This is a genomic window from Streptomyces sp. NPDC037126 (assembly GCF_055605965.1).
Genome location: NZ_JBVJTD010000002.1, coordinates 170,562 through 224,555 on the forward strand (window position 1 = coordinate 170,562; position 53,994 = coordinate 224,555).

55 protein-coding genes, 6 pseudogenes and 1 riboswitch (2 of these 62 running past the window's edge) are annotated in these 53,994 nt (G+C 74.4%); of the genes and pseudogenes, 35 read left to right on the plus strand and 26 right to left on the minus strand.

Going from position 1 to position 53,994, the window contains the following annotated elements; translation table 11 throughout:
* A protein-coding gene (metE, locus tag ACZ7FF_RS05795) for a 5-methyltetrahydropteroyltriglutamate--homocysteine S-methyltransferase (RefSeq protein ID WP_470809803.1) crosses the window boundary here: on the plus strand, window positions 1-2,106 show its 3' portion. Its footprint begins 213 nt before the window's first position; the window shows 2,106 of its 2,319 coding nt (coding positions 214-2,319); its start codon lies beyond the left edge, outside the window; its stop codon occupies window positions 2,104-2,106.
* 27 nt (window positions 2,107-2,133) lie between these two features.
* Here metE and ACZ7FF_RS05800 read toward each other — a convergent pair.
* Window positions 2,134-2,619: pseudogene (locus ACZ7FF_RS05800) on the minus strand (citrate/2-methylcitrate synthase); the annotation flags it as partial.
* Between the two features lie 85 nt (window positions 2,620-2,704).
* On the opposite strand from ACZ7FF_RS05800, the gene ACZ7FF_RS05805 reads away from it, so the two are divergent.
* Both ACZ7FF_RS05805 and ACZ7FF_RS05810 read left to right on the plus strand, forming a co-directional pair.
* Window positions 2,705-2,860, plus strand: a complete 156-nt coding sequence (locus tag ACZ7FF_RS05805) for a hypothetical protein (RefSeq protein ID WP_470810617.1) — start codon at window positions 2,705-2,707, stop codon at window positions 2,858-2,860.
* Between the two features lie 22 nt (window positions 2,861-2,882).
* Window positions 2,883-3,479, plus strand: a complete 597-nt coding sequence (locus ACZ7FF_RS05810) for a histidine phosphatase family protein (protein ID WP_470809804.1) — start codon at window positions 2,883-2,885, stop codon at window positions 3,477-3,479.
* A gap of 64 nt (window positions 3,480-3,543) precedes the next feature.
* Here ACZ7FF_RS05810 and ACZ7FF_RS05815 read toward each other — a convergent pair whose 3' ends face one another.
* From ACZ7FF_RS05815 to ACZ7FF_RS05840, 6 genes and pseudogenes are all read right to left on the minus strand, one after another.
* Entirely contained in the window at window positions 3,544-4,416 is an 873-nt protein-coding gene (locus tag ACZ7FF_RS05815) for a CbtA family protein (RefSeq protein WP_470809806.1), read from the minus strand.
* A gap of 31 nt (window positions 4,417-4,447) precedes the next feature.
* Window positions 4,448-4,663: a CbtB domain-containing protein gene (locus ACZ7FF_RS05820; protein ID WP_470809808.1), complete on the minus strand. Its 216-nt coding sequence runs from the start codon at window positions 4,661-4,663 to the stop codon at window positions 4,448-4,450.
* Window positions 4,664-5,089: 426 nt separating this feature from the next.
* Window positions 5,090-6,166 carry an enoyl-CoA hydratase/isomerase family protein gene (locus tag ACZ7FF_RS05825; RefSeq protein ID WP_470809810.1) on the minus strand — a complete coding sequence of 359 codons (1,077 nt, stop codon included), beginning with the start codon at window positions 6,164-6,166 and terminating at the stop codon, window positions 5,090-5,092.
* Window positions 6,163-6,346: pseudogene (locus tag ACZ7FF_RS05830) on the minus strand (acyl-CoA dehydrogenase); the annotation flags it as partial. The gene ACZ7FF_RS05825 and the pseudogene ACZ7FF_RS05830, both read right to left, overlap by 4 nt.
* Entirely contained in the window at window positions 6,325-6,723 is a 399-nt protein-coding gene (locus ACZ7FF_RS05835; protein ID WP_470809811.1) for a (2Fe-2S) ferredoxin domain-containing protein, read from the minus strand. The gene ACZ7FF_RS05835 and the pseudogene ACZ7FF_RS05830, both read right to left, overlap by 22 nt.
* 61 nt (window positions 6,724-6,784) lie before the next feature.
* Window positions 6,785-6,905: riboswitch (cobalamin riboswitch) on the minus strand.
* An 86-nt stretch (window positions 6,906-6,991) separates the two neighbouring features.
* Window positions 6,992-7,348 (minus strand): annotated as a pseudogene (locus ACZ7FF_RS05840) (LysR family transcriptional regulator); the annotation flags it as partial.
* On the opposite strand from ACZ7FF_RS05840, the pseudogene ACZ7FF_RS05845 reads away from it, so the two are divergent.
* Window positions 7,345-7,650, plus strand: a pseudogene (locus tag ACZ7FF_RS05845) (carbonyl reductase); the annotation flags it as partial. The pseudogenes ACZ7FF_RS05840 and ACZ7FF_RS05845 sit on opposite strands and share 4 nt — an antisense overlap.
* 252 nt (window positions 7,651-7,902) lie before the next feature.
* Here the strand turns inward: ACZ7FF_RS05845 and ACZ7FF_RS05850 are convergent.
* Window positions 7,903-8,514, minus strand: coding sequence for a sigma-70 family RNA polymerase sigma factor (locus ACZ7FF_RS05850; RefSeq protein WP_470809813.1), 612 nt, complete (start codon window positions 8,512-8,514; stop codon window positions 7,903-7,905).
* Window positions 8,515-8,745: 231 nt separating this feature from the next.
* Here ACZ7FF_RS05850 and ACZ7FF_RS05855 point away from each other — a divergent pair, with 231 nt between their 5' ends.
* The gene (locus ACZ7FF_RS05855; protein WP_470809815.1) at window positions 8,746-9,768 is read left to right on the plus strand and encodes a MerR family transcriptional regulator; all 1,023 of its coding nucleotides are present in this window, start codon (window positions 8,746-8,748) and stop codon (window positions 9,766-9,768) included.
* A 210-nt stretch (window positions 9,769-9,978) separates the two neighbouring features.
* Here ACZ7FF_RS05855 and ACZ7FF_RS05860 read toward each other — a convergent pair whose 3' ends face one another.
* From ACZ7FF_RS05860 to ACZ7FF_RS05880, 5 genes are read right to left on the minus strand one after another with little or no spacing between them, the layout of a single operon-like run.
* Window positions 9,979-10,989 carry a DUF5914 domain-containing protein gene (locus ACZ7FF_RS05860; RefSeq protein ID WP_470809817.1) on the minus strand — a complete coding sequence of 337 codons (1,011 nt, stop codon included), beginning with the start codon at window positions 10,987-10,989 and terminating at the stop codon, window positions 9,979-9,981.
* Window positions 10,986-11,999, minus strand: a complete 1,014-nt coding sequence (locus ACZ7FF_RS05865; RefSeq protein ID WP_470809819.1) for a phytoene/squalene synthase family protein — start codon at window positions 11,997-11,999, stop codon at window positions 10,986-10,988. The genes ACZ7FF_RS05860 and ACZ7FF_RS05865 overlap by 4 nt, the downstream gene beginning before the upstream one ends.
* Window positions 11,996-12,124, minus strand: a complete 129-nt coding sequence (locus ACZ7FF_RS05870) for a hypothetical protein (protein ID WP_470809821.1) — start codon at window positions 12,122-12,124, stop codon at window positions 11,996-11,998. Before ACZ7FF_RS05870 ends, ACZ7FF_RS05865 begins: the two co-directional genes overlap by 4 nt.
* Window positions 12,121-13,662 (minus strand): phytoene desaturase family protein, encoded by a 1,542-nt coding sequence (gene crtI / locus ACZ7FF_RS05875; protein ID WP_470809823.1) that lies wholly within the window; start codon window positions 13,660-13,662, stop codon window positions 12,121-12,123. Before crtI ends, ACZ7FF_RS05870 begins: the two co-directional genes overlap by 4 nt.
* On the minus strand, window positions 13,659-14,927 hold the full coding sequence (locus tag ACZ7FF_RS05880; RefSeq protein ID WP_470809825.1) for a polyprenyl synthetase family protein: 1,269 nt from the start codon (window positions 14,925-14,927) through the stop codon (window positions 13,659-13,661). Before ACZ7FF_RS05880 ends, crtI begins: the two co-directional genes overlap by 4 nt.
* A 228-nt stretch (window positions 14,928-15,155) precedes the next feature.
* Between ACZ7FF_RS05880 and ACZ7FF_RS05885 the strand changes: the two genes are divergently transcribed.
* From ACZ7FF_RS05885 to ACZ7FF_RS05900, 4 genes are all read left to right on the plus strand, one after another.
* Window positions 15,156-16,352, plus strand: a complete 1,197-nt coding sequence (locus ACZ7FF_RS05885) for a lycopene cyclase family protein (RefSeq protein WP_470809826.1) — start codon at window positions 15,156-15,158, stop codon at window positions 16,350-16,352.
* Window positions 16,353-16,419: 67 nt separating this feature from the next.
* On the plus strand, window positions 16,420-17,142 hold the full coding sequence (locus ACZ7FF_RS05890; protein WP_470809828.1) for a methyltransferase domain-containing protein: 723 nt from the start codon (window positions 16,420-16,422) through the stop codon (window positions 17,140-17,142).
* A complete protein-coding gene (locus ACZ7FF_RS05895; RefSeq protein ID WP_470809829.1) occupies window positions 17,139-18,719 on the plus strand; it encodes an FAD-dependent oxidoreductase in 1,581 nt (526 codons plus the stop codon). The genes ACZ7FF_RS05890 and ACZ7FF_RS05895 overlap by 4 nt, the downstream gene beginning before the upstream one ends.
* Window positions 18,720-18,836: 117 nt before the next feature.
* On the plus strand, window positions 18,837-20,090 hold the full coding sequence (locus ACZ7FF_RS05900; protein ID WP_470809831.1) for an FAD-dependent oxidoreductase: 1,254 nt from the start codon (window positions 18,837-18,839) through the stop codon (window positions 20,088-20,090).
* Between the two features lie 64 nt (window positions 20,091-20,154).
* Here ACZ7FF_RS05900 and ACZ7FF_RS05905 read toward each other — a convergent pair whose 3' ends face one another.
* Together ACZ7FF_RS05905 and ACZ7FF_RS05910 are read right to left on the minus strand one after the other, a co-directional pair.
* A complete protein-coding gene (locus ACZ7FF_RS05905; protein WP_470809832.1) occupies window positions 20,155-21,774 on the minus strand; it encodes a cryptochrome/photolyase family protein in 1,620 nt (539 codons plus the stop codon).
* Window positions 21,666-23,042 (minus strand): cryptochrome/photolyase family protein, encoded by a 1,377-nt coding sequence (locus ACZ7FF_RS05910; RefSeq protein ID WP_470809833.1) that lies wholly within the window; start codon window positions 23,040-23,042, stop codon window positions 21,666-21,668. Before ACZ7FF_RS05910 ends, ACZ7FF_RS05905 begins: the two co-directional genes overlap by 109 nt.
* A gap of 358 nt (window positions 23,043-23,400) precedes the next feature.
* Here ACZ7FF_RS05910 and ACZ7FF_RS05915 point away from each other — a divergent pair, with 358 nt between their 5' ends.
* The 7 genes from ACZ7FF_RS05915 (at window position 23,401) to ACZ7FF_RS05945 (ending at window position 30,458) form a co-directional block, all read left to right on the plus strand.
* Complete coding sequence (locus ACZ7FF_RS05915; protein ID WP_470809834.1) at window positions 23,401-23,580, plus strand: DUF6480 family protein; 180 nt, start codon at window positions 23,401-23,403, stop codon at window positions 23,578-23,580.
* 228 nt (window positions 23,581-23,808) lie between these two features.
* Window positions 23,809-24,240: an SsgA family sporulation/cell division regulator gene (locus ACZ7FF_RS05920; RefSeq protein WP_470809835.1), complete on the plus strand. Its 432-nt coding sequence runs from the start codon at window positions 23,809-23,811 to the stop codon at window positions 24,238-24,240.
* An 884-nt stretch (window positions 24,241-25,124) separates the two neighbouring features.
* Window positions 25,125-25,838, plus strand: coding sequence for a class I SAM-dependent methyltransferase (locus tag ACZ7FF_RS05925; protein WP_470809836.1), 714 nt, complete (start codon window positions 25,125-25,127; stop codon window positions 25,836-25,838).
* A gap of 444 nt (window positions 25,839-26,282) precedes the next feature.
* Window positions 26,283-27,290, plus strand: coding sequence for a GNAT family N-acetyltransferase (locus ACZ7FF_RS05930; RefSeq protein ID WP_470809838.1), 1,008 nt, complete (start codon window positions 26,283-26,285; stop codon window positions 27,288-27,290).
* Window positions 27,287-28,636, plus strand: coding sequence for an ABC transporter substrate-binding protein (locus ACZ7FF_RS05935; RefSeq protein ID WP_470809839.1), 1,350 nt, complete (start codon window positions 27,287-27,289; stop codon window positions 28,634-28,636). The genes ACZ7FF_RS05930 and ACZ7FF_RS05935 overlap by 4 nt, the downstream gene beginning before the upstream one ends.
* Window positions 28,630-29,592 (plus strand): carbohydrate ABC transporter permease, encoded by a 963-nt coding sequence (locus tag ACZ7FF_RS05940; protein ID WP_470809841.1) that lies wholly within the window; start codon window positions 28,630-28,632, stop codon window positions 29,590-29,592. Before ACZ7FF_RS05935 ends, ACZ7FF_RS05940 begins: the two co-directional genes overlap by 7 nt.
* Window positions 29,589-30,458 carry a carbohydrate ABC transporter permease gene (locus ACZ7FF_RS05945; RefSeq protein WP_470809843.1) on the plus strand — a complete coding sequence of 290 codons (870 nt, stop codon included), beginning with the start codon at window positions 29,589-29,591 and terminating at the stop codon, window positions 30,456-30,458. Before ACZ7FF_RS05940 ends, ACZ7FF_RS05945 begins: the two co-directional genes overlap by 4 nt.
* A 75-nt stretch (window positions 30,459-30,533) precedes the next feature.
* Here the strand turns inward: ACZ7FF_RS05945 and ACZ7FF_RS05950 are convergent, their stop codons facing one another.
* Window positions 30,534-31,097: a rhodanese-like domain-containing protein gene (locus tag ACZ7FF_RS05950; protein WP_470809845.1), complete on the minus strand. Its 564-nt coding sequence runs from the start codon at window positions 31,095-31,097 to the stop codon at window positions 30,534-30,536.
* Window positions 31,098-31,177: 80 nt separating this feature from the next.
* On the opposite strand from ACZ7FF_RS05950, the gene ACZ7FF_RS05955 reads away from it, so the two are divergent.
* Complete coding sequence (locus ACZ7FF_RS05955) at window positions 31,178-31,459, plus strand: metal-sensitive transcriptional regulator (RefSeq protein WP_452967174.1); 282 nt, start codon at window positions 31,178-31,180, stop codon at window positions 31,457-31,459.
* Between the two features lie 36 nt (window positions 31,460-31,495).
* On the opposite strand, the gene ACZ7FF_RS05960 is transcribed toward ACZ7FF_RS05955, so the two are convergent.
* Window positions 31,496-32,245: a sulfite exporter TauE/SafE family protein gene (locus tag ACZ7FF_RS05960; protein WP_470809848.1), complete on the minus strand. Its 750-nt coding sequence runs from the start codon at window positions 32,243-32,245 to the stop codon at window positions 31,496-31,498.
* Entirely contained in the window at window positions 32,242-33,624 is a 1,383-nt protein-coding gene (locus tag ACZ7FF_RS05965) for a rhodanese-like domain-containing protein (RefSeq protein ID WP_470809850.1), read from the minus strand. Before ACZ7FF_RS05965 ends, ACZ7FF_RS05960 begins: the two co-directional genes overlap by 4 nt.
* Window positions 33,625-33,852: 228 nt before the next feature.
* Between ACZ7FF_RS05965 and ACZ7FF_RS05970 the strand changes: the two genes are divergently transcribed.
* From ACZ7FF_RS05970 to ACZ7FF_RS05985, 4 genes are all read left to right on the plus strand, one after another.
* Window positions 33,853-34,245 carry a hypothetical protein gene (locus tag ACZ7FF_RS05970; RefSeq protein ID WP_470809851.1) on the plus strand — a complete coding sequence of 131 codons (393 nt, stop codon included), beginning with the start codon at window positions 33,853-33,855 and terminating at the stop codon, window positions 34,243-34,245.
* A 106-nt stretch (window positions 34,246-34,351) separates the two neighbouring features.
* Window positions 34,352-34,840 (plus strand): MarR family winged helix-turn-helix transcriptional regulator, encoded by a 489-nt coding sequence (locus tag ACZ7FF_RS05975; protein WP_470809852.1) that lies wholly within the window; start codon window positions 34,352-34,354, stop codon window positions 34,838-34,840.
* Entirely contained in the window at window positions 34,837-35,283 is a 447-nt protein-coding gene (locus tag ACZ7FF_RS05980) for a MarR family winged helix-turn-helix transcriptional regulator (protein ID WP_470809853.1), read from the plus strand. The genes ACZ7FF_RS05975 and ACZ7FF_RS05980 overlap by 4 nt, the downstream gene beginning before the upstream one ends.
* Window positions 35,284-35,357: 74 nt before the next feature.
* On the plus strand, window positions 35,358-35,705 hold the full coding sequence (locus ACZ7FF_RS05985) for a tetratricopeptide repeat protein (protein WP_470809854.1): 348 nt from the start codon (window positions 35,358-35,360) through the stop codon (window positions 35,703-35,705).
* 144 nt (window positions 35,706-35,849) lie between these two features.
* On the opposite strand, the gene ACZ7FF_RS05990 is transcribed toward ACZ7FF_RS05985, so the two are convergent.
* Window positions 35,850-36,440 (minus strand): TetR/AcrR family transcriptional regulator, encoded by a 591-nt coding sequence (locus ACZ7FF_RS05990; protein WP_470809855.1) that lies wholly within the window; start codon window positions 36,438-36,440, stop codon window positions 35,850-35,852.
* A 197-nt stretch (window positions 36,441-36,637) separates the two neighbouring features.
* Here ACZ7FF_RS05990 and ACZ7FF_RS05995 point away from each other — a divergent pair, with 197 nt between their 5' ends.
* The 3 genes from ACZ7FF_RS05995 to ACZ7FF_RS06005 all read left to right on the plus strand — a co-directional run bounded on the left by ACZ7FF_RS05995 (window position 36,638) and on the right by ACZ7FF_RS06005 (window position 39,348).
* Window positions 36,638-37,657, plus strand: a complete 1,020-nt coding sequence (locus ACZ7FF_RS05995; RefSeq protein ID WP_470809856.1) for an aldo/keto reductase — start codon at window positions 36,638-36,640, stop codon at window positions 37,655-37,657.
* Window positions 37,658-37,763: 106 nt separating this feature from the next.
* Window positions 37,764-38,639, plus strand: coding sequence for an LLM class flavin-dependent oxidoreductase (locus tag ACZ7FF_RS06000; protein ID WP_470809858.1), 876 nt, complete (start codon window positions 37,764-37,766; stop codon window positions 38,637-38,639).
* A 64-nt stretch (window positions 38,640-38,703) separates the two neighbouring features.
* Window positions 38,704-39,348, plus strand: a complete 645-nt coding sequence (locus ACZ7FF_RS06005; protein WP_470809860.1) for a peptide deformylase — start codon at window positions 38,704-38,706, stop codon at window positions 39,346-39,348.
* 8 nt (window positions 39,349-39,356) lie between these two features.
* Here the strand turns inward: ACZ7FF_RS06005 and ACZ7FF_RS06010 are convergent, their stop codons facing one another.
* Window positions 39,357-40,787 carry a dihydrolipoyl dehydrogenase family protein gene (locus ACZ7FF_RS06010; RefSeq protein WP_470809861.1) on the minus strand — a complete coding sequence of 477 codons (1,431 nt, stop codon included), beginning with the start codon at window positions 40,785-40,787 and terminating at the stop codon, window positions 39,357-39,359.
* A 143-nt stretch (window positions 40,788-40,930) separates the two neighbouring features.
* Between ACZ7FF_RS06010 and trxA the strand changes: the two genes are divergently transcribed.
* Complete coding sequence (trxA, locus tag ACZ7FF_RS06015; RefSeq protein ID WP_470809862.1) at window positions 40,931-41,305, plus strand: thioredoxin; 375 nt, start codon at window positions 40,931-40,933, stop codon at window positions 41,303-41,305.
* Window positions 41,306-41,339: 34 nt separating this feature from the next.
* Here trxA and ACZ7FF_RS06020 read toward each other — a convergent pair whose 3' ends face one another.
* On the minus strand, window positions 41,340-42,341 hold the full coding sequence (locus ACZ7FF_RS06020) for a LacI family DNA-binding transcriptional regulator (protein WP_470809864.1): 1,002 nt from the start codon (window positions 42,339-42,341) through the stop codon (window positions 41,340-41,342).
* A gap of 193 nt (window positions 42,342-42,534) precedes the next feature.
* Here ACZ7FF_RS06020 and ACZ7FF_RS06025 point away from each other — a divergent pair, with 193 nt between their 5' ends.
* From ACZ7FF_RS06025 to ACZ7FF_RS06050, 6 genes are all read left to right on the plus strand, one after another.
* Entirely contained in the window at window positions 42,535-43,197 is a 663-nt protein-coding gene (locus ACZ7FF_RS06025) for a TetR/AcrR family transcriptional regulator (protein WP_470809866.1), read from the plus strand.
* A 16-nt stretch (window positions 43,198-43,213) separates the two neighbouring features.
* A complete protein-coding gene (locus ACZ7FF_RS06030; protein ID WP_470809867.1) occupies window positions 43,214-44,365 on the plus strand; it encodes an FAD-dependent oxidoreductase in 1,152 nt (383 codons plus the stop codon).
* Between the two features lie 266 nt (window positions 44,366-44,631).
* Window positions 44,632-45,606 (plus strand): alpha/beta hydrolase, encoded by a 975-nt coding sequence (locus ACZ7FF_RS06035; protein WP_470809869.1) that lies wholly within the window; start codon window positions 44,632-44,634, stop codon window positions 45,604-45,606.
* Window positions 45,607-45,739: 133 nt separating this feature from the next.
* Window positions 45,740-47,164, plus strand: coding sequence for an amidase (locus ACZ7FF_RS06040; RefSeq protein WP_470809870.1), 1,425 nt, complete (start codon window positions 45,740-45,742; stop codon window positions 47,162-47,164).
* Between the two features lie 26 nt (window positions 47,165-47,190).
* Window positions 47,191-47,409, plus strand: coding sequence for a hypothetical protein (locus ACZ7FF_RS06045; RefSeq protein ID WP_470809871.1), 219 nt, complete (start codon window positions 47,191-47,193; stop codon window positions 47,407-47,409).
* Between the two features lie 139 nt (window positions 47,410-47,548).
* Window positions 47,549-49,036: an SPFH domain-containing protein gene (locus ACZ7FF_RS06050; RefSeq protein WP_470809872.1), complete on the plus strand. Its 1,488-nt coding sequence runs from the start codon at window positions 47,549-47,551 to the stop codon at window positions 49,034-49,036.
* A gap of 70 nt (window positions 49,037-49,106) precedes the next feature.
* Here the strand turns inward: ACZ7FF_RS06050 and ACZ7FF_RS06055 are convergent, their stop codons facing one another.
* A complete protein-coding gene (locus ACZ7FF_RS06055) occupies window positions 49,107-49,535 on the minus strand; it encodes a hypothetical protein (protein WP_470809873.1) in 429 nt (142 codons plus the stop codon).
* 31 nt (window positions 49,536-49,566) lie between these two features.
* Window positions 49,567-50,241, minus strand: a complete 675-nt coding sequence (locus ACZ7FF_RS06060; protein WP_470809874.1) for a helix-turn-helix transcriptional regulator — start codon at window positions 50,239-50,241, stop codon at window positions 49,567-49,569.
* Window positions 50,242-50,336: 95 nt separating this feature from the next.
* Here ACZ7FF_RS06060 and ACZ7FF_RS06065 point away from each other — a divergent pair, with 95 nt between their 5' ends.
* Window positions 50,337-50,759 carry a hypothetical protein gene (locus tag ACZ7FF_RS06065; RefSeq protein ID WP_470809876.1) on the plus strand — a complete coding sequence of 141 codons (423 nt, stop codon included), beginning with the start codon at window positions 50,337-50,339 and terminating at the stop codon, window positions 50,757-50,759.
* Window positions 50,760-50,804: 45 nt separating this feature from the next.
* Here the strand turns inward: ACZ7FF_RS06065 and ACZ7FF_RS06070 are convergent.
* Together ACZ7FF_RS06070 and ACZ7FF_RS06075 are read right to left on the minus strand one after the other, a co-directional pair.
* Window positions 50,805-50,918 (minus strand): annotated as a pseudogene (locus tag ACZ7FF_RS06070) (IS982 family transposase); the annotation flags it as partial.
* Complete coding sequence (locus ACZ7FF_RS06075; protein WP_470809878.1) at window positions 50,912-51,748, minus strand: patatin-like phospholipase family protein; 837 nt, start codon at window positions 51,746-51,748, stop codon at window positions 50,912-50,914. The pseudogene ACZ7FF_RS06070 and the gene ACZ7FF_RS06075, both read right to left, overlap by 7 nt.
* A gap of 65 nt (window positions 51,749-51,813) precedes the next feature.
* Between ACZ7FF_RS06075 and ACZ7FF_RS06080 the strand changes: the two are divergent.
* Both ACZ7FF_RS06080 and ACZ7FF_RS06085 read left to right on the plus strand, forming a co-directional pair.
* A pseudogene (locus tag ACZ7FF_RS06080) lies at window positions 51,814-51,984 on the plus strand (IS982 family transposase); the annotation flags it as partial.
* A gap of 99 nt (window positions 51,985-52,083) precedes the next feature.
* Window positions 52,084-52,530 carry a type II toxin-antitoxin system PemK/MazF family toxin gene (locus tag ACZ7FF_RS06085; protein ID WP_470809879.1) on the plus strand — a complete coding sequence of 149 codons (447 nt, stop codon included), beginning with the start codon at window positions 52,084-52,086 and terminating at the stop codon, window positions 52,528-52,530.
* A 188-nt stretch (window positions 52,531-52,718) separates the two neighbouring features.
* On the opposite strand, the gene ACZ7FF_RS06090 is transcribed toward ACZ7FF_RS06085, so the two are convergent.
* Window positions 52,719-53,546, minus strand: a complete 828-nt coding sequence (locus ACZ7FF_RS06090) for a TIGR02452 family protein (RefSeq protein ID WP_470809881.1) — start codon at window positions 53,544-53,546, stop codon at window positions 52,719-52,721.
* Window positions 53,547-53,821: 275 nt separating this feature from the next.
* On the opposite strand from ACZ7FF_RS06090, the gene egtA reads away from it, so the two are divergent.
* Window positions 53,822-53,994: the 5' end (the start) of an ergothioneine biosynthesis glutamate--cysteine ligase EgtA gene (gene egtA / locus ACZ7FF_RS06095; protein ID WP_470809883.1), read on the plus strand. The gene runs 1,162 nt beyond the window's last position; the window shows 173 of its 1,335 coding nt (coding positions 1-173); it begins with the start codon at window positions 53,822-53,824; its stop codon lies beyond the right edge, outside the window.

Genomic DNA, 53,994 nt, shown 5'->3' on the forward strand with positions numbered 1-53,994 from the left:
TCGTACTACGACCACCTCCTGGACACGACCGTGATGGTCGGCGCGATCCCCGCCCGCCACCGGGACGCCGTCACCGCCGACGCCCTGGACGGCTACTTCGCCATGGCCCGCGGCACCCAGGAGGTGGCGCCGCTGGAGATGACCAAGTGGTTCGACACCAACTACCACTATCTCGTACCCGAGTTGGGGCCTGACACGGTGTTCGCCGCCCACTCCGCCAAGCAGGTCGGTGAGCTGACCGAGGCCCTGGCGCTCGGTCTCACCGCCCGGCCCGTGCTCGTGGGTCCCGTCACCTACCTGCTGCTGGCCAAACCGGCTCCCGGCGTCGCCACGGACTTCGACCCCCTCACCCTGCTGGACCGGCTGCTGCCGGTGTACGCCGAGGTACTCGCCGACCTCCGGGCCGCCGGCGCCGAATGGGTGCAGCTCGACGAGCCGGCCCTGGTCCAGGACCGCACCCCCGCCGAGCTGAACACCGCCGCCCGCGCCTACCGCGACCTCGGCGCCCTGACCGACCGTCCGAAGCTCCTGGTGGCCTCCTACTTCGACCGCCTCGGCGACGCCCTGCCGGTGCTCGCCAAGGCCCCGGTCGACGGGCTCGCGCTCGACTTCACCGAGGCCGCCGCGGCCAATCTGGACGCGCTCGCGGCCGTCGGCGGCCTGCCCGGCAAGCGCCTGGTCGCGGGTGTCGTCAACGGCCGCAACATCTGGGTCAACGACCTCGGCGGGTCCCTGTCCACGCTCGGCACGCTGCTGGGCCTGGCCGGCCGGGTCGACGTCTCCGCCTCCTGCTCCCTCCTCCACGTGCCGCTGGACGCCGCGGCCGAGCGGGACATCGAGCCGCAGATCCTGCGCTGGCTCGCCTTCGCCAAGCAGAAGACGCGGGAGATCGTCACCCTCGCCCGGGGCCTCGCCCAGGGCACCGACACGATCGCCGCCGAACTCTCGGCGAACCGGGCCGACCTCGCCTCCCGGGCGGGTTCCCCGATCACCCACGACCCGGCCGTCCGAGCCCGCACCGGCGCGGTCACCGAGGCCGACGCCCGGCGCTCCCAGCCGTACTCCGAGCGCACCGCCGCCCAGCGCACCCGGCTCGGCCTGCCCCTGCTGCCCACCACCACCATCGGCTCGTTCCCGCAGACCGGCGAACTGCGCACCGCCCGCGCCGACCTGCGGTCCGGCCGGATCGACACGGCCGGGTACGAGGAGCGGGTCAGGGCGGAGATCCAGGAGGTGGTCTCCTTCCAGGAGAAGGCCGGCCTCGACGTCCTGGTCCACGGCGAGGCCGAACGCAACGACATGGTCCAGTACTTCGCGGAGCAGCTGACCGGCTACCTCGCCACGCAGCACGGCTGGGTGCAGTCCTACGGCACCCGGTACGTGCGCCCGCCGATCCTGGCCGGCGACATCTCCCGGCCGGAGCCGATGACGGTGCGCTGGACGGCGTACGCCCAGTCGCTCACCGACCGGCCGGTCAAGGGCATGCTCACCGGTCCGGTCACCATGCTCGCCTGGTCCTTCGTCCGCGACGACCAGCCCCTCGGCGACACCGCGCGGCAGGTCGCCCTGGCGCTGCGCGACGAGGTGGACGACCTGGAGGCCGCGGGGACGTCGGTCATCCAGGTCGACGAGCCCGCGCTGCGCGAGACGCTCCCGCTGCGCTCCGCCGACCGGCAGGCCTACCTGGACTGGGCGACGCGGGCCTTCCGCCTCACCACCGGCGGGGTGCGCCCGGACACCCAGATCCACACGCACATGTGCTACGCCGAGTTCGGTGACATCGTGCAGGCGATCGACGATCTCGACGCCGACGTCATCAGCCTCGAAGCCGCCCGGTCGCACATGCAGGTCGCCCGCGAACTCGCCGGCCACGGCTACCCGCGCGAGGCCGGGCCGGGTGTCTACGACATCCACTCCCCCCGCGTCCCGAGCGCCGAGGAGGCCGCCGAGCTGCTGCGCACCGGCCTGGAGGCCATCCCCGCGGAACGGCTGTGGGTCAACCCCGACTGCGGCCTGAAGACCCGCGGCTGGACCGAGACCCGGGCCGCTCTGGAGAACCTGGTGACCGCCGCCCGCACGGTCCGCGGCGAGCTGCCGGCCTCCTGACCCGGCACCGGTCGCCGGCCCGGGCCTGCCGAAGCACATGTGGAAGGAGTTCTCCGCGTACCCGAGATCGGGGTCCGGCGGGATCGGGGCGCGGCCCCGGCGACGGCGCTGATCGGCGGCGACCACCGTCGGCAGCTTCGCCGGCAGGGCCAGCGACTTGGCGCGGTGGGCGGCGGGCGAGCCGTCGTCGTCGGTCGGGTCCTCGGCGCCGAAGAAGCTGACGGCGGTGCGCAGCACGTCCATCGGGTGGCAGGTGTCCGGCAGCCGGGTGAGCAGCTCCAGCGTGGTGCGGTCCAGGGGACGCAGGGCGCGTTCGCGGGCGCGGAAGTCGCGGAGCTGTCCCCCGTCGGGGAGTTCGCCGTACCAGAGCAGGAAGGTGACCTCCTCGAAGGAGCGGCGGGCGGCCAGGTCCTGCACCGGGTAGCCGTGGTAGGTCAGGGAGTTGGTCTGCTGGTTGAGCCTTCCCGGCGACGGGCCGCCGGGCCACCGTTCCAACGTGCGGATCGTGTACATCGCTCAGCTGCGGATCCGCGAAAACCGCGAATCCTGCGGATGCTAGGTTCGCAGGCAGGCCTGGGGGGGAACGGGAGGTGGGCGCATGGCACGGCGGCCGGGGACACGGAAGGCCTACGCCCATGCGAAGCTGCGCCGCGACTGCGCCCAGCGGGCCCGTCCGCCCGCGGGGGGACGACTTGCCGTCGACCCCGACCGGCGGCCGTACGTGCCGTACGCGGTGGAGACCCACACCCCATGACACCGACAGCAGGAGCAGCCACGTGACCAGCCGTGCCACCTTCGTCTCGCCCGCCACCTGCCCGTCGCTGCGGCAGGCGCGCTTCTACGACGGCGACCCGATCGACGAGGCGGGAGCGGCCCGCGCCCGCGAGGCCGCCGGGACGCTGGCCGCGCCCGCGCGCGTGCTCGTGTCCCCGAGTGCGCGCTGCCGGCAGACGGCGGCCGCGCTCGGCTTCGAGGGCGTGGGGACGCCCGAACTGGGCGGCCTCGACGTGGGCGCCTGGCGGGGCCGCACCCTCGACGAGGTCGGGGCGGCCGAGCCGGAGGCGGTGGGCCACTGGCTCACCGATCCGGGCTGGGCGGCACACGGCGGGGAGTCGGTGCGCGAGATGTGCGAACGGGTCGGGCGCTGGCTGGACTCCGCGCGGCACACGGACGGCCGCACGGTCGCCGTGGTCGAGCCGGAGGTGGTGCGGGCCGCGGTCACGCGAGTCCTGGGCCTGCCCGAGGCCGCGTTCTGGAGGCTCGACGTGGCGCCGCTGACGGCCACGGAACTCAGCGGGCGGGCCGGCCGCTGGAATCTGCGGCTGGGCAGGCCCCTTGGCGTCTCGGCGCAGGGCGACGCCGTGGCGCCGTAGGGCAGGGCGCCTCGGGAACGCCCGAGGGCCACGCCTCGTCGCGGAGGCGTGGCCCTCGGGTGCGTCAGGCGGCGCCGACGGGTTCCGGCTGTTTCGGCGCGGGCTTGGCCGAGGCCCGGAGCGCCGGATCGAGCAGCCGCTCCGCCATGGGGGCGAAGACGAGGCCCAGGGCGGCCCACAGCAGTGCCTGCGCGGCCACCGAGTAGAAGCGGAAGGAGAACAGCACGTCCGCCGGGAAGCCCGGGTAGACGATCGCGCCCTTGGGGTTGGTCAGGGGCAGGGGCGTCTCCGTGGCGTGGTGGCCGTACTCGTGCACGTTGGCGGAGAGCTCACCGAGCTGCGGCAGCAGTGCCATCACGATGCCGATGGCGACGACGTAGACGGCGCCGGCGAGGAGCGTGGCGTTCCAGTTGCCGAAGCGGGACTGGAGGCGCTTGCCGAGCCAGACGGCGCCGACGAGGAAGACCACCGAGCAGACGACCATGGCCAGGTACAGGTTGCCGCGGTCCTTGATCGTGTCCGGGTGACCGATCGCCGGCGGATTGGCCGGGTACTTCACGAACGGCACCAGGTAGACGCCGAGGAAGCCGCCGAGCGCCACCAGCATCGCCAGGTTGCGGGGACGCAGGTTGCCGACCCGGCCGAGGCAGACGGCGTAGGCGACGGCGAACAGGGCCCCCATGGCGATGCCGAAGAAGACCATGCCCACGCCGATGCCCACGTTGGCCTGGATCGTGCGGCTGAAGATGTCCGGATCCGGGGCGCCGGGTGCGATGCCGGCGGCCTTGTCGAGAGCCTCCTGCGCGGCGTCGCGGCCGCTCTCGTAGTCGATGGCCTTGTTGATCTGCGGCTCGGCGAAGATCCGGGCGAAGACGAAGGCGAGCAGACCGGCGACCGCGCCGGCGATGACGCCGCGCAGTATGAGTCTCTTTTCCATGTTCAGATGTCCGTGTCCGTGCCGGCTCCCGTCAGTGGCAGGGGAAGCCGAGGAAGTGGCGGGCGTCGTGCACGAACTCGTGGACGTGCATGTCCTTGCCGAAGACGGAGTAGGCGCCCTGGTCGACACCGATGAAGTAGTAGAAGGCCAGCGCGATCAGCGCGGTTCCGACGAGCCAGAACACCGCCTTCGCGGCGGGCAGGACGACCGGGGTGGGAAGCGCGGCGGGCGCGGACATGCTGCTCATGAGTGAGCCTCCTTCAGGGGATCGTGCGTCCCTCGGTTCAGTGGAGCGTCATGACGGCCCAGGGTCTGACTCCAGACCCGCCCTGGGGAGGATCTGTTCACAGTGGCGCGACCGTGCTGGAATTCCACCAGCTTCCTTAGGCCGTCATTACAAACGGAGCGTACGGACCCACGAGATGGTCCGTCAATCGGACAACTGGCCGAGGGGGTGTGGCCCTGAGCACTCACCGCCCTGCGTAGGACCGGTCCCCCTCCCGGCCGGTCGCCCGCACCGTCCGGCCCGTGTCCGCCCACTGGCGCCGGCAGGCCCGCGTCCGCCCTCGGTAGTGAATTCGTACTAGTCGACGGCCAGTTGCGGAGGGGCCGGGCCGCGATCGCGTGGACGGCGTCCTGCGTGCCCGAGCGCGAACGAAGGCACCGGTACGGCTCACCAGGCCGCCTCCGGGGCGGCTTCCGGCCCGGCGAGGCCGAGTTCGTGCTCGCCGAGCGGCGCGAAGAAGCGCTGTACGTCGGCGTCGGTCACCTCGGCCAGGGTGGCGGGCGACCAACGCGGGTCGCGGTCCTTGTCGATGACCTGGGCCCGGATGCCCTCCACCAGGTCGGGGGTGCTCAGGGCGGCGCACGAGACGCGGTACTCCTGGTCGAGGACGCGCTCCAGGGGCCCGAGGCGCCGGGCGCGGCGCACCGCGGCGAGGGTGACCTTCAGCGCGGTCGGCGACTTGGCGAACAGGGTTTCCGCGGCCTCCTTGGCGGCCGGGTCGCCGTGCGCGAGCAGCCGGTCGGTTATCTCCTCGACCGTGTCGGCGGCGTAGCAGTCGTCGATCCACTCCCTGCGCTCCGCCAACTCGCCCCGTGGCACCGGCCGTACATGGCGGGCGAGCGCGTCCCGTACGGGAGTGTCCGCGAGGCCGTCGACGAAGTGCGGGAGCGCGTCGGCCGGTACGAAGTGGTCGGCGAGCCCGCACAGCAGGGCGTCGCCGGCGCCGATCTGCGCGCCGGTCAGGGCCAGATGTGTGCCCAGTTCGCCCGGGGCGAGGGCCAGCAGGTAGGTGCCACCGACGTCCGGGACGAAGCCGATCCCGGTCTCGGGCATGGCGATCCTCGACCGCTCCGTGACGATGCGGACGCTGCCGTGGGCGGAGAGGCCGACCCCGCCGCCCATCACGATGCCGTCCATGACGGCGACGTACGGCTTGGGACAGCGGGCGATCCGGGCGTTGAGGCGGTACTCGTCGCGCCAGAACGCGGCCGACGCGGTGCCGTCGCCGTCGCGGGCGTCGTCGTGGATGCGTCGGATGTCGCCGCCCGCGCACAGGCCGCGCTCCCCGGCGCCCGTGACGACCACGGCCTGCACGGCCGGGTCGTGCTCCCATGTGGTGAGGGCCGCGTCGATGCGGCGGACCATCGTGTGGTTGAGGGCGTTGAGCGCCCTGGGGCGGTTGAGGATGACGTGGGCGGCCCGGCCGGTGGTGCGGAACAGGACGGGTTCGTCGGTAGCGGTCATCCGAGCGCCTCCGTCAGGCCCCGGGCCACGATGACTCGCATGATCTCGTTCGTTCCTTCCAGGATCTGATGGACGTGCGGAGCGCGGACGATCTTCTCGATGCCGGACCCGCCGAGGCGGCTGGAGCGCACGGTCGGCGACCGAGTACCGCCGGGGTCTCAGGAACCCACGGTGCGCCGCGGCGGCTTGAAGGCGTACAGGTCGAGGATGTCCGGCAGCGGTGCCACGCCCGGGCCGCCCGCACGCACCCAGGCGACGATGTCCTCGGTCGCGTCCGCATCGTTGACGAGGCCGAACCAGACCGGCCGCGCACCGGCGGCCCGGCCCGCGGCGGACGGCTGTACGACGACCACGTTGGCCTGGTCGCACACGTCGAGGCACTCCGAGACGCGCACCGGCACCTCGGCCCGCAGCCGCGCGGTCTGCGCCGCGTGGTCGACCCCTGTCACCTTGGGGGTGCCGCAGCAGCAGTCGCGGCAGACGACGACCCGGCACGGCACCGGTTCGCCGCCCTTCGCGGCCCCGCTCGACGTCTCTTCCGTGGGCTTCCCGGGCACGGCGCCGCTCCCCTCTTCCGGGGAGATCCGCCCCGGTGTCGCTCGAGGAGGCGACCGCGTGAGTCTCCTGGCTCCCGGCTCGCCGCTCGCCCCGCCGTGCCACCCGCGTCGCCGCGGTGGCCCGCCCGAACTCACTCGCCGGTCACAGTGGCGGGACCGCGCCGGATTCACACCGGCTTCCTCGGACCGCCGTCGCCTTATGTCGCCGATCATCATCGCATCACGCGGTACCGGCACGACCTCCGGGCGCCGTGCGAGGGGCCCGTCCTCACGACGGCGGTGGTGCGGGAGGCGCGTCCGCCTCCAGGGCGACAGCGCGGAGGATCGCCGCGAGCCGGCCGACCGCCTCGGTCGCCGGGTGGGGAAGCCGGGCCGGGAGCAGGCGCCGCCGCTCCTGGGGACCGCCGCGCACCGGGAGGACGCGGACACCCGGTGGCGCCATGGCGCCGAAGACGGCCGGCACGGTGGTCAGCCCGCAGCCCGCGGCGACGAGCCGGAGCTTGGCCAGCCAGTCGCGGGCGGTGTGGGCGATCTCGGGCCGCTCGTCCAGGCCGGGCCACACGCCCATCGCACGGTCCTCTCCCGAGGAGGAGCCGGCGATCCGGCACTGACCCCGCAGACTCGAAGGTGGCGCAGGTCGCCGCCGTCCGGGCGGTCGCGGCCGAACGCCGCGAGCGCGACCTCGCCACCGGCACCCTCCTCGCCTCGGTCTGCCCCGGCATGGTCGACACCGCGACCTCCCGGCCCTGGTTCAGCGACTACAGCCAGGCGCAGACGCCCTCCGAAGCCGCCCGGGCCGTGCTCGACGTCGTGTTCGCCGAGCACGTCGACCCCGCCCTGTACGGCGAGTTGATCCGCTTCGGCAAGGCCCTGGACTGGCACGACGGCACACCCCCGGTGGAGCAGGACCGGATGCTCAAGCCCTGAGGCCGGCTGCTCGACACGCCTCGGCCTCCCGGGATGTCGACTTCACAGACGGGCAGCCGTCCCGTCGGTCCGTTCCCACGGTCACGTTCCTCCCGGCGGGCGTGTCGTCGTACGCGTCGTGCGCCTCTTTGCGACGCCCGCGGCGGTCGGTACGGGGTCGCGGTGGGCGGTACCGCTGGTCACGGGATGCGGACGCGGTGCGCGCGCCGAACCGGGCAGGAAGCAGCGCCCAGGTTGCATCGATTCTGCGCGTCAGGCCGTCGCGACGCCCGAGTCCTCCAGGCAGCGGCGGAGCCGGTCGAGGCCGCGCCGGGTGTGGCTCTTGACCGTGCCGAGCGGCCAGCCGGTGATCCGGGCGATCTGGGCCTGCGTCAGGTCCTCGTAGTAGGCCAGGTGCAGCACCTGCCGCTGCGCGGAGCTGAGTTGGCACAGCGCCCGGCCCACCACCAGCCGGTCCAGGGCGGCTTCGGGCTCGGCGCCGGTCTCGCGGTGCTGCTCCGGGAGCAGTTCGGCGGCCACCGCGGCGAGCCGGGCGCGACGCGCACGGGCGGCGAGCGCGTCGGCCACCTTGCGCCGGGTGATCCCGACGAGCCAGGCGGCCGGTGTGCCCCGCTCCGGCACATATCCGTGCCGGCCGCGCCAGGCGTCGGTGAACACCTGCTGCGCCACGTCCTCCGCCTCCCGCGCGTCCCCGAGCGCCTGCTGGGCCAGCCCGTGGACGAGACCGCCCCACCGCCGGTGGAGGGCGGACCAGGCGGCGGCGTCCGCGGACAGCGCGATGCCGTCCGCGGCGTCCGGTGACGGATGGGCGTGAGCGGGCTCGACGGTGGTGACGGAGCCGGGTGCGGCCGGAATTCGGTGCATGACCACGTCTCTCCTAGTGAGCCGGGCGGGCGTCGCCGGTGGGCGCGGCACTGGTCCGGTCGGCGGTGCGGCCTCGGGCCCACCGCGCGGTACGTGCCGCTGTCCCCTTGGTTCAGCGTGCGCCGCGGGGAAAGGCGTGGACAACTCGCATCGATCGTGCATCGCTTAACCTGGGGACAGGGACTTCCCGGACGGCTGACGGGCCGCACGGAGCAGCGGAAGGTGACGGTCATGAGTGAGGAGACGGAGGCGGCCGGCCTGACCACGGGCGCGGTGGCCCGCCGGCTCGGTGTCTCCCCCACCACCCTGCGCTCCTGGGACCGCCGCTACGGCCTGGGGCCCGCCTCCCGGTCGCAGGGGCGTCACCGGCGCTGGAGTCCGCGGGACGTGGCGATGGTCGAGGAGATGTGCCGACTGGCGGCGGCGGGCGCGCCCCCGGCCGAGGCGGCCCGCGTGGCCCGTCTCACGCACGGCGAGGGGGCTCCTTCCCCCTCTCCTTCCGGGCGTCCCCCCGTGGCGCCACCTCCCCGGGAGGACGCCCGGCGCGGCGGGGCCGGGGGCGGGCTGCCGCTCGGTGACGTGCGCCAGGAGTGCCGGGGGCTGGCCCGGGCCGCGGTGCGGCTGGACGCGCCCGAGCTGGAGAGCCGGCTGCTGGACGCGGTCAGGGAACACGGGCTGACCACCGCGTGGGAGGAGGTGATGGTGCCGACCCTGCGCGCGGTGGGCCGCAAGTGGGAGTCCTCCGGCGACCGTTACGTGGAGGTGGAGCACCTGCTGTCCTGGCAGATCTCCACCGCGCTGCGCCGCGCGCCGATGGTGCTGCCGCGCACGGCGGAGACCGTCGGCACCGAGCCGGTGGTGCTGGCCTGCGTGCCCGGCGAGCAGCACTCGCTGCCGCTGGAGGCACTCGACGCGACGCTGGCCGAGTTCGGTGTGCCGACGCGCATGCTGGGCGCCGCCGTGCCCGTGGAGGCGCTGGTGGCCTGCGTACGGCGCACCGGCCCGGCCGCCGTCGTGCTGTGGGCGCAGACCCGCTCCACGGCGTCGGCACCGCTGGCCCGGCATGTCGCGGGCCTGCAGTGGGGACCGGCGGGCGCCCGCCGGCGCCCCCTCGTCCTGCCGGCGGGCCCTGGTTGGGACCGCCGCGCGGCCGGCCCCTTCCCCCGCTGCACGGGCCTGCGGGAGGCGGTACGGACCCTGAGCGGCCTGTACGACACGGACGGCGCAGTACGGGGACCGGCGGGGCGGGCGTGAACACCGTCCTCGGACCGGCTGGGCCGGGCGAGCGCCGCACACAGGTCGGCCAGGAGGCCTGAGCCCGTACGGGGACCCGCTGGGCGGGACGGAGCGCTGTTCGCGTGTCGGCGGGTCCTCCGCGGCCGGGCCGCGGAGGGCCCGCCGCCCGGCGCTGCTCCCCCCGCCCGCGGGCACGCGGCTCGCTACCGGGGGGCACGGGTCGCCGGTTCAGCCGGGGAAGTGTCCCGCGGCTCGCAGGGCCCAGCGGCGTTCGGCGTAGGCCAGGTCGTCGCGCCAGAGGCGGCCCGCCGCGTAGCGGATCGCCGGGCGGAGCAGGGGCGCGGCGCGGCGGGCGAGGGCGAATCCGGGCCTTTCGGAGGTGGCCACGACGGCCTCCACGACCGCCGTGCGCGGCCTGCCCCCGCCGTCCGGTCCGAGCGGTGTCGCGTGGGTCTCGACGACGGAGCCCGCGCCTTCGCCGTCGGTGATCCGCATGACGACGGTGCGCGGTCCGGGGGCGGTGAACACCGCGCGGACGGGGACGACGAGCCGGCCGGCGACCTTGAAGGAGACGTCGACCGTGAACGCGTCCTCCTCCTCGGGCCGCCCGGGGGTCCCCACCACGGTGAGGTCGACGAACGAGTACGGGTGGAACCAGGCCCCGTGCCAGGGGTCGAGGCGGTTGGCGACCACGTCGTCCGGCTCACACACGCCCGTGGCGGTGTACACGGCCGCCAGCGCGCCGGCCGCGGCGGGCCGGGCCGGCACCGGCGGCGCGGCGGTGGGCCGTTCGCCCCCGGCGTCGTCCAGCCGCACCCACAGCAGCAACCCGTCGTCATGGGCGGGCCAGGGCTCCCAGCCGCCGAACGGCTTGCCGTCCAGGGCGAGTCCGTGCCAGTGGCACACCAGGGTGCCGCAGCGCACCGGGCTGTCCCGCAGCGGCGCGCCCAGGTGGGGGCAGATGCCGGGGCCGGCGACGACGCGGCCTCCCGCGTCGCGCCAGAGCACCACCTCCCGGCCGGCGACGGTCCGGGCCAGCGGCCGGTCCGGGCGCAGGTCCCGAGCGGACCCGACGACGTACCAGTTGCCGCTCGGCCGGGCCTGCGCCCGTTTGAGCGCCTCGGCGATCAGCGCGGGCCGGGCCTCGCGCCAGGTGGGGCGCTGCCGATCCCAGGCGACGGGGGCGCGGCACAGCCGCAGGGGCAGGCGGGGGCGCCGGGGCCGGCGTTCGGGTGTCACGCGGCCTCCTTCCAGGGGGAGGACGGATGCGGGCCGTGGGGCGCGGCGCCCCTGCGGCGTGCGGCGAGCCGGGCCGCGGTCACCCGCACCAGGCCGTCCGCGGCGACGAGCGCACGGCGTCTGCGGGGCACCGCGCTGCGGCGGTGCAGCACCGTCCAGCCGTCGGCGGCGACTGCGTCCAGGATGCCGCCGTAGAGCACGAACGCCGTGCGGATGCAGGGCCGGGCGACGGGGTCGAGCATCGGCACGCCGGGGGCCGCGCGCCGGTAGGCGGCGCGGGTGAGGGCCTCGAAGGCGCGCAGTGCCGCGACGACCCGGCGGTCGGTGCGGCCGGTGTCCCGGCAGTGGCGGAGCAGCTCGCGGTCCACGCCGTGGGAGGCGAGCAGGTCCTGGGGCAGGTAGATCCGGCCGCGGTCGAGGTCCTCTCCGACGTCCCGCAGGAAGTTGGTCAGCTGGAAGGCGACGCCCAGTTCGGCCGCGTGCGGGGCGGCCTCCTCGCGGGGTACGACGGTGCCGAGGACGGGGAGCATCTGCAGCCCGATCACCGCCGCCGATCCGTGCATGTAGCCGCGCAGCGCGTCGTAGCCGGCGTACTCGGTGACGGTGAGGTCGCTGCGCATCGAGGCGAGGAAGTCGGTGAAGTGGCGGTGGTCGATGGCGTAGCGCCTGCTGGTGTCGGCGAGCGCGGCGACCACCGGGGCGGCGCCCTCGCCCCCCGCCAGTCCGCGGTCCAGGTCGTCGCCGAGCCGGTCCAGGGCGGCGGCCCGCCGTGCCGTCCCGTCGTCGCCCGCCGGTGCGCCGGGGCCGTCCTGGAACGCGTCGACGATGTCGTCGGCCCAGCGGGCGAAGCCGTACAGGGCGTGCACGGCGGGCCGCCGGTCGGGGGGCAGCAGCCGGGTGGCGAGGAAGTAGGTGCGCCCGTGCCGGGCGTTCAGCACACGGCAGCGGGTGTAGGCGTCCCGCAGGCGGGGGTCGTGGATCCCGGCCGCGTCCAGTTCCCGGGCGGTCATGGCCGCACCCCTTCCACGAGCCGCACCGCGCCCCCGACCGCATCCGGCTCACGCGCCGTCATGGCCGCACCCCATTCCACGACCCGCACCCTGACCCCGACCGCGTCCAGCTCACGCACCGTCATGGCCGCGCCCCCTCCACCGGCCGCCCGGCGCGCGTGCCGAGGGCGGCGCGGGGGCGGGTCCCGCCGGTGACGCGGGCCGCGGCGAGCTTTCCGGAGAGCAGCACGGGCGGCACTCCCACCCCGGGTGTGGTGCCGCAGCCCGCGAGGACGGCGTTGGCGGTGCCGCGCACGAGGTTGCGGGGGCGGAAGGGGCCGGTCTGGGCGAAGGTGTGGGCGGCGGAGAACGGCGTACCCGCGACATGTCCCTGCGCGCTCCAGTCGGCCGGGGTCACCAGGCACTCCTCCTCGATGGCCGAGGCGATGCCCGCCAGGCCCCGGCGGTCGAGTTCGCGCAGCAGGCCCTCGCGGTAACGCGCGGAGAGCGCGGGCCAGTCGGCGGCGCCCGGGCCGATGTCGGTGTTGGGGCAGGGGGCGAGCACGTAGTGCAGGTGGCGGCCGGGCGGGGCCAGGCCGGGATCGGTCGCGGTGGGCCGGGTGATCAGCAGGGAGGGGTCGCTCATCAGCTCGCCGGTACGGGTCAGTTCACGGAAGGTGCGCCGCCAGGCGCGGCCGAACGACAGTGTGTGGTGGGCCAGTTCCGGCCAGGTGCGGTCGCAGCCGGCGTGCAGGACCACCGCCGACGGGGCGTGCCTGAGCCGTGCGGGCCGGCGCGGGGCGCGGCCCAGCAGGCGGTAGGCCACGGGCGGTTCCGGGGTGAGCACGACGGCGTCGCAGGGGACGCGCAGGTCGTCGGTCACCACGGCCGTGACGCGGTCGCCGGAGCGTTCGAGGCGGGTCACCGGCTGCCCGTAGTGGAACTCGGCCCCGGCCTCGGCCGCCGCGTCGGCCATGGCGCGCGGCAGGGCGTGCATGCCGCCGCGCGGGAAGTAGACCCCGGCGACGGTGTCCATGTAGGCGATCACCGCGTAGGCGGCCAGGGCCCGTTCGGGCGGGACGCCGACGTACAGGGACTGGAAGGTGAAGACGCGGCGCAGCCGCTCGTCGCGCAGGTGGCGGGCGACGCCGGCCTCCCAGCGGCCGAAGCCGCCGAGGGCGGCGAGCCGGGCCAGGTCGGGCGTGAGCAGTTGCAGCGGCGAGTCGAAGTCGGCGTCGAGGAAGCGGCCGCGCTCGGCCCGGTACAGCTCCCCCAGCCAGTTCCGCAGCCGGCGGTAGCCGAGGGCTTCGGCGCCCCCGGCGAACCGTTCGATCTCGGCCTCCATCGCGTCGGCGTCGGTGTGCACGTCGAGGGTGCTGCCGTCGGCGAACCGGGCCCGGTAGGCGGGGTGCAGCTCGATCAGTTCGACCCGGTCGCGCAGCGAGGTACCGACCGCGGCGAACGCCTCGTCCGCGATGTCCGGCATGGTGAGGACGGTGGGCCCGGTGTCGACGAGGTAGCCGCCGAGTTCGAGGCGCCCGGCCCGGCCGCCGGGTCCGGGACCGCGTTCGACCACGGTCACCCGGCGGCCCGCGCCGAGCAGGTGCAGGGCGGCGGAGAGGCCGGCCAGTCCGGCGCCGACCACCACCACGTGGTCGGTGGGTCCCGCGAGGGTCCGGGTCACCGGCCCGCCTCCGTTCCGGTGGCGGCCAGGGTGGCGCCCGGCGGGCGGCCGCCCGGCTCGGGGACCTGGCCGCGGGTGCCGGTGATCCCGGTCAGGAGCGCGCGCAGCCGGGCCGCCGGGCCCGGTTCCAGGGCGGCCCCGCCGAGGTGGTCCAGGCACTGTGCGCGGAGCCGGGCGATCTTCCTCTCGACCAGGTCGCGGGCTCCCGTGGCGACGAGCACCTCCCGCACCTCGGCCAGTTCGGCGTCGGTGAGGGCCGCGCGGCCCACGGCGTGCTCCAGCACGCCGAGCGCGGAGCGGTCTCCGGCGGCCGTGGCGAGGGTCCGGGCCACGGCCAGCGGATAGGTGGGCTTGCCCTCGCGGACGTCCCCGCCGGACGGCTTGCCGGTGACCCGGGGGTCGGCGAGGACGTCGTCCAGGTCGTCCCGCAGCTGGAAGGCGAGGCCCGCGCGGCGTCCGGCGCGGCACAGCGTCTCCGCGGTGGCGGTGTCGGCCCCTGCGAGGACCGCGCCGAGTTCCAGCGGGCGTTCCACGGTGTACAGGGCGCTCTTGAGGCGGGCCGCGCGGATCGACCGGGCGCGGGTGCGGACGGAGGTGGCCTGGCCCTGTACGTCGAGGTACTGGCCCGCGGCCATCTCCGTGCGCAGGGTGCGCCACACCCCGTTCAGGCGGTGCGCGGTGCCGCGCGGGAGCGCGGGATCCAGCAGCAGTCCGGCCATGGCGTCGTCGGCCCAGGCCAGGGCGAGGTCGCCGGCGAGCACGGCGGCGGACGCGCCGAGCCGCTGTGCGGCCTGCCGGGACGTCGGCCCGGTGTACTGGTCCGCCACGTCGGCGTGCAGGGCGGGCGCGCCGCGGCGGGTGGGCGCCTGGTCCATCAGGTCGTCGTGGACGAGGGCGCAGGTCTGGAGGAGTTCGAGTGCCGCCGCCGTACGCAGCGCCGCGCGCACCTGGGCGGCGTCCCCACCGCCGCACGCGCGCAGGGACCACCACAGGAGCCGGGAGCGGATACGGCGTCCGCCGTACCGGGTGAAGCGGGCGACGCGGTCGGCGATGTCGTGGGCGAACACCGGGTCGAGTCCGCGGCAGTCGGCGAGGCGGTCGGCGAGCAGGTCCCGCAGTTCCCGGCCGACGGCGCCCGGCACGTCGTCGTCGACGGCGCGCGCGCCGCCCGGGGCGGTCCGTGCCCCTGGGTCATGACCGGCCACGGCGGGCGGCCTGCGCGGCCGGCCGTCCTGGGGGCGTCCGATCGCCTGGGTGGAACGCATCGAGGGTCCTCTCGCCAGTCGGGAGGCCGGACGTCGTGCCCGGTGCCTGCACCTGTCGTGTCGCGTGTGTCGTCACACATTCCGCGCGGATCGCCCCGCCGGATGCGCCGTTCGGTGGACCTTCCGCCACGCCGGCACCCGGCGGGCCCGACACGCCTTCGGCTGCATCCGCCGGGGCGGGCGGGCGGGAAGACTGACCGGACCATCCGGCCCGGGAAGGGAGCCGCCGTGGAGGTGGAGTCGGACGTCGCCGTCGTGGGCGCCGGTGCCGCCGGGCTGTCGCTGGCCCTGCGGCTGGCCCGGCCGCCCGCGGGCGCCCGCCCGGTGACGGCGGTGCTGCTGGCGGCGCCGCCGGGGCCCTTCCGGGCGGCGCGGCGCACGTGGTGCTTCTGGGAGGCGGGGGCGGGGCCGTACGACGGTGCGCTGACGGCCTCCTGGCGGCGGCTGCGGGTGCGCTCCGGTGACGGGCGGACGGTGGAGGCGGACATCGCGCCGCTGCGCTACAAGATGCTGCGTTCCGAGGAGTTCGAGGAACTCGCGGGCCGGGCGCTCGCGGGGAGCCGGTGGGTGACGACCGTCGAGGCCGTCGCCGAGCGGGTCGAGTCCGTGCCGGGCGGGGCGCTGGTGCACGCCCGCGCGCCCGGCGGGGAGCGGGTGACCGTGCGCGCCCGCTGGGTGTTCGACTCCCGGCCCCCCGCGCGTCTGCCGCCGGCCCGCACGACGCTGCTGCAGCACTTCAGAGGCTGGTTCGTCCGGACCCGGGGGCCGGTGTTCGAGCCCGGCACCGTGGAGCTGATGGACTTCCGCACCCCGCAGCCCGCGCAGGGTCTGTCGTTCGGCTACGTCCTGCCGACCGGTCCGCGGGAGGCGCTGGTCGAGTACACGGAGTTCTCCCGCCGGGCACTCGCCCGGGAGGCGTACGACGGTGCGCTGCGGCACTACACCAACCGGATCCTCGGGGCAGGCGACCACGAGGTGGTCGCGTGCGAGCAGGGGGTGATCCCGATGACGGACGCGGCCTTCCCCCGGCGGACCGCCGCGTCGGTGTTCCGGATCGGGGCCGCGGCCGGGGCCACCCGGCCCGCGACCGGCTACACCTTCAGCGCGGTGCAGCGGCAGACCGGCGCCGTGGCCGCCGCGCTGCACGCCGGGCGCCGTCCCCTGCCGCCGCGCGCCCACTCGGCCCGCTCCCGGCTCATGGACGCCGTGCTGCTGCACGCGCTCGACCACGGCCGGGTGGACGGCCCGGCCTTCTTCACCCGCCTGTTCACCCGTGTGCCGGCGCCCCGCCTGCTGCGTTTCCTGGACGGGCGCACCAGCCTGGCGGAGGACCTGTCCATCGGGCTGCACGTGCCCGTCGCCGCGATGCTCGGCTCGGCGCTGGCCCTCCCGTTCACCCCCCGCAGAAACGCCTCACTCGACTGACCCCCCTGTCCGACGACTTCGCCTCTCGACCCACACCCCCGTTCCGACGACTCCCCCCGGAGATGGCATGCCCGTGTTGCGCGACGCCGACCTGGCCGCCGCGTTCGACCACGCCGCCCGCAGCTACGACACGCTGGTGGCGGCCAATCCCGGCTACCACGCCCAACTGCGCCGCTCCGCCCGGCGCCTCGGCCTGCCCGACGGCGGCCGGGCCCTGCGGGTGCTGGACCTCGGCTGCGGCACCGGCGCCTCCACGGCGGCCCTGGCCGCCGTGCTGCCCGGCGCGGACATCACGGCCGTCGACGCCTCGGCCGGCATGCTGCGGCGCGCGGCCGCCCGGGCGTGGAACCGGCCGGTCCGGTTCGTGCACGCGCCGGTGGAGCACCTGGCCGAGGCCGGGGTGCGCGGCCCCTTCGACGCGGTCTTCGCCGCGTACCTGCTGCGCAACACCGCCGATCCGGACGCCGTGCTCGCCCGCGCGCACCGGCTGCTCGCGCCGCGCGGCCGGCTGGCCGTGCACGAGTACGCGCTGAGCGGACGGCCGGCACACCGGGCCGTGTGGAGCGCGGTGTGCGGCGGAGTCGTCCTGCCGGTCGCCACGCTGCTCGGCGACGGCCCGCTCTACCGTCATCTGTGGCGCAGCGTCGTCACCTTCGACACGGCCGGGCAACTCGCCGGACGGGTACGGCGCGCCGGGTTCGAGCGGGTGCGGGTGCTGCCGCTGCCGGGCTGGCAGACCGGCATCACCCACACCGTCGTCGCCCGCCGCGCCGGGGAGGCGGGACGATGAGCGCGCGGCGCAGGCCCTCCGTTCCCGGCACCCGCGAACCGCGCCCCGGCCGGGACCGGCTGGCCCGGCTGCTGCCCGCACCGCCCGGCGCCGAGCGGGCCGAGGGGGCCGGCGCGGCGCGCGTGGCGGTCGTCGGCGGCGGGATCGCGGGGCTGACCGCGGCCACCGCGCTGGCCGAACGCGGGGTGCGGGTCACGCTGTACGAGCGCGAGGCGCAGCTCGGCGGCCGGCTGGCCGGATGGACCACACGGCTCGCCGACGGCACGACGGTCACCATGAGCCGGGGCTTTCACGCCTTCTTCCGGCAGTACTACAACCTGCGCGCCCTGCTGCGCCGTACCGACCCCGCCCTCGCCCGGCTGACCGCTCTGCCCGACTATCCACTGCGGCACTCCGGCGGCCGGCGGGACAGCTTCCGGCACGTGCCGCGCACACCGCCGCTGAGCGCGCTCGGGTTCGTGGCGCTGAGCGAGTCGTTCTCCGTGCGCGACCTGGCCCGGATGCGCCCGCGCGCGGCGCTGCCGCTGCTCGACGTGCGGGTGCCCGGGGTGTACGAACGGCTCGACCACGTCAGCGCGTTCGACCTCCTGGAGGCGATCCGCTTCCCCCCGGCGGCACGGCACCTCGCCTTCGAGGTCTTCTCGCGCAGCTTCTTCGCCGATCCCCGGGGGCTGTCGGCCGCGGAGATGGCGCTGATGTTCCACGTCTACTTCCTCGGTTCGGCCGAGGGCCTGCTGTTCGACGTGCCCCGGGAGCCGTTCCCGCAGGCCCTGTGGGACCCGCTGGCCGAACGTCTGGACCGGCTCGGCGCGCGGGTGCGCACCGGAACCGCGGTGGCACAGGTCGCGGTCCTGCGCCCTGGCGGCTTCACCGTGGCCTGCGCGCACGGCGAGGAGCCGTACGACGCCGTGGTGCTCGCCCTCGACCCGGCGGGCCTGCGCTCGCTGGTGGCCCGCTCCCCCGGGCTCGGCGACCCCGGGTGGCGCGAGCGCATGGCCCGGCTGCGCACCGCGCCGCCCTTCCTGGTCTCGCGGCTCTGGCTGGACCGGCCGGTGCGCGCGGACCGGCCCGGCTTTCTGGGCACCAGCGGGTACGGCGCCCTCGACAACGTCAGCGTGCTCAGCGGCTGGGAGGGCGAGGCCGCGCGCTGGGCGGCCCGCACCGGCGGCTCGGTCGTCGAGCTGCACGCCTACGCCCTGCCCGAGGACGCCGACCGCGAGATCACCGAGAAGGAACTGCTCGCCGAACTGCACCGCGTCCACCCGGAGACGCGCGCGGCCCGGGTGGTCGACGCCCGCCACGAATGGCGGGCCGACTGCCCGCTGTTCGCGGTCGGCGGCCATGCCGACCGGCCGACGGTGGACACGCCCACGCCCGGCCTGGTCGTGGCGGGCGACACCGTCCGCACCGGTCTCCCGGTGGCGTTGATGGAACGGGCGGCCACCAGCGGCTTCCTCGCCGCCAACACCCTGCTCGGCCGGTGGGGCCTGCGGGGCCACGCCCTGTGGACGGTACCCGACCGGGGCCGCACGGCGGCCCTGCGCTGGGCGGCGGCACGAGCCGGGGAGGGCCGCTGAGCGGGTTCGGTGCTCCGCGCAGTCTGCCGCGCCCGCATCCGTCCGGTCGTCCACGGGAGAAGAGTGAGCGGGTGCGGGCGGGCCGTGCCCGGTCGGCAGCGGACACGAGGGAGCGCGATGAGCGGTCGAGACCCGGGCCGTACCCGGTGGGACGTGGTCGTGGTGGGCGCCGGCCCGGCGGGACTCGCCTGTGCCCGCGACCTCCTCACGGCGGGTCTGCGGGTACGGCTGCTGGAGGCCGGTGACCGGCCCGGCGGCCGGATGCGCACCGACGTCGTGGCGGGGTGCACGGTGGACCGCGGTTTCCAGGTCTTCAACACCGCCTATCCCCAGGTACGGCGCCGGGTGGCGCTGCGGCGGCTGCGGCTGCGCCCCTTCACGCCCGGTTTCCTGGTGCGTGACGGCGACCGGCTGTTCAGGTTCGCGGACCCCACCCGGGCACCCCGGCAGGCGCTGTCTGGGCTGACCGGCGGACTGGCCGGGCCGCGCGACCTGGCCGCCCTCGCCGCGCTCACCGCCCGGGACGCCTTCACGCCCGCGGGGCTGCTGCGGCGCGGACGGGACACCACGACGCGGCGGGCGCTGTCCAGGGCCGGTTTCACCGACGCGTTCGTGGAACGGTTCTTCCGGCCGTTCCTGTCCGGGGTGTTCCTGGAGGACGGGCTGGAGACCTCCAGCCGGTTCTTCCACCTCGTGTGGCGCAGCACGGTCCGCGGCACCCTCTGCCTCCCGGCCGGCGGCATCGCGGCCGTGCCCGAACTGCTGGCGTCCCGGCTCCGGCCCGGCACGCTGGCCCTGGAGTCGCCGGTGACGGCCCTGACGGACGAGGGCGTCCTCGTGGACGGGGACCGTCCGGTGGCGGCGCGCGCGGTGGTCGTGGCGGCCGGGCCGGGGGCGGCGTCCCGGCTGCTGCCGCGTCTGGCCGTACCGCCGTACCGCACGGTGACCACCTACTACCACCTCGCCGCCCGCTCCCCGTTGCGTGAGCCGACGCTGCTGACGGACGCGCGAGGGCGTTTCGTCAACAGCTGCGTCATGAGCGAGGTGCACTCCGCGCACGCCCCGCGCGGGTGCGCGCTGGTGGCCACCTCGGTGCTGGGCGGCGACGCCGAGGGACGGGAGACCGGGGTCCGGGCGGCCCTCGCCGAGTGCTACGACACCGAGACCGCGGGCTGGGACCCGATCGCGACCCGCACGGTGGAGGAGGCGCTGCCCGTGATGCCGCCGGGGCTGCCGCTCAGCCGCGGCAGCCGGGTGGGCAGGGGCCGGTACGTGTGCGGCGACCACCGCGCGACGGGCTCGGTGCAGGGGGCACTGGCGTCGGGAGCGCGGGCGGCCCGCGAGGTGGCGGCGGACCTGGCGGGCGGATGACACCGGACCCGTCCGGTACGACGGTGGGAAGGGCCCTGGTGCGACGGCGGGGCGGGTCGGCGGGTCAGGGCGGACCTGCGTCCCAGCGCCGGTCGGTGCGCAGCACCTCGTCCACGTCGCCCAGCCGGTCCAGGCCCTGCACGGCCCGGGCGGTGCGCCGGTTGCCCGCGAGCAGCGCGCGGTGGCGGTGGGCGAAGGACCAGTAGCCGGTGGTGTAGGGACAGGCGCGCGGTCCCGTGCGGTCGGCGGGGCGGTGGGCGCAGCCCTCGCACAGGTCGCTCATGCGGTGGATGTAGGCGCCGCCTGAGGTGTACGGCTTGGTGGTCATGCGGCCGCCGTCGGCGTACTGGGACATGCCGGTGACGTTGGGCAGCATCACCCAGTCGTAGCCGTCGACGAAGCAGCGGTGGAACCAGTCGGTGACCTCCCCGGGGTCCCAGCCGCGTTGCAGGGCGAAGCTGCCGAGCACCATCAGCCGGGGGATGTGGTGTGTCCAGCCCGTGTCGCGCACCTGGGCGAGGACGGTGGACAGACAGCGGGCGGTGACGGCGTCCGCGTCGAGCTCGCGGAACCACGGCGGCAGCGGGACGCGATGGCGCAGCGCGTTGCGGTGGCGGTAGTCGTCGCCGAAGTACCAGTACAGCTGCCACACGTACTCGCGCCAGCCGGCGATCTGCCGTACGAAGCCCTCCACGCTGTTGACGGGTGCCCGGCCCGCCCGCCAGGTGCCCTCGGCGGCCGCCAGGCACTCGGCGGGGTCGAGCAGCCCGAGGTTGAGGGAGGACGACAGCAGGCTGTGGCTCATCACCGGGTCGGCGGCGAGCATCGCGTCCTCGTGGGGGCCGAACCCGGCGAGCCGGTGCTCGGTGAACCGGCGCAGCGCGGACAGCGCCTCGCGGCGGGCGGCGGGGAAGCGGCGCGGGCCGTCCCGTCCGACGAAGCGGATGCCGTCCTCGCGCTCCCAGCGGTCCAGGTCGGCCCGGACCTCCGCGTCGATGTCGTCCTCCCGGGGCCGGTAGGGCGCGGGGGCGCCGAGGGTGCGGGCGTCCTTGGGCGGTGGTTCGCGGTTGTCGTGGTCGTGGTTCCAGCGGCCGCCGGCCGGTTCGCCGCCGTCCACCAGCAGGTCGAGTTCGTGGCGCACCCAGCGATAGAAGTCCTCCTGCCGCAGGTGGCCGCCGCCCCGCGCGTCCGCCCAGGCGCGGAACACCTCGTGCGGCAGCAGGAAGCCGCGCGCGGGCAGGACGCGTGCCTGCGGCAGGGAGCGGAGCAGACGGACGGCGGCGTGCGAGGTGGGGTGGCGGACGGTCACCGGCCCGTCCCCCACCGCCTCGCGCAGGCCCTCGCGGTAGGTCTCGGCGCGGACGTAGCGGGCCTGGTCCCCCAGCTCGGCGGCCCGGTGGCGCATCGCGGAGAGCACCAGGTGAGCCTTGGCGCGGTGGAAGCGGCGCCGTCGGAACACCGAGCGGGCCTCGATCATCACCACCGGGGCGTCACGGCCGGGGCCGTCCTCGCCGGGGGTGAGGAAGTGCGGGCCGAGCTGGTCGCCGAACAGCCAGTGCGCGGTGGCCGCCCGGCTCACGGCTGCTTCCCGCGGGCGCGCCGGAAGCGGTCGAGTCCGTCGGAGAGCCCGACGAGGGGGTCGGGGTAGTCGACGGCGGCGCGGTCCAGGCCGGGCAGCTTCCATGGCTCGTGCACCGAGGGGGCCTCGACGCCGGAGAGTTCGGGGACCCACCGGTGCACGTAGGTGCCGTCCGGGTCGTACTTCTTCGCCTGCGTGACCGGGTTGAGGACCCGGTTGGGGCGGGTGTCGGTGCCGGTGCCCGCCATCCACTGCCAGTTGAGCTGGTTGTTGGCCACGTCGCCGTCGACCAGCCAGTCGAGGAAGTGGGCGGCGCCGATCCGCCAGTCGACGTAGAGGGTCTTGGTGAGGAAGCTGGCGGTGAGGAGCCGGGCGCGGTTGTGCATCCAGCCCTCCTGGCGCAGCTGGCGCATGGCCGCGTCGATGACCGGGTAGCCGGTGCGGCCCTCGCGCCAGGCGCCGATGTCGGCACCGGCGGTGCGCTCCGTACGCCAGCGGTCGCGTTTGGTGCGGTAGTCGGCGTGGGCGGTCTGCGGGCGTGCGGCGAGCACCTGGCGGTGGAAGTCGCGCCAGGCCAGCTGCCGTACGAACGCCTCGGCGCCCGCGCCGCCGTGCCGGCGGGCGCGGTGCACCAGTTCCACCGGGGACAGGGTGCCGAAATGCAGGTGGGCCGAGAAGCGCGAGGTGGCGTCGGCGGCCAGGTCGTCGCGGGTGGTGTCGTAGGCGTCGAGGCCGCGGCGCCAGTAGGCGGTCGCCTGTCTGCGGGCCCCGCTCTCCCCGCCGGACGGCAGGTCCGGGGACGCCCCGGTGATCCCCTCGCCCGTGGGGACCGGCTCGCCGCGCGCCTCGTCGGGCACGGGCACCCGGCGCGGGGCGCCGGCGACCGGCCGCAGCGGCACCTGCGCCCACTGCCGGTAGTACGGCGTGAAGACGGCGAAGTGGTCGGAGGAGGCGGGGGTCAGCGCGCCGGGCGGTACGGCGACGGTGACCGCGTCGTGCACGAACAGCCGGCGGCCCGCCGCCTCCAGGGCCGCGCGCAGCCGCTCCTCCCGTCGCCCCGCGAACCCGCTGTACCCGGCCGACATGTGCACCTCGTCGGCCTCCGTCTCGGTCACCACCCGGCACACCTCCTCCACCAGGTCGCCTGAGCGCAGCACCAGCCGGCCGCCCCGCGCGCGCAGCGAGGCGTCGAGGTCCGCGAGGCAGCCGTCGAGGAAGGCCCGGCGGTTGGCCGCGGCGAACCCCGCCGCCTCGACGGCGCGGTCCCGCACGAACAGCGGGACGACGGCGTCGGCCGCGTCCAGCGCCGCGCGCAGCGGCGGATGGTCGTGCAGACGCAGATCGGCGGTGAACAGGACGACCGAGACGTGCATGGGTGGTCAGCTTCCTCCGGGTGAGCGACGGACACCGGTGCGAACCACCGGGACCGGTACGGAGGTATTCGGCGGCGAGGGGCCCGGCGGATGCGGTCGCGGGCTGCGGCGTAGCCGGGGCTGCGGACCGGGCGCCGGATGTCCCACGGCCGCGTGCACGGGGCGGCCCCACCACTCCCGCCCGTCCGTTCCGGCCGCCGTACGACGGTGGCTCCCGACAGCCCCGTCAGGCCGCCCGCCCCGGACCGCATCCACCCACCGAACGGCCGCCGAAGACAGCCAGGGAGCCCTTTCGCCCCCCGCGGGCTCGGCCCCGGACGAGCCGAGCCTCCCACCGTCCCGATCTGGAGGTGGAACGATGACCGAATCCCTGCGCCCTCCCGAAGAGACACCCCCCGTCGAGGGATCGATCGCGGAGGCCCATCCCGAACGACCGGACGGCGGCCTGTGGGAACACCCCCGCATCTGGCTGACCCTGATCGTGCTGGGCTGCCTGATCGTCGCGGCGTTCTTCGTGATGCGCATGATCGACCTGTGAGCGGGGGCGCGACCGGCGGGCCGGATGCGGGGCGCCGGCCCCGCCCCCGGGAGGCAGGGTGCGAGCGACGGGCCGGAAGCGGGGGGGCGGACGGCGGGTCGCACGTGGGACTGCGGGCGGCTCCGGCCTCCTTGCCGAGACCGCTCGCGCTCCCCCGCCGAACCAGGGAATCCACCGGCGCCCTCCGGGTACCGCAGAACCCACATCTCACCTCGCCTGGGAGGCGCCATGCACTCGACCGGACGGACCAAGCGTCTGCACACCGACATGACCATCCATCTGGTCCTCAGCGCCACCGAGGCCGTCCCGCTCGAGGTCCGCTTCAGCTACGACTCCGCCGACCCGCTCGCCGTACGCCTGGACTTCCCCGGCGGCCCCGACATCACGGCCCCGTGGTTCTTCTCCCGGGACATGCTGCACAGGGGCCTGCGCACCCCCGCCGGCGAGGGCAACGTCCGCGTCTGGCCACCGTGCCGCTGCCACGGCCTCACCACGGTCAGAATCGCCCTCCGCGGCAGAGACGGAGCCGCCGCACTGTACGTACCGGCCACCCCGCTCCGCCACTGGCTGACCACCACCTTCACAGCGGTCCCCGCGGGCACGGAGGACTCCCACATCCCCTGGGACACCATCGTGACGAACCTGCTGGGCCCGGGATGACACATCCGGTCGACATTCAACTGTCCACCGGCGCCTACCTCTCTCCCGCACCCTGACACCTCTCAGACCACCAGAACTGCCATCAGGGGGCGGCTCCGGCGCAATGCAGCGCCCAAAGCGCCCCGCTGCATTCAGCCATTCCCCCAGTCAGCCCACTCATCGGCAGACCCGGGGCAATTACCTCAGGTGAGAAACCCATTCGCGAGGCCGACCACGGCTTCAGTGACGGCACACCCACACGGCGTCCGTGGCCACATGGCGTCCTGGTCGGCCTCGACGCCGTGTTGTCCAAGCGTTCCTGTCAGTACCTGCTGCTACACCAATACTCGGGGCGGCCTCACTCGACGGCCCTCAAGGAGGGAGGCAGGCATGCCGAAGGTTCCCGACGGTTTCCACTACGCTCGCGGATACGTCCGCCGGGAACCGCTCTGGGCCGGCGGGCGCTGGCACCAACGCCGGAACCAGGGTCCTGGCTGATGCGTCGGGGGCCGACCGCGGAGGCACTGCCCTCGATCTCGGTACCGGCGACGACGCCCTCGCCCGCCGCCTCCCACAGCTCGGATATCGCGCCACGGGCGTCGACTTCGCGCCCGGCACCATCGCCACGGCAACGCGCCGACCGAGCGGTGATGGACTTCGCCACCCAAGACCTCAGTTCGCTGCCGGAGCCGGCGGACGCGGTCCGCACCGGCCACTTGGTCTACCCCCTTCCGGGTCGTCACCGAACTCGCCGTCCGACGCGAGGACAGCGATCCGCTCAAGCACCTCGGCATCACCGCCGGCGAGGCCGAGACGCTGAGCGCGGACTGGTCGGTCGTACGGGCCGCCGACCTCGACGTGCTGCGCTGCTACACCCTCCCCCTTGAAACGCCTCTGGAGCCATCGTGTTGGACACCGAACGGCAAACCCTCCTCGCCTGGCACGCCTACGGCACCCACCATCAGACCCGCGGCACCCTCATCCCAGAGGTCGACCGTCTGGCCTGGGGATACTGGCCCGACATGGGGCCGGGCGAAGAGGTCCTGGGCGATCTCAGCGGCCGCCGCGTCCTGGACCTCTGCTCCGGGATCGGCAAGTTCCCCGCCTACCTCGCCCGCAAGGGTGCCCGTGTCGATGCCGTCGAGAGCGCCCGCGCACAGCACGAGCGCGCCGTCCAGCGCTACGGCGGCCGGGCAGGTCTACGTCTGATCCACGCCGACGCGGCCGAGTACCTGATCGGGGCGGATCCGTACGAGGTCATCTACTCCGTCCACGGCATCCCGTACATCGACCCGCACCGGCTCCTGCCCGCCCTGACGCGCGCGCTCTCGCCCGGAGGCCGGCTCGTCTTCTCCGCCCTGCACACCACCTTCAGGGGCGACGGGCCGTCCCGTTGCGTCACCGCCCGGCCCGAGGCTCTCCATCCCGCCGGAGGTGATCCTCTGACCGTCCAGATGTGGGTGCTCACGCCCACACTCTGGGAAAGTCTCCTGGTCGGCCACGGTCTCGTCGTCGACCAGGTCGACGTCCTGACCGCCCCCGACGACGACACGCCTCTGGCATGCACTCTCATCCAGGCCGGCCGTCCGCCCGTCCCTCCTGACAGCGACAGGTCCTGACCGAGAGCCGAGAGACCTCAGCGCACTTCGGTCGCCATCGATCACGCCAATGCCGCCCTGCTCCCTCACCCCGGCGCGACCCGCCATCAGATCGTTGCCAAATGAATAGACATACCAGTAAATTTCCGACAACCGCTTCGAGATGTCACCGGCAGACGGGGCCAAGGATGTGCACGGACGACCGCGTGGCGGTGACGACCGGGAGCGCGTGGTCGTGTGCGGAACGGGGGCTCGCGGGGCCGGGGCGGCTCGGGCCGGTCGGTGCCGTCCGGCCGGTGGGCCGGCGACGGCGGCCTGCTCTGCGGCTGAGACCGGCCACCGTGCGGCATCCCGCTCAACTTCCGTGCGACGGCCAGGAATTCTTCGCTCGCGTCCGGCTCAGCCACCTCTCCCGGCGGCGTTCGGGAGCGGCCGCGATCGGCGTATGGAAGGACAACTCCCGCGATGACCGACCAGATCGGCGAGATCGAGAAGAGCGAGCGCATCACTCGGACCCGTGCCGGGATCCGTGGTTTCCGGGCGGGCGACGGGCCGCGGCTGGTGGAGGCGTGGCGGCGGAGCGCGCCGGCCGACCCCATCACCGCGGAGCGCTTTCGCACCCTGGTGCTGCTCGACCCCAACTTCGATCCGGAGGGGCTTCGGGTCGCCGTCGAGGGTGAGCGTGTCGTCGGGGCTGCCTACGCGGTGCGCCGCCTGACGCCGATGGCGGGCACCGACCTGGAGCCGGAGCAGGGGTGGATCCCCTTCTTCTTCGTCGACCCGGCCGCCCGCGGGTGCGGTCTCGGCAGACTGCTGCTGACCGAGGCCCTCGACTGGCTGCACGGGCACGGTCGTACCCGGGTGGACTTCTCCTCGTACACCCCGAACTACGTCTTCCCGGGCCTGGACGCCGAGGCGTACCCGGAGGCGGCCGGGCTGCTGGAGTCGCTGGGCTTTCGCACGCTGTACGAGGCGGCGGCGATGGACCTGTGCCTGGTGGGCCATCGCCTTCCCGAGGAGGTCGGGGGCCGCTTGGGCCAACTGAGGGCGCGCGGTTACCGGTTCGGTACGCCCGACGACGACGACCTGGTGGATCTCCTCGCGCTCGCCGGTGGTCACTTCGGTCCGGACTGGGCCTGCACGATCCGGGGGTGTCTGGTCTCGGGTACGCCGCTCGACCGGATCGTCGTCGCGCGGGACCCGTCGGGCCGCATGGTCGGCTGGGCGATGCACGGGGCGTTCGACTCGGTGGACGAGCGGTTCGGCCCGATCGGTGTGCTGGAGGAGATGCGTGGCACCGGACTCGGCGAGGTGCTGCTGCACCTGGTGCTGGAGCGGATGCGGGCGCGCCGTGCGCACTCCGCGTGGTTCCTGTGGACCGGCGAGCGCTCCCCGGCGGGCCACATGTACCGCAAGGCCGGATTCACCACGAACCGGGTGTTCCGGGTGATGCGCCGGGAGGCCGGACGGTGACACCGTCCCGCCGTGCCGGGGCACCGGGCGGCCTGAGCCGCCGCCGCTTCGCGCTCGGGCTCCCCTCGGCGCTGCTCGCGTCCGGGTGCGCGGCGCCGCACCAGGGCAGCGGACGGCCCGGGGACCCGATCGTCCTCACCCTGCTCTCCCACTACGCGAGCGGGGAGCTGAAGCAGGCCTTGCAGGGCCCGGTCGACGAGTGGAACGCCACGCACGACCGGGTCAAGGTGCGGACGAAGGCCGTCGAGTTCACGGACCTGCTGACCACGTTCATGGTCCGGCAGGCCGCGGGCCAGGGGGCCGACATCCTCCACCCGTACTGCCTGTGGAACGGCCAGCTGGTCCGGGCCGGTGTCCTGCGGCCCGCTCCCCGGGAGCACGCCGAGGAGATCAGGCGGGGCTACGGGAGCGCCGCGGTCGGCTCCTCGTCCGTCGGCGGCAAGGTCTACGGCTACCCCACCGAAGTGCAGACGTACGCCCTCTACTACAACAAGCGGCTGCTGCGAGAGGCCGGTGCCTCCGGCCCTCCGCGCACGTGGCGGGAGCTGGAGGAGACGGCCCACCGCACCGCCAGACGGGACGGTTACGGCAACACGCTGGTCCAGGGGTTCGGGCTGTCGACCTACGACGACTCCACCACCGTCGGCCAGACGCTCGCCCTGCTCAACGCCGCCGGGGGCGCGTTCGTGTCCGGGGACGGCAGGAGCACCGCCATCGACTCACCGGCCGGGCGGGCGGTGTTCGACCTGGAGCACCGCCTCGTCGCCCGGGGCGCGAGCGCCCCGGGCGTCAACGTCTACCAGGCGTTCCCCTCCGGGCAGGTGGCCATGGTGATCAGCGCCGGCTGGTGGACCGGGAGCCTGAAGGACCTGATGGGCAAGGACTACCGCGATGTCGGTGTCGCCCCCGTGCCCGTCCCCCGGGCGGGCGACCGGCGCGCCACGCTCGCCACGGGTTTCATGCTGGGGGTCAACACGGCCAGTGAACACCCGGACGAGGCATGGGAGTTCCTGCGCTGGCTCAACGCGGAGAAGGTGGGCGTCAAAGGAGCCGGGGAAGGTGTGACGGCCACCCGGATGAGCGCGCTGCAGGTGTCGGTCGGCTCTCTCACCGGCCGCGCCGACGACATGCGGACCCTGCTCGGCGAGGGCGGCGACCCGAACCTCCGCCCGTTCCTGGACGCGCTGGCGTACGCCGTGCCGGAGCCGAACGGGCCGGGCGCGCAGCAGGCCAAGTCCTTGCTGCGCAAGAACATCGAGGCGTTGTGGACCGGCCAGCAGTCGGTCGCCGAGGCCCTGCGCACCACCCGCCGCCAGGTCGACCAGGAGGTGTCGCGGTCATGGTGAACACCCTCGCGCCGGAGACGGCCGAACGCACGTCGCCCCGCGCGCGGCCGGCCGCGCCGCCCGTCGACGGCCGCGGCCGGGCCCGGCGCCGCCAAGTCGTCGTCGCCTACCTATTCCTGGCGCCGACGCTGCTGTTCTTCGCGGTCTTCCTCGTCCTGCCGCTCGGCTTCGCGCTGCTGCTGTCGATGTCCCGCTGGACCGGGTTCGACCTCGGCGACATCGAGCCGGTCGGCCTGGACAACTTCACCGGCCTGTTCGCGGACGGTTCGACGTTCCTGGCGCCGATCCTCACCAACACGATGCTGTTCGCCCTGGGCACCGTGGCGCTCGCGCTCGCCGGCTCCGTGGTCGTGGCCACCTGCATCGACAACCTGCGCTTCCAGGGGCTGTGGCGGACCCTGTACTTCCTGCCGATCGTCACGACCGTCGTCGCCGTCGGCAACGTGTGGAAGTACATGTACGAGCCGGGCGGCCTGGTCAACGGGGTCCTCAACGCCCTCGGGCTCGGCTCGGTGGCGTTCCTGCAGGACCCGGACACCGCGCTGCCCGCGGTCGTGGTCGTACAGGCCTGGGCCTCGGTCGGCTCGGCGATCCTCGTCCTGACCGCCGGGCTGAAGTCCATTCCCGTCTCGTACTACGAGGCCGCCGCGCTCGACGGCGCGGGGCCCGTCACGGTCTTCCGGAAGATCACGCTGCCGCTGCTGCGGCCGTCCCTGCTGTTCGTGTGCGTCACCCAGTTCCTCACGGGTCTGCAGTCGTTCGCGCTGATCATCGTGATGACCAAGGGCGGGCCGGGCGACGCGACCGATGTGGCCGCGCTGGAGATGTACCGGCAGGCGTTCGCCTACGGCGACTGGGGCACCGCGAGCGCCGCCGCGTTCGTGCTGTTCGTGGTCGTACTCGCCGTCACCCTGGTGCAGTTGTGGGTCTTCCGGCGCAGGGGGGAGGACGCGTGAACCGCCGCCGTCTCCCGTGGCTTTCGTATCTGGTGGTCGTGACCGGCGCCGTGCTCACGGTGGTGCCGTTCCTCGACATGGTGATGACGTCCTTCAAGGGGCCCGGGGAGTCCGGCACGCTGCCGTACCGGTTCCTGCCCAGGGCGTTCGACCTGTCCAACTACCGATCCGCGGTCCGCCAGCTCGATCTGCCGGTGCTCTTCCGCAACAGCGTCGTCGCCACCGCCCTGATCACCGGGTCGGTGCTGCTCACGTCGTCGCTGGCCGGTTACGCGCTCGCCAAACTCCGCTTCCCCGGCCGGGACTTCGTCTTCCGTCTGGTGCTGTCCACGATGATGTTCCCACCGTTCCTCTTCTTCATCCCGCACTTCCTGATCCTGGTGCACTGGCCGCTGGCGGGCGGCAACGACCTGCTGGGGCGCGGGGGCGCGGGTCTGACCGTCAGTATCGTGGCGCTCGTGATGCCGTTCCTCGTCAACGGCTTCGGGATCTTCCTGACGCGCCAGTTCATGGTCTCGATCCCGGACGAGGTCCTGGAGGCGGCGCGCATCGACGGGGCCGGCGAGTTCGCGGTGTGGTGGCGGATCGTGCTGCCGCAGACCAAGCCGGTCCTGGTGACGCTGGGTCTGCTGACCTTCGTCGACGCCTGGAACGAGTACATCTGGGCGCTGCTCGTCTCGACCGCCGACCCGGACGTGATGACGCTGCCCGTCGGCATCCAGCTCCTGCAGGACTACGTCGACCCGGCCCGCACGATGCCCATCGTCATGGCCGGTCTGGTCCTGAGCATCCTGCCGGTCCTGGTCCTCTTCCTGCTGCTGCAGAAGTACTACATCCGCGGGGTCATGCTCAGCGGCCTGAAGTGACGGGCCCGGGACGCGGGCGTCGCGGGGGCCTTCGCCGTACGTCCACGGCGCGAAGGCCCCCGCGGTACGGCGGTGTCAGCCGGCGAGTGCGGCGAGGGTGGCGTCCAGGCCTGCGGCCCGGGGCCGGTTGTGGGGGAGCTTGGCGAGGACGCGGGCCATGCCGCAGGTGTCGGTGAGGGCGGAGAAGACCAGGCCGCCGGCGACACCGGCCGCGATCCACCGGGCCCCGGGCCGGCGTCGGCCGGCGAGCAGCCCGGACAGGACGAGGGACCCGGCGGCGAACCGCACCTGCCGCTCCATGGCCCAGCCCGCGCGGGTGCCGGCGGGCCGGTGGACGTCGTGGCCGCGCCGGGTCCAGGCCTCGGTGCCGCCGGTGAGGGTGGCGGCGGCGACGCCGTCCCGGGCCAGCCGTTCGCAGGCACGGGCCGAGCGGGCGCCCGAGGCGCACACCATGAGGAGGCTGCCGTGTTCGGCGGCGGTCTTCAGGGCGGGCAGGGCCCGGTCGAGGGCGTCGAGGGGGATGTTGTGGGCGCCGGGCAGATGGCCGGAGGCGTACTCGCCGGGGGTGCGCACGTCGACGACGGTCAGCTCGGAAAGGCGGGCGTGGGCCTGGTCAGCGGTGAGAATGGTGGGTGTCACGGGGGGACTTTCCTTTGCTCTTCATGGGTTACCCCCTTCGATAGGATACCCGAGGGGGTATCCGTGAAGGAGTGTGGGCTGTGGAACTGGCGATGGCGGCTGAGGAACTGAAGACGGTGGTCAACCGGTTGCGGCGGGCGCAGGGCCAGATCGCCGGGGTCATCAAGATGATCGAGGAGGGGCGGGACTGCGAGGACGTGGTGACGCAGCTCGCCGCGGCGTCCCGTGCGCTGGACAAGGCGGGTTTCGCGATCATCGCCACCGGTCTGCAGCACTGCCTGACCGACTCGGACATGGCCGCCTCCGGAGACCGGGAGCAGATGCGGAACCGGCTGGAGAAGCTCTTCCTCTCGCTGGCCTAGTTCGGCCGTGCCGGCGGGGGGTGCGCCGCCCGCCGGTCAGGTCAGGGCGTCGGCGAGCATGAACGCGGCAACGGCGAGCAGGACGACGGCGAACGTGCACTGCAGCACGGCGCCCGGGATCCGGTCGGCCAGCTTCTTGCCGTCCCAGGCGCCGAGGATCGCGGCACCGGCGAAGGGCATGATCACCGCCCAGTCGGTGCCTCCGGTGGTGGCACCGCGCGTGGCCAGGGAGGCGAGGGAGTTGGTCGATATGACCAGCAGGCTGGTGCCGATCGCGGCCTGCATCTCGAACGTCAGCACCGTGACCAGGGCCGGGACGGCGAGGAAGCCTCCGCCGACCCCGAGCAGTCCGGTCAGCGCGCCGAGTCCCGCGCCGACCCCGGCGGCCTTGGCCGGGCGCGCCTCCTTCGGCCCGTCGGCGGTTCGGGGGGCGGGGCGCAGCATCCGTACGGCCGCGAGCGCGGCGACCGCGGCGAAGGCGGCGGTCAGCACCGCCTGGGGAAGGCGGCCGGCCGCGGCTCCGGCCGCCGCGGCGGGCAGAAGTCCGGCCGCGGCGAACAGGGCGCCCGCCTTCCACCGCACGCTCCCGGCGCGCGCGTGTGCGTACAGGGCGGTGAGCGAGGTGGCGGTGACGATGATCAGACTGGCGGTGGTGGCCGCCGCGGGGGTGAACCCGAGCAGGTAGGTCAGCGCCGGCACCGCCAGCACGCTCCCGCCCCCGCCGAGCGCGCCGAGGGCCAGCCCCACCACGGCTCCGGCGACGAGGGCGAGTACCAGCGCGCTCACGCCGTGACACCACCGCTGCCGCCCCGGCCGGTGAGGCCGGCCGCGACGGCGCTCTCGAAACCGTCGTCGACGGCGACCACCTCGCGGCCGGCGGCGTGCAGCAGGGACGCGGCGATCGCCGCGCGCGTCCCGCCCGCGCAGTGCACCCACACGACGCCCCCGGGTACCTCGCCGAGGCGGCCGTGCAGCTCGTGGATCGGTATGTGCACCGAGTCCTCCACGTGGCCGCCGGCGCGCTCCGCGTCCCGGCGGACGTCCAGCACCAGCGCCTTCTCGCCGCGCGCCCGCACGTCGGCCAGGTCGGCGAAGCGGGCGCGCGGGAAGGACACCAGCCGCTCGCCGTCGCGGACCCAGCCGGCCGGGTCGCCGTCGGCGGCCGAGGCCGGGCGGTCGATGCCGACCCGGGTCAGCTCGCGCTGCGCGTCCGCGATCTGCTCGGCGGTCTCCGCCAGCAGGGTCACGGGCTTGCCCCACGGGATCAGCCATGCCAGGTAGGTGGCGAGCTTGCCGTCACCCTCGAAGTTGACCGATCCGGCCACATGGCCCTCCGCGAAGGCCACGCGGTTGCGCAGGTCCACCACCCACTCCCCCGCCGCGAGCCGCTCGGCTATCCGCCCCGCGTCCGCCTGCTGCGGCGGGGTGAGGTCGACGGGGGCGGGGCCCGCGGCGTTGGCCGGGGCCATGTGGGCGTAGTAGGCGGGCACGTCGTCCAGCGCGGCGAGCATCTCGGCGACGAAGGTCTCCACGTCCTTGGTCAGCGCGTCGTTGGCCCGGCGTTCCCTGCCGATCGTGGTCGTGTCGCCCCCGGCCCCGGAGGAGGAGCAGAAGCTGCCGAAGCCATGGGTGGGCAGCACCGGCACGTCGTCGTCCAACTGGTCGGCCAGGCGGTGGGCAGAGGCATGCTGGGCGCGGGCCAGCCCCTCGGTGAGCCGCGGGTCGACCAGGTCGGGCCGGCCCACGCCGCCGATCAGCAGCGAGCCGCCGGTGAAGGCGGCCACCGCCCGCCCGTCCTCCCGCAGGACGTAGGAGGTGTGGTGCGGGGTGTGCCCGGGGGTGGCCACGGCACTCAGCACGAGTCCCTCGCCGAGCACGACGGTGTCGCCGTCGGCGACGGGGGTCCGGGCGAAGGACACCGAGGCCCCGGCCGGTACCAGATAGCGGGCCCCGGTCACCCGCGCCAGCTCCAGGCCGCCGGAGACGTAGTCGTTGTGCACGTGCGTCTCGGCCACGAAGGCGATGCGCACCCCCCGCCGGGCGGCGACGGCGACGACCTGGTCGATGTCCCGCGGCGGATCCACCACCACCGCGGCATCGGGCCCGCCCGCCAGGTAGCTGCGATTGCCCAGCCCCTCGAACTCCAGGGTTTCGACGAAGAACACGACTGCGACTCCTCACGGCTCGATGTACCCCGGGGGGTATCCGACATCGACAGTAACAGAGATACCCCCTGGGGTATTTCCGGTGGGGTCATCGACCCGGGCGGCCCCGCCCGCCGGAGCCGCGCGTACCCTCGAACGGAATCGGCCCGCTCCGAGGTGCCCACCCCGTGCCGCGCCGACCCGGAACGATCGCCTGGGGCAGCCAGGCCCGCAGGGGAGAGTGCCCGCATGGCGAAGACGGCGGCCGAGAAGCTCGGCGTCAGGGCCGGAAGCGTGCTGACCGTGATCAACGCGCCGGACGGCGAGCCGCCCGCGGTCGGGCCTCTGCCGGACGACGTCACGGTTCGGCCGGCCGGTCCGGGCGGTGAGCCGGCGGACGTGGTCGTGCTGTTCGCCGAGGACAGCGGGCAGCTGCACCGGGACGCCCCCGCCGTGCTGTCGGACGCGTCCGACGCCGCGAAGGTCTGGATCGCCTACCGCAAGGGCGGGGTCAGCGACCTCAGCCGTGACACCCTCATGCCCGCCTTCGTCGATCTCGGCTGGCACGGCGTCAGCCTCGTCTCGCTGGACGACACCTGGTCCGCGGCCCGCTTCCGCCGCTTGGAGCAGATCGGCCGCTGACCGGGACGGGCCCGGGCGACCGCCTCGCGCACGCCGCCCAGGTCCACCACGCCCAGGTCGCCGAAGATAGTAGCCATGTACATAATAGCCATGTACTCTATTCGACATGAGCAAGGGTTCCGAAGCCGCCACGCCCGGTTTCCTCGTGTGGCGGCTGTCGACGAAGTGGCGGGTCGCGGTGGACCGTGCGGTGGCCCCGCTGGGGCTGACGCACGCGCAGTACTCGCTGGTGGCGTCGCTGTACGGCATGCACCGCTCGGGCGACCGGCCCAGCCAGCGGCGCCTCGCCGACCACACCGGGCTGGAGGCGCTCTACGTCTCCAAGCTGGCCCGCGGCCTGGAGTCGGCCGGCCTGCTGGAACGCACCCGGGACCCCGACGACCCGCGCGCGGTGCAGCTCGCGCTCACCGAGCGGGGCTCCGAGGTCACCCGGCAGGCGATCGGCGTCGTACAGGGGCTGCTGCGGCAGCTGCTGGCCCCGCTGGGCGGACCCGACAGCCCGCGCGCCCAGGAGTTCACCCGGGATCTGACCACACTGCTCGACGCACCGATCGACCCGTTCGGCACCACCGACCACGAGACGGAGCAACCATGACCACCACCCCTCCCCCGGTCGACGGCCGCGCCATAGGCCTCGCCCACTACGCCTCGCGCGCTCTTCTGGAGCACGTCCTGGCCCCCTACGGACTCACGTTCCAGCAGAACGTCACACTGCGGCTCGTCGCGGTGGCGGGCGGGACGATCGAGCGCGACGCGCTGGCCGACGCGGTCACCGGCACGGTGCGGACCGACGCCTCCGCCGTACGGGGCACGATCGACGACCTGATCGCCGCGGGCCGGCTGGCCCCGGCGGAGCCCACCGGCGTACGGATCACCGATGCCGGCCGGGAGCTGTACGCGAGGGCCTCGGCGGAGGCCGGTGCGGTGGCCGCCCGGCTCTACTCGGGCATCTCCGACGAGGACCGGGTCGCGGCCGGTCGCGTGCTCGCCCTGGTCACCGAGCGGGCCAACGCGGAACTGGCGGCACTCGAGGTCTAGGCCCGCACCGGAGCGACGGTTGGTGGAATATTGAACAACCGCGTTCCGTTCTGGCCGGGCGAAGGAGGTCACGAGTGGAGACCACGTACTACGAGCAGGGCACGCCCGCCCAGCGCTGGGAGCGCGCGCGGCTGTTCTTCGACGCCAAGGACTACGCGGGCGCGGCGCGGGTGCTGACCGGGCTGGTCGAGGAGGTGCCGGAGCAGACGGGACCCCGGCTGCTGCTGGCCCGCGCCTACTACCACTCCGCCCAACTGCGCCGCGCCGAAGCCGAGTTGCGCGTCATCGTCGAGCGGGACCCGGTGGAGCACTACGCCCGGCTGATGCTGGGCCGCACGCTCCAGCGGCAGGCCAGGCACGAGGAGGCGGAGCGGCACCTGCGCATCGCCTCGGCGCTCGCGGGCGACTTCCCCGAGATGTGACGGACACGTTCGCGGCTCGCCAGGGCCCGGTTCCCGCAGGGGACCGGGCCCTCGGTCTTCCCGGGGAACGGCGGCCCTCGGCCCGCACGCCCGCACCGCGCCGGCGAGGCGACAGCCCCGCCGCACCCCTCTCCCCCCGGCCGGTCAGCCCTCCGGGCGCAGTCCCGCCACGAGGATCCCGACCAGCCGGCGCGCGTCGTAGCGGGAGTCGCCGTCCGCGCCGATGCAGAGGTTCCCGACGCCCCGCATCAGCTGGTACGCGGTGACGTCGGAGCGGATCTCGCCCGCGCCGGCCGCGGCTTCGAGGAGTTCCGCGCAGACGGGCAGGAGGCGGTCGAGGAAGTAGGCGTGCAGGGTCTCGAAGCCGGCGTTGTCGGACTGGAGCACGGCGGCGAGTCCGTGCTTGGTGACCAGGAAGTCGGCGAAGAGGTCGATCCACCGGCCCAGCGCCGCGTACGGCGTCCCGCCCGCCGCCAGCAGGGCCGGACCGGCCTCCGCGCAGGCCTCCACCTGATGCCGGTAGACGGCGATGATGAGGTCCGCGCGGGTCGGGAAGTGGCGGTAGATCGTGCCGAGGCCGACGCCGGCCCGGGCCGCGATGTCGCGCACCGGAGCCTCCACGCCCGACGTGACGAAGACCGCCGCGGCCGCATCCAGCAGGGTCTCCTTGTTCCGCAGGGCGTCCTTGCGCCGGGCAGGGGCCGCGCGCCCCGCACCCTCGTCGCCGTCCTTCACCGCGCCACTCCTTTCACCGGCGGCCATCCTCGCACCCGACCGACCTTGCCAAAACGGAACTCTGTTCCGTATCGTCTTTCCGGAACGAGGTTCCGTTTATTCGTCATGTCAGGGCAGGGCTCCGGCGACCCGGTCGCGCCCTGTTCCCGCTCCGGGCTCAGAGCCCGCAACTTCACCCTCACCCGGGAGACACAGCCATGCAGTACCGCACCCTGGGCCGCACCGGCGTACAGGTCAGCACCCTCGCGCTCGGCGCGATGAACTTCGGCAGGATCGGACGCACCACCCAGGACGAGGCCACCGCCATCGTCGACGCCGCCCTGGAGGCGGGGATCAACCTCATCGACACCGCCGACCGGTACGGCGACGGCGAGTCGGAGGAGATGGTCGGCAAGGCCATCGCCGGTCGCCGCGAGGACGTCGTGCTCGCCACGAAGGCGGGCCTGCCGATGGGCGACGAGCGCAACCACCGGGGCGCCTCGCGCCGCTGGCTGGTCCGCGCGCTGGACGACAGCCTGCGCCGCCTCGGCGTCGACCACGTCGACCTCTACCAGGTCCACCGGTGGGATCCGCGGACCGGCGACGAGGAGACGCTGTCGGCCCTCACCGACCTGCAACGCGCCGGGAAGATCCGCCACTTCGGCTCGTCCACCTTCCCCGCCCACCGCATCGTGCAGGCGCAGTGGACCGCCCGCGAGCATCGGCTGGGCCGATACGTCACCGAACAGCCCAGCTACTCCGTGCTGCAGCGCGGCATCGAGGGTCATGTCCTGCCCGTGGCCGAGGAGTTCGGGCTCGGTGTGCTGGTGTGGAGCCCGCTGGCCTCGGGCTGGCTGTCGGGTGCGATCCGCGAGGGGCGGGACATCGCCACCAACCGCTCGGCGTTCATGCCCGAACGCTTCGACACCCGCGTCCCGGCCAACCGGGCCAGGCTCGACGCCGTAGAGCGGCTGGCCGAAGTCGCCGACGGGGCAGGCCTGTCGATGATCCAGCTGGCGCTGGGGTTCGTCACCGCCCACCCGGCCGTGACCGGCGCGCTCATCGGCCCGCGCACCACGGACCACCTGCGCGCCCAGCTGGCCGCCGCCGACACCGTGCTGTCCGCCGACGTGCTCGACGCGATCGACGACATCGTCGCACCCGGCACCGACCTCGCCCCGCACGAGAAGTTCGACGCCCCGCCCGCGCTGCTCGACCCGTCACTGCGGCGCCGCTGACCGCGGGCCCCGCCCCGAACGGTCGGGCCCGCGGGTCGAGGACCGCGAGAGCGCGCGGCCCGCCCGGACCCGTCAGCGCCGCCGTTCCCGAGAGGACAGCAATCCCATGTCACCCACATCCCGGCCCAGTTTCGGAATCATGACCGCCCCCTCGCAGGTCGAGTACGGAGACGTCCTGCGGGTATGGCGCGAGGCGGACGCCGTCCCGGAGATCGGGCACGCCTGGTTGTTCGACCACCTCATGCCGATCTTCGGCGACCCCGACGGACCCGCCTACGAGGGCTGGACGCTGCTCTCGGCCCTCGCCGCCCACACCCGGCGACTGCGGCTCGGCGTCATGGTGACCAGCAACCGGTTCCGGCCGCCCGCCGTGCTGGCCAAGATCGCCACGACCGTCGACGTCGTCTCCGGCGGGCGGCTGGACTTCGGCATCGGCGTCGGCTCGCGCCCCGGCCATCCCCTGGCCCGGCGTGAGTACGAGGCGCACGGCCTGCCCTTCCACGACCCCGCGCACGCCGTGGAGAGCCTCGCCGAGGCCTGCACGCTGATCCGGCGGCTGTGGACCGAGGACCGGCCCTTCGACTTCCACGGCACCCACCACCGCCTGACCGGGGCCTTCGGCAGCCCCAAGCCCGTGCAGCGCCCGCACCCGCCGATCCTCATCGGCGGACGCTCGTCCGCGACGCTGCGCGTGGCCGCCGAGCACGCGGACCTGTGGAACATCCCCGGCGGGGACATCGAGGACGTCGTGCGCCGCAGCGCCCTGCTGGACCGCTACTGCGCCGAGATCGGCCGGGACCCCGCCTCCGTCACGCGCTCGATCCACCTGCCCGTCTCGTACGACGACACCGGCGCCACCCGGGACGCGATCGGCGCCGCGACCGGCGCCGGCTTCCGGCACATCGTCCTCGGACTGCCGGCCCCCTACCCCGCCGGAGTCGCCCGGTGGGTCGCCGACGAGCTCATCGGCAGGCCGGCCTGAGCGCGGTCGCGGGCTCGCTGGAGGAGATCCCCCCGTTCACGGGTCGGCATGGCATCCTGACGCGATGGCACCCTCCCGTGATCACGCACCGCTCGCCGAGCGGGTCGAGGAACTCCTCGCCACCGGCGGCCCCTTGCCCATCGTCGCCGCCGGGCGGCCGGTGCTGCGGTCCGGCACCGAGCCGTACGAGGGTCAGCTGGGCCCCGCGCTGCTGGCCCGCTTCGTCGAGGCCCTGCGGGTGACCATGCACGCCGCTCCGGGCGTGGGGCTCGCCGCGCCGCAGGTCGGCGTGGAGCTGCGGATCGCGGTCGTCGAGGACCCGGCACCGGTGCCCGAGGAGGTCGCGGTCGCCCGCGGTCGGCGCCCGCAGCCGTTCCGGGTCCTGGTCAACCCTGCCTACGAGCCGGTCGGCACCGCCCGTTCCGCGTTCTTCGAGGGCTGCCTGAGCGTGCCGGGCTGGCAGGCGGTGGTGGCCCGGCACACGGAGGTACGGCTGCGCGCCGAGGACGAGCACGGCCGCGCGGTCGACGAGGTGTTCGCCGGGTGGGCCGCCCGTATCGTCCAGCACGAGACGGACCACCTCGACGGGACCCTCTACCTCGACCGCGCGGAACCGCGCTCCCTGTCGACGAACGAGGCGGTGGCGGCGCTGTGGGCACAGCCGACGCCGGAGGCGGCGGCCGCGGCCCTCGGCTTCGAACTGCCTTAGCCCACCGGTCACTTGTCCCGATAGGCCTCCAGCAGCCGCAGCCAGACCTCGCTCAGGGTCGGGTACGACGGGACCGCGTGCCACAGGCGGCTGACCGGGACCTGGCCCGCGACGGCGATGGTCGCCGAGTGGATGAGTTCACCGACGCCGGGCCCGACGAAGGTGACCCCGCGCAGGATCTCGTCCTCCAGGTCCACGACCATGCGGGCGCGGCCCTTGTAGCCGTCGCCGTACAGGCCCGCTCCGGCTACCGAGGAGAACTCGACGTCGATGGCGCGGACGCGATGGCCGGCCTGTTCCGCCTCGGCCAGGGAGAGGCCGACCGCGGCCGCCTCCGGGTCGGTGAAGACGACCTGGGGTACGGCGTCGTGGTCGGCGGTCGCCGCGTGCGCGCCCCAGGGCTCCTCCAGGAGCCGGTCGCCGGCCGCGCGGGCGGCGATGGCGGCACCGGCCACGCGGGCCTGGTACTTGCCCTGGTGGGTGAGGAGGGCCCGGTGGTTGACGTCGCCGACTGCGTACAGCCAGTCGGTGCCGTCGACGCGGAGGCTGTCGTCGACGTCCAGCCACGTCCCGGGTTCCAGGCCGACGGTGTCGAGGCCGATGTCGTCGGTGTGGGGGACGCGGCCGGTGGCGAACAGGATCTCGTCGGCCTCCAGCCGGTCGCCGGCGCCGGTGACGGCCACGACGGTGCCGTTCTCACGGGCGACCGACTCGACGGACGTGCCGGTGCGGACGTCGACACCCGCCCCGGCGAGGGCCTCGGCGACGAGTTCCCCGGCGAACGGCTCCATGCGGTTCAGCAGGCCCTTGCCGCGGACCAGCAGGGTGACCCGCGAGCCGAGCGCCTGCCAGGCGGTGGCCATCTCGGTGGCGACGACACCGCCGCCGACGACGATCAGCCGGCCGGGTGCGGCCTCGGCGCTGGTCGCCTCGCGGCTCGTCCACGGCCTCACCTCGGCGAGGCCGGGCAGATCGGGGAGCGCGGCACGGGTGCCGGTGCAGACGGCGACCGCGTGCCGGGCGGTGAGGGTGGTGACCGTGCCGTCGGGGCCGGTGACCGTGACCGTGCGGGGGCCCGCCAGACGGCCCTGGCCGCGGTACAGGTCCGCGCGGATGCCGTCGAGCCAGCCGACCTGGCCGTCGTCCTTCCAGTGGGAGGTGAACTCGTCGCGGCGGGCGAGCACGGCGGGGGTGTCGAGGGGGCCCTGGACCGCCCGGTCGAGGCCGGGCAGCCGGCGGGCGTCGCCCTGGGCGATGACCGGCCTGAGCAGGGCCTTGCTGGGCATGCACGCCCAGTACGAGCACTCGCCGCCGACCAGTTCGCTCTCCACGACCGCGGTGGTGAGGCCGGCCGCGCGGGTGCGGTCGGCGACGTTCTCCCCCACGGGCCCGGCTCCGAGCACCACGACGTCGTACGCGTTGGATTCCGTTTCCGTCATGGGGTCAGTCTGGTGGGTGGTGTGCGTGGCGGCCACACGGGTACGTGCGCGACACACGGGCGTGCGCGTGTGGAATAGGCGGCCCGGCGGTCGTGTTTCCGCCGTCGGCACACCCCCCACACCAGGAAGCAGGGATTCACGCCATGAGCAGCACGATGGAGCTGACCAAGGACAACTTCGACCAGACCGTCATCGAGAACGACTTCGTTCTGATCGACTTCTGGGCGTCCTGGTGCGGGCCGTGCCGGCAGTTCGCACCGGTGTACGAGAAGGCGGCCGAGGAGAATCCGGACCTGGTGTTCGGCAAGGTGGACACCGAGGCCCAGCCCGAACTGGCCCAGGCCTTCGGCATCCAGTCGATCCCGACGCTGATGATCGTCCGGGACCGGGTGGCCGTGTTCGCCCAGCCTGGTGCCCTGCCCGAGGCCGCGCTGACGGACGTCATCGGTCAGGCCCGGAAGCTGGACATGGACGAGGTCCGCAAGTCCATCGCCGCCCAGGAGGGCGAGGCCCAGTAGTCCCCGTCGGCCCGCACTCGGCGGCGGGGAGGTGTCAGGTGGACTCGCGGAGCACCACCGAGGCACCCAGCACCCTGTGCACCTCCGGCTCGCCGCCGGGGTCGCGCACCGCGCGGTCGACCAGTTCGGCGAGGTCGCGGCCCGAGGGCAGTTCGATGTGGACCGTGCTGAGCCGGGGCCGCAGCAGCCGCCCGAGCATCAGGTCGTCGGCCCCGATCAGCGCCACGTCCCCGGGGACGCGCACCCCCTCGTCCTGCAGTGCGCGCATCAGCAGCATGGCGTACTCGTCGTTGTACGCGAACACCGCGTCCAGCCCCGACTCGCCCCAGCGGGCGGCGAGTTCGGCGGCGGCCTGCTCGGAGTAGGCGAGCGGCACCTCGGTCACGGACGCGTCGGTGCCGTGCAGCGCCTGGCGGACACCGGCGAGCCGGGGCAGTGAGTACGCCTCGAGGCCGGGCTCCTGCGGTACGACGACACCGATCCGGCGCCCGCCGCGCTCGTACAGGTGCGTGGCCGCGCAGTGGCCGACGGCCTCGTGGTCCATCAGCAGGGCGTGCGCGCCGTCGACGCGCCCGGGGCCGAGGGTGACCACCGCGCGGGCGCCGGAGCGCTTGAGCACCGCCACGCCCCGCGGGCCCAGCTCCGCACCGGGCACCAGCACGGCGACGGGCCTCAACTCGGCCCAGGCGCGGGCGGCTTCGTCACCCTGGAGGCCGACGCTGCCGTACTGGACGACGGTGTAGTCGAGCCGGCCGAGCGCCCACTGCAGTTCGTTGAGGAACGTGCTGTACAGGGGGCCGACGGGGATCGCCGGGGCGGGCATGAGGACCATGCGACTGTGCCCGGCGCGCAGGCTGCGGGCCGCCGCGTGGGGCACGTACCCCAGTTCCTGCGCCGCCTCGCGGACGCGGCGGCGCGTGGGTTCGCTGATCCGTACGGCGCTGGTGTTGTTCAGGACGTAGGACACGGTCGCGCGCGAGACGCCGGCCAGGCGGGCCACGTCGGCGCTCGTGGGCGTGTTCGGTATCTGCACCATGACAGACCGCATCTTGGCAGAGGCGCGGGGGCCGGTGGCAGCCGGGGGAACGTGGTTCATCGTTCGACGAAAACGGGGACGTCGCACGCCTGTTGGGGAGGGTGCGGCCCGCGCCTGTCACCGGGGATCCCCCCTCGACGAACACGCTCGTGTCGAACTTGTTCGTGACGAACATGTTCGTTACGATGAGGACATGACCGCATCGCCCCGCTCCCGTCGCGAGCGCCCCGCCAAGCCCGCCCTGAACCGGGAGGGCATCGTCGCCGCCGCCGTCGCGATCCTGCGCGCGGAGGGACTGCGCAAGGTGACCATGCGGCGGCTGGCGCAGGAGCTCGACACCGGACCGGCCTCGCTGTACGTCTACGTCCGCAACACCGACGAACTCCACGCGGCCGTCCTGGACGAACTGCTCGGCACGGTCGGGCCCGCCCCCGCCGAGGGCGGCTGGCGGGAGCGGCTGGCGCAGGTGCTCACCGGCTACACGGCGATGCTCCTGGAGCATCCGTCGCTCGCCCGTTCGGCGCTGACCGCCCGGCCGAGCGGCCCCAACTACCTGCGGCTGATCGAGACGCTCCTCGGCCTGCTCCAGTCGGGCGGAGTGCCGCGCGAGCGCGCGGCCTGGGGGGTCGACCTGCTGCTGCAGCACGCCACCGCGACCGCCGCCGAGCACGCGGGCGGGGACTCCCCGGGCGAGTGGCAGGCGCTGGACCGCGCCCTGCGCGAGACGTCCGCCGGCACCCACCCGCACATCGCCGCCGCGGGCGGTGCGCTGCTGTCCGGCACCCCCGAGGCCCGCCTGTCGTGGGCCTTCCAGACCCTGATCAACGGCATCGAGCACACCGCCGTACCCGACTGAGCGCCAGGAGGCCGCCATGACCACGCCGTTCCGGACCCACCACCCCGTAGCCGTCGTCGGCGCGGGTCTCGGCGGGCTCGCGCTCGCCCGCGTACTGCACGTGCACGGCATCGGGGCCGCCCTGTTCGACCTCGACGACTCGCCGGCCGCCCGGACCCAGGGCGGCATGCTCGACATCCACGACGACTCCGGCCAGCGGGCGCTGCGTGCCGCCGGTCTGCACGAGGAGTTCCTGGCCCGCGTCCACTCCGGCGGCCAGGCCCTGCGGGTCCTGGACCGGCACGGCACGCTCCGGCTGGCGGAGTCCGACGACGGCAGCGGGACGCGCCCCGAGATCGACCGCGGCGACCTGCGCGACCTGCTGCTCGGCTCGCTGCCCGAGGGCACGGTCCGCTGGGGCGCCAAGGTCACGGGGGCGCGCCCGCTCGGCGACGGCCGGCACGAGGTGACGCTCGCCGACGGCACCGGCTTCACCACGGACCTGCTGGTCGGTGCCGACGGCGCCTGGTCGCGGATCCGCCCGCTGCTCTCCCCGGCCCGGCCCGCCTACACGGGCGTGTCGTTCGTCGAGGTCGACCTGCTGGAGGCGGACCTGCGCCACCCGGTGAGCGCGGAGGTGGTGGGCGCGGGAATGTTCTTCGCGCTCGGCGCCGGCCGGGGCTTCCTCGCCCACCGCGAGACGGACGGCTGCCTGCATGTGTACGTGGCCGTCGAGGCGCCGGAGGACTGGCTGGACGGCATCGACTTCACCGACCCGGCGGCGGCGAAGGCGGCGGTGCTGAAGGAGTTCGACGGCTGGGACGAACGCCTGCGGGCGCTGGTCGCGGACGCTGACGGCATACCGGTGCCCCGCCGGATCCACGCCCTGCCGGCCGGTCACCGCTGGGAGCGCGTCCCGGGTGTCACGCTCCTCGGCGACGCCGCCCATCTGATGTCGCCGTTCGCGGGCGAGGGCGCCAACCTGGCGCTCCTCGACGGCGCGGAACTGGGCCTCGCGCTGGCCGCGCACCCCGGGGACACCGAGGCCGCGCTCGCCGCGTACGAGGACGCGCTGTTCCCCCGCGCCGAGGCGTCCGCGCGGGAGTCGGCCCACGGCGGCTCCCTCCTGTTCCGCGCGGACGCGCCCCAGGGCCTGATCGACATGTTCACCAACGGCCCGGCGCACTGAGGAGACTTCAGCGACCGGGCCGCTCGATGCCTGGCGCTCCGGCCCCAGCCCCCGGCAGCGGCGTCCGCGGCTGCTGCCGGATCCGCTGCGCCGGGCTCGCAGACCCCGGTCCGGCCGCAGCGGGCGCGGGCGCCGAGCCAGGAGGTCGCGTGCCGGCGCCGCTGGGACTGCTGTGTCACCTCGGGCGCGTGGCTTTCGGGACGGGTCGGGGGTATGCGGACGATGATCGTGTACGCCGTGCCGTGTGAGTCACCGCAGGAGGAGCCGTGCCCCTGGTCCCGCCCCCGTTCGACCCGGAGCTGGCCGCGTCGCTCGAACAGCTCGAAGGCGTGGCCGAGCCCGGGTTCCGCATCGAGGACCTCGACTCCGCCCGGCGGTCCGCGGGCGCCGAACTGGCTCCGCTGCTGGACCTCACGATGGACGGCGCCTTCGAGGTGGCGGACCGCGCGGTGCCCGGCCCCGCGGGCGCCCCGGACGTCTCCCTGCTTCTCTGCCGTCCGGCCTCGGCCGGGGTCACGGCGCCGCTGCCGGTGATCTACCACGTGCACGGCGGCGGCATGATGATCGGCACCAACCGGGCCGGCGTCGACGCGGTGCTGGGCTGGGCGCTGGAACTGGGCGCGGTGGTGGTGTCGGTGGAGTACCGGCTGGCGCCCGAACACCCGCACCCGGCACCGGTCGAGGACGCGTACGCGGGCCTGGTGTGGACCGCGGGGCACGCGGCGGAGATCGGCGGCGCCCCGGACCGGATCGTCGTCGCGGGCGCCAGCGCCGGCGGCGGCCTGACCGCGGCGCTCGCGCTGCTCGCGCGGGACCGGGAGGGCCCGCGGCTCCGGGGCCAGCTGCTGATGTCCCCGATGCTGGACGACCGCAACGACACCGTCTCCAGCCACCAGATGGCCGGCCTCGGCCTCTGGGACCGCACCGCCAACGAGACCGCCTGGACGGCGCTGCTGGGCGACCGCCGCGGCGACCCCGGCCTCTCCCCCTACGCGGCCCCCGCCCGCGCCACCGACCTGTCCGGGCTGCCGCCGGCGTACATCGACGTGGGCTCCGCCGAGACGTTCCGCGACGAGGCCGTCACCTACGCCTCCCGCCTCTGGGAGGCCGGCGGCGACGCCGAACTCCACGTCTGGCCCGGCGGCTTCCACGGCTTCGACGCCCTGGCCCCCACCGCGACCCTCTCCCGCACGGCCCGGGCGTCCCGCGTCGCCTGGCTGAGACGACTGCTGTCGCGGTGAGGCCCGGTGAGCCGTTCCCGGTGCCCGTGCCGACTTGAGCGAGTGTCACCCGGCGAAAGGCGCGCCAGGGCACCCTTGTTGACGTTACCGTTCGGTAGACAACGTGTCCGGAGGGTCCCGGAGGTGCTTGCTCATGTCGTTGGATCGTGCCGTGGGGCTCGTGGAGTCCGTTCGTGCGCTGGCCGGCGGGGAGGTGACGTCCCGTGAGCTGGTGGAGGGGGCCCTGGAGCGGATCGGGGCCTCGCAGCCGACGCTGAACGCCTTTCGCATCGTGTGCGCCGAGGCCGCGCTCGCCGAGGCGGACGCCGCGGACCGGGAGCTGGCCGCCGGTGGGCGGCGACCGCTGCTCGGGGTGCCGGTGGCGGTGAAGGACGACATGGACGTGGCGGGCCACCCGACCGCGTTCGGCTGCCCGGGCGACTTCCCGCCGGTGGCCGCGGACGGCGAGGCGGTACGGCGGCTGCGGGCGGCCGGCGCCGTGATCGTCGGCAAGACGAACACCTGCGAGCTGGGGCAGTGGCCCTTCACGGAGGGGCCGGCGTTCGGGGACACCAGGAACCCCTGGCATCCCGGACACACTCCCGGAGGTTCCTCGGGCGGATCGGCGGCCGCCGTCGCCGCCGGTCTGGTGCCGGCCGCGCTCGGCTCCGACGGTGCCGGTTCGGTGCGGATCCCGGCGTCCTGGACCCACCTGATCGGCATCAAGCCGCAGCGGGGCCGCATCTCGACCTGGCCGCGCGGCGAGTCCTTCCACGGCATCACGGTCAACGGCACCCTGGCGCGTACGGTCGCCGACGCGGCCCTGCTCCTCGACGCGGCGAGCGGCAACCACGACCGGGACCCGCACCGGCCGCCCGCGCTGACCGTGGCGGACGCGGTCGGCCGCGACCCCGGCCGGCTGCGGATCGCCCTGGCCCTGAAGCCGCCGTTCACCGCCGTACCGGCCCGGCTGGACCCGGAGATCCGTGGCAGGATCGTCGAACTCGCGGGGCGGTTGGCCGCGTTGGGGCACGACGTCGAGGAGGCCGACCCGCCCTACGGCCAGATCGGGCTGACCTTCGTGCCGCGCGCCACCGCCGGCATCGCCGAGCGGGTCCGCGAGGCCCCCGACCCCGCGCTGCTCGACCCGCGCACCCGGGACGCGGCCCGGCTGGGCCGGCTGCTCGGCGGGGTGCCACTCAGGGTGGCGCGGCGCGCGGAGGCGCTGCTGCATCGGCGGATCGGCAGGTTCTTCTCGTCGTACGACGTGATCCTCGCCCCGACCACGGCCGCTCCCCCGCCCCGGATCGGCGCCTTCGCCCGGCTCGGCGGGCTGGCCACCGACCGGGCGATGATCGCCGCGTGCCCGTACGCCTGGCCCTGGAACGTGCTGGGCTGGCCGGGCGTGAACGTGCCCGCCGGGTTCGCCGGTGACGGACTCCCGATCGGCGCCCAGCTCCTCGGCCCGGCCAACAGCGAACCGCTGCTGGTGTCGCTCGCCGCCCAGCTGGAGGCGGAGCTCCGGTGGCACGAACTGTGGCCGCCGCAGCGGGTGGACGCGGACGAACCGGCCGTGTGACGGCGTCGCGCCCGTACCCTTGGGCCATGGACGACGCGTCGATGGTCGGGCTCATCGGGCGGGTGACGGGGACGGTCGGCCCCGGGCTGGTCGGCGAGGTGATCGTGCGGGTGCGCGGCGGCGCGGAGCACTTCCTCGCCCATCCCGCCGACGGCAGCGCCCGGATCACTCCGGGCACGGTGGTCATGGTGGTCGAGTACCTGCCGCCGAGAACCGTCTACGTCACGGCCGCGTACGACAGTTGAGCACGCTCCGCCCCAGGTGGTGGCGGCATGCGTCAAGATGGCAACAAGGATCCGCCGGCGTCTTCTGCGGTGGCCGCGGCAGGCGCACACTCCCTTCGTTCGGTGCCGAAAGGGCACCATCCAAAGGGGGCGTTTGCCGATGGTCGTCGGCGTCGTTGCGGGGGCGGTCGTCGTTGCCGTCCTGGTCGTGATCGGTCTGTTCAAAGCGATGTGGCGGGTCGCCGAGCCGAACGAGGCGCTCATCATCTCGGGTTCCAAGCACCGCACCGAGGGCCTGGAGGAGGGCATGGGGTTCCGCATCGTCACCGGGCGCGGCACCCTGGTGCTGCCGGGTGTGCAGGCGGTGCGCAAGCTCTCCCTGGACCTGAACGAGACCGAGCTGCACGTGGACTGCGTGACCCACCAGGGCATTCCGCTGAAGGTGCGGGGCGTGGTCATCTTCAAGGTGGGCGACGACTTCGTGTCGATCGCCAACGCGGCCCGGCGCTTCCTGGACCAGCAGAAGCTGATGTCGGAGCGGGTCCACAACGTCTTCGCCGGTCATCTGCGGTCCATCGTGGGCGGGTTGACGGTCGAGGACATGATCCGCGACCGGGAGAAGCTGACCGGGCAGACCCGGGCGGCCTGCGGCACCGAGATGGAGAAGCTGGGCCTGATCGTGGACTCGCTGCAGATCCACGAGATCGAGGACCCGACCGGGTACATCCAGAACCTGGCGATGCCCCACGCGGCGGCCGTCCAGCGGGACGCGCGGATCGCGCAGGCCGAGGCGAACCGGCTCGCCACCGAGGCCGAGCAGCAGTCCTTCGCGCGGATGGCGGAGGCCACCCGGGACAGCGAGATCCTGCAGGCCGGCTACCAGGCCGAGCGGGACAAGGCGGCGGCGAAGGCCCAGCAGGCCGGTCCGCTCGCCGAGGCGGCCGCCCGGCAGGAGGTCGTCGTACAGGAGACGCGGGTCGCCGAGCTGGAGGCGCACCGGCGCGAGCAGCAGCTGCAGGCCGACGTCCGCAAGCCGGCGGACGCCAAGGCGTACGAGACCAGGACGCTGGCCGAGGCCGAGCGCGACGCGCGGATCTCGGCGGCGCAGGCGAGGGCCCGGGAGACGGAGCTCGCGGCGGCCGCCGAGGCGACCCGGGTGAAGACGGCCGCGGGCGCCGAGGCCGAGGCGACCAAGACCCGGGGTGCGGCCACCGCCGACGCCACCCGGGCCACCGGTGAGGCCGAGGCCGCGGCGGCCCAGGCCAGGGGGCTCGCGGAGGCGGAGGCGACCCGGGCCCAGGGCCTCGCGGAGGCCGAGGCCATCAAGGCGCGGGCCGCCGCGCTGGCGGAGAACCAGGAGGCGGTCGTCGCCCAGCAACTCGCGGAGAAGTGGCCGGAGATCGTCCAGGCGGGCGCGTCGGCGTTCGGCAACGTGGACAACATGGTGCTGCTCAACGGCGCCGACGGCATGAGTGAGTTGTTCGCCAAGGCGCTCACCATGGGCGGCACGGGCCTGGGCCTCGCCCGCAGGCTGCTCGCCACGACGGGTGCCGACGGACCGGCGCCGAAGGCCGCCGCCCCCTCGCTCGACGGCGCGACCGCACCTGCTCCTGCTCCTGAGAAGGTCCTCGTGCAGGAGGAGGGCTAGCGGTCCCGTCGGTGGCCGGGGCTCCTCACCGGGGACCCCGGCCGTCGGTCCCCGCGCGCGTCCGTGTCCGTCACACCGTCAGCAGGCCGACGCCCAGGGCGATCAGGGCGATGACCTTGAGGAGTTCCAGGGCCACGTACCAGAGGTGGCTGTGCGAGCGGGGCAGGTCCTCGCCCGCGAGGACCCGGTCGGACCTGCGGTTCAGGCTGGGCCGGACGACGGCCAGCTGGACGAGCAGGAGCACCGCCGCCGCCGCGGTCAGGGCGACGATCCCGGCGGGGGCGCCGCGCAGGGCGACCGCGGCGATCACGACGATCGCGAAGACCGCCTCGACGGCGTTGAGCGCCCGGAACACCAGTCGGCCTATGCCGAGTCCGACGGGAATCGTCACGCCTGGGGCGCGGAACTTCAGCGGGGCCTCCAGGAAGGAGATCGCCAGCACCATTCCGAGCCAGACGAAGGTGACCGCACTGGCGGTGGCAGCGGACGTGGCGTTCATCGAGGTGTTGCCCTTCTCATGTGCGGTGGGTTCAGCCGGCGGCCTTCGCGCCCAGGTGGGCGAGACAGGAGTCGGGTTCGGCGAACGGCTCCAGGCTGGTCGCGGTCAGCGGCGCGCCGAGCCGGCCCAGCGCGCCCTGCATCAGGCCGAGATGGAGGGGGCAGACCAGCCGGCCGTGCTCCTCGGCGAGTTCCAGGAACGGGCAGTGCCGCAGCCGGATCCGCTCCGGGGCCCGGCCCGTGTCGTCGCCCCCGCCCTCCGGCCGCGGCGCGAAGCCGAGGTCGTCCAGCAGAGCGAGGAGCCGGGCCGTCGAGCCCTCGGCCGTCGGCCGCTCGTAGGGGGGCGGCGGGTCCACCAGGTGGCGGCCCCACGCGCGGCCCGTCTCCGTCGCCTCGGCGCGTGCGTCGGCGGGGTCGGCATCCGCCCACCGGCTGAGCAGCATGCGCGCGAGCAGCAGGTACCCGCGGGCCCCGCCGCGGTCCATGCCGGGGCGGGCGGTGTAGACGGTGCGGGGCCGACCGGGGCCCGAGGGGGCGTCGGTACGGCGTTCGGCCAGACCGTCGGCCACCAGGGCGTCGAGGTGGAAGCGCACGGTGTTGGGATGGACGCCCATCCGCTCGGCCGTCTCGGTGACACCGAGGGGCGCGGGGGCGGCGCGCAGCTCGTCCAGGACCGCGCGACGGCGCGGGTTCTCCCGTGCGGTCACCTTCGAACACCCCTCTCACCTGCGCTGATTTTTTACGAAACCTATTTGTAGTAATTGTAGGCTGGGCATCGAAAGCCGAGAGACGAGGGGTACAGATGACGTCACCGTCCCCGGCCGACGGCGAGTCGGCGGGCCAGGCGCAGCCGGAACCGCGCGTCCTGTGCGACGCCCGGGCGCTGGCCGAGGATCCTCCGGTCCCGGCTGGGGTGCTCTGGAAGCTGGCGGAGAGCGGGCGCCAGCTGGACGCCAATGTGGTGCGGCTCCCCCCGGGCGGCCGGATCACGGCCCACACGGAGCGGCAGCTGGACGTGCTGCTCCTTGTCGTCGCCGGGGACGGCGTGCTCGGCGCGGGAGAGGCGCTCGCACCGCGGCCGCTCACCGAAGGCGCGCTGGTGTGGCTGCCGCACGGGTCGACCCGCGGCGTCGCCGCCGGGGAGCGCGGCCTGACCTATGTGACCGTGCACCGCAGGCGCCCGGGCATGCAGATCGGCACCCGGCCGGGCACGGGGCCGGTGTAACGCGTCGGCGGCAGGCGCCCGTTGCGTCCCGGACGGGGACCACTAGATGAATGTCCGTCGCGGATGGGCGGCTACCACGTCGGGCACGGTGTCCAGCATGTCGCGTAGCGTCTCGCGTTCCTCAACCTTGGCGCCGGTGAGCGCGAACAGCGTCAGCCGACGGCCCAGGCTCCGGCCAACTGCTCCCGCGCGGCAGCAGCTTGCAGCTGCCCCGCTTGGAACGCAGGCACCCACGCCGACGGGTCCGACGGGTCCGTGCCGAGCGCCGCCGCCGACGCCGCGTCCGGGAACAACGACACCACCGTCTCCGCGCCCAGCGCGGCCAACGCTTCCTGTCCCGGAGCCTGACGCGCCATCGACTCCACGACGACCAACGTACGCGCACCGGCCGCGAGATCCACGTTGGTGCCTGCCCGAAGCGCGCCGTCGATGTAGTGGCGCCCGCCGACCGATATCGGAGGCGCCGCGCCCGGGAACGCGCTCGAGGCCGCGACGGCAGCCGCCAGCGGGACGTCGCTGCCGCGATCCCAGACCACCGGCTCGCCGCTTTCCGCCTCCACGGCAGGGATGAGCAGGCGGCGCACTGCTGGCCAGGTGTCCGTGCCGACGAGCCGACGTCGCACCGCGACCAAGGCCCGCTCGGCCTCCGGATCGGCCGCACCGAGGGCGATCCGCCCGACCTGCCGGCGAGCTTCCTCCGCTGGCAGGCCGGCACCGAGGACCGCGAAGACCTCACCCATGCGTTGCGGATCGGCCTGCGGCGGCCGGGGACCGTCGCCGCGGCTGCCGGCGGGGTCGGCGAAGTGCGCGAGGTCCTGGCCGGTGGCCAGCGCGGCGCCCACAATCGCGCCGGCCGAGGTGCCGACGACCAGATCCGCCGCGCCCAGGTCGACGCCCAGGCCGCGCAGGCCGTGGGCGAGCCCGGCCATCCAAGCGGTACCAACTGGCCCGCCCGGGCCGAGCGCGAGCGCGCTGTCCGGTGAACGCATCGTTCCCCCATCCGTTGCTGTGGCGATCCACACCCTAAGATGAATGGGTTGAAAGGATTGCCTACGAGCTCGCGCGAGCCGGAGCGCACCTGTTCAAGCCGCTGCGGCAGACCATCGAGTCGATCAACCAGACCCTCAGGGGCCAGCTCGACTTGGAACGACACGGCGGCAAGAGTCCCGCCGGAGTCGGCGTCCGGGTCCTGTCCCGCATCCTCGCGCTGACCGCGGCAATCTGACTCAACGACAGGACCGGCCAACCCGTCGAACGATCACTGGTTGACTTCGACCACTGACCGCGACGGTACCCCTTGGACTCATTCATCTAGGGTGCCTCCGTGAGCACGTTTAACGATGAGAACGTCCCCGGCCGCCACGGCCCCCATGCCACCACCGAGGCCGACCCGCGCGCGGTCGGCCGGGTGCGCACCGAGTACTCCCCGGCCCACGACGGCGACCCCGACCCCGGGGAGATCGTGTGGACCTGGGTGCCCTTCGAGGAGAACGACGGCCGGGGCAAGGACCGCCCGGTGCTGGTCGTCGCACGCGAGGCGGCGGGCACCCTCCTCGCCGTGCAGCTCTCCAGCAAGCGGCACGACGACGACCGCGAGTGGGTGGCGATAGGCAGCGGGCCGTGGGACCGCTCGGACCGCGACTCGTGGGTGGACGTGGACCGGGTGCTGCGGCTGTACGAGGACGGCATGCGCCGGGAGGCGTGCGCGCTGGACCGGGGGCGGTTCAACCTGGTCCGGCAGCGGCTGCACGAGCGCTACGGCTGGACCTGACCTCCCACGTGGGTCGCGGGACGCTCGGCTCGCGATCCGCACTCGTCCGCGCGCGGGCGTCAGATGCTCGGCACGCGATCCGCAGCCGTCCGGGCGAGGATGTCAGACGCTCGGCAGGCTCTCCGTAGTCGTCCACACGAAGCGGTCAGACCCTGGGCACGCCCCCGCCGAAGGTCCGCGCGAAGGCGTCAGACGCTCGGCGCGCCCACCTCGAAGGTCCGCGCGAAGGCCTCCCGGACCGTCGCTCCCGGCGTACGGTCCAGGACGCCGAACACCACGTGCGCGAAGGTCCGGGCGAACCGGCCACCGGGCCCCAGCAGTGCGTGGAACGCGTCCGCGACCTGCGCCGGATCGTTCTGGAAGACCCCGCAGCCCCAGGCGCCGAGCACCAGTTGCCGGTAGCCGTGGGCGGCGGCGGTCTCCAGGACCCGCTCGGCCCGTACCGCGAGGGCGGCCGGAATCCCGCCGGCCCGCTCCGGGGCCGTACGCCGTATGACGCCCGCGTTGGGGGCGGCGGCGGTCAGGAAGCCCGCGACGTACGGCTCCGGCAGCAGCCGGCCGCGGTCGTCACGGAAGACCGGGACGGCCGGTGAGTGGATCACCCGGTCCGTGTAGAACGGGTCGCGGTGGGCGCGGTGGTGTTCGTAGAAGCCGCGGGCCTGAAGCAGGCATGTGTACAGCGCGGAGGCGCGGCACAGGGCCTCCTCCTGGGCCTGCGCGCCGTTCAGGTAGCCGCCGCCCGGGTTCCGGGCCGAGGCGAAGTTCAGGACCGCGACCGGGGCGCCGGCCAGCCGGCGGGCCGCCTCCAGACTGCTCTCGCCGGTGACCTCGACGACCGTCCCGGTCCCGGCCGCCGTGGGCACCGGCACCGGCTCGGGGCCGTGGAGCCGCGTCCCGGCCCGGGCGGCCTCGATCGCCGGCGCCAGTGCGACCTCCCGGCCGTCCGGCGCGCGGTACCGGCCCGCCGCCACGATGTTCTCCGTCTCCGCGGCGACGCCGCGCAGGCGCGCGCTCACGGCGCCACCCCCGTGGGCGCCGCGACCGCGGCCCGCGCGGTCTCCCCCGTCGTGCTCATACACGCATCCTGGGTGATGCTGGTGAGGCGGTGCAACGGAGTTTCCCGCGCCCGGAACGTGCCGGAAACACGCACGGAAACGGAGATGACCGATCCCGAACGTCCCCAAGGGCACTCTTGTGCGATCCGGCTCGAGGGTCTTGGGTGGGACGAGTGCCGGCCCGGCGGACCGAATGCCGGACCGGCGACATGGTGGAATCTCAGGAGGATCCCGACATGTCTCAATCAACGAGCGACGGTGGTGACTGTACGGGGCATCGCACCGCCGTCACCGAGGCCGAGGTGGAGGCCCTGGTCAGGGGCATCTGCTTCAAGACCGGGCCGCCCCGTACCCTCGGTGTCGAGCTGGAGTGGCTCGTCCACGAGCGGCGCCTGCCACGGCGCCCCGT

Coding starts and splice junctions, on each gene's coding strand:
- ACZ7FF_RS05805 (WP_470810617.1), top strand. CDS start 2,705: ATGGCACGGCGGCCGGGGACACGGAAGGCCTACGCCCATGCGAAGCTG.
- ACZ7FF_RS05815 (WP_470809806.1), bottom strand. CDS start 4,416: ATGGAAAAGAGACTCATACTGCGCGGCGTCATCGCCGGCGCGGTCGCC.
- ACZ7FF_RS05820 (WP_470809808.1), bottom strand. CDS start 4,663: ATGAGCAGCATGTCCGCGCCCGCCGCGCTTCCCACCCCGGTCGTCCTG.
- ACZ7FF_RS05825 (WP_470809810.1), bottom strand. CDS start 6,166: ATGACCGCTACCGACGAACCCGTCCTGTTCCGCACCACCGGCCGGGCC.
- ACZ7FF_RS05850 (WP_470809813.1), bottom strand. CDS start 8,514: ATGCACCGAATTCCGGCCGCACCCGGCTCCGTCACCACCGTCGAGCCC.
- ACZ7FF_RS05855 (WP_470809815.1), top strand. CDS start 8,746: ATGAGTGAGGAGACGGAGGCGGCCGGCCTGACCACGGGCGCGGTGGCC.
- ACZ7FF_RS05865 (WP_470809819.1), bottom strand. CDS start 11,999: ATGACCGCCCGGGAACTGGACGCGGCCGGGATCCACGACCCCCGCCTG.
- ACZ7FF_RS05870 (WP_470809821.1), bottom strand. CDS start 12,124: ATGACGGTGCGTGAGCTGGACGCGGTCGGGGTCAGGGTGCGGGTCGTG.
- ACZ7FF_RS05880 (WP_470809825.1), bottom strand. CDS start 14,927: ATGCGTTCCACCCAGGCGATCGGACGCCCCCAGGACGGCCGGCCGCGC.
- ACZ7FF_RS05890 (WP_470809828.1), top strand. CDS start 16,420: ATGCCCGTGTTGCGCGACGCCGACCTGGCCGCCGCGTTCGACCACGCC.
- ACZ7FF_RS05895 (WP_470809829.1), top strand. CDS start 17,139: ATGAGCGCGCGGCGCAGGCCCTCCGTTCCCGGCACCCGCGAACCGCGC.
- ACZ7FF_RS05900 (WP_470809831.1), top strand. CDS start 18,837: ATGAGCGGTCGAGACCCGGGCCGTACCCGGTGGGACGTGGTCGTGGTG.
- ACZ7FF_RS05905 (WP_470809832.1), bottom strand. CDS start 21,774: ATGGAAGCTGCCCGGCCTGGACCGCGCCGCCGTCGACTACCCCGACCC.
- ACZ7FF_RS05910 (WP_470809833.1), bottom strand. CDS start 23,042: ATGCACGTCTCGGTCGTCCTGTTCACCGCCGATCTGCGTCTGCACGAC.
- ACZ7FF_RS05915 (WP_470809834.1), top strand. CDS start 23,401: ATGACCGAATCCCTGCGCCCTCCCGAAGAGACACCCCCCGTCGAGGGA.
- ACZ7FF_RS05920 (WP_470809835.1), top strand. CDS start 23,809: ATGCACTCGACCGGACGGACCAAGCGTCTGCACACCGACATGACCATC.
- ACZ7FF_RS05930 (WP_470809838.1), top strand. CDS start 26,283: ATGACCGACCAGATCGGCGAGATCGAGAAGAGCGAGCGCATCACTCGG.
- ACZ7FF_RS05940 (WP_470809841.1), top strand. CDS start 28,630: ATGGTGAACACCCTCGCGCCGGAGACGGCCGAACGCACGTCGCCCCGC.
- ACZ7FF_RS05970 (WP_470809851.1), top strand. CDS start 33,853: ATGGCGAAGACGGCGGCCGAGAAGCTCGGCGTCAGGGCCGGAAGCGTG.
- ACZ7FF_RS05975 (WP_470809852.1), top strand. CDS start 34,352: ATGAGCAAGGGTTCCGAAGCCGCCACGCCCGGTTTCCTCGTGTGGCGG.
- ACZ7FF_RS05980 (WP_470809853.1), top strand. CDS start 34,837: ATGACCACCACCCCTCCCCCGGTCGACGGCCGCGCCATAGGCCTCGCC.
- ACZ7FF_RS05995 (WP_470809856.1), top strand. CDS start 36,638: ATGCAGTACCGCACCCTGGGCCGCACCGGCGTACAGGTCAGCACCCTC.
- ACZ7FF_RS06000 (WP_470809858.1), top strand. CDS start 37,764: ATGTCACCCACATCCCGGCCCAGTTTCGGAATCATGACCGCCCCCTCG.
- ACZ7FF_RS06005 (WP_470809860.1), top strand. CDS start 38,704: ATGGCACCCTCCCGTGATCACGCACCGCTCGCCGAGCGGGTCGAGGAA.
- ACZ7FF_RS06010 (WP_470809861.1), bottom strand. CDS start 40,787: ATGACGGAAACGGAATCCAACGCGTACGACGTCGTGGTGCTCGGAGCC.
- trxA (WP_470809862.1), top strand. CDS start 40,931: ATGAGCAGCACGATGGAGCTGACCAAGGACAACTTCGACCAGACCGTC.
- ACZ7FF_RS06020 (WP_470809864.1), bottom strand. CDS start 42,341: ATGGTGCAGATACCGAACACGCCCACGAGCGCCGACGTGGCCCGCCTG.
- ACZ7FF_RS06025 (WP_470809866.1), top strand. CDS start 42,535: ATGACCGCATCGCCCCGCTCCCGTCGCGAGCGCCCCGCCAAGCCCGCC.
- ACZ7FF_RS06030 (WP_470809867.1), top strand. CDS start 43,214: ATGACCACGCCGTTCCGGACCCACCACCCCGTAGCCGTCGTCGGCGCG.
- ACZ7FF_RS06040 (WP_470809870.1), top strand. CDS start 45,740: ATGTCGTTGGATCGTGCCGTGGGGCTCGTGGAGTCCGTTCGTGCGCTG.
- ACZ7FF_RS06045 (WP_470809871.1), top strand. CDS start 47,191: ATGGACGACGCGTCGATGGTCGGGCTCATCGGGCGGGTGACGGGGACG.
- ACZ7FF_RS06050 (WP_470809872.1), top strand. CDS start 47,549: ATGGTCGTCGGCGTCGTTGCGGGGGCGGTCGTCGTTGCCGTCCTGGTC.
- ACZ7FF_RS06055 (WP_470809873.1), bottom strand. CDS start 49,535: ATGAACGCCACGTCCGCTGCCACCGCCAGTGCGGTCACCTTCGTCTGG.
- ACZ7FF_RS06065 (WP_470809876.1), top strand. CDS start 50,337: ATGACGTCACCGTCCCCGGCCGACGGCGAGTCGGCGGGCCAGGCGCAG.
- ACZ7FF_RS06075 (WP_470809878.1), bottom strand. CDS start 51,748: ATGCGTTCACCGGACAGCGCGCTCGCGCTCGGCCCGGGCGGGCCAGTT.